Origin of the sequence: Curvibacter lanceolatus ATCC 14669 (assembly GCF_000381265.1) — a bacterium.
Lineage (GTDB): Bacteria > Pseudomonadota > Gammaproteobacteria > Burkholderiales > Burkholderiaceae_C > Curvibacter > Curvibacter lanceolatus.
This window is the reverse complement of record NZ_KB906253.1, coordinates 448579-506249: the sequence shown is the minus strand read 5'-3', so window position 1 is coordinate 506249 and position 57671 is coordinate 448579. Positions and strand designations below refer to the sequence as shown.

General features: G+C 66.9%; 47 protein-coding genes and 2 pseudogenes (2 of these 49 only partly in view). 24 read left to right on the top strand and 25 right to left on the bottom strand.

The annotated features are described in order from the left end of the window. From F624_RS0102405 to F624_RS0102340, 14 genes are all read right to left on the bottom strand, one after another. On the bottom strand, positions 1 to 1079 hold the 5' portion of the coding sequence (locus F624_RS0102405; protein ID WP_019572661.1) for a Zn-dependent hydrolase. Its footprint begins 166 nt before the window's first position; only the first 1079 of its 1245 coding nucleotides appear in the window; its start codon is at positions 1077 to 1079; its stop codon lies off the left edge, out of view. A 44-nt stretch (positions 1080 to 1123) separates the two neighbouring features. Continuing rightward, positions 1124 to 2596: a M81 family metallopeptidase gene (locus F624_RS0102400; RefSeq protein ID WP_019572660.1), complete on the bottom strand. Its 1473-nt coding sequence runs from the start codon at positions 2594 to 2596 to the stop codon at positions 1124 to 1126. A 10-nt stretch (positions 2597 to 2606) separates the two neighbouring features. Further along, positions 2607 to 3308, bottom strand: coding sequence for an ABC transporter ATP-binding protein (locus F624_RS0102395; RefSeq protein WP_019572659.1), 702 nt, complete (start codon positions 3306 to 3308; stop codon positions 2607 to 2609). Next, the gene (locus F624_RS0102390; RefSeq protein WP_019572658.1) at positions 3305 to 4075 is read right to left on the bottom strand and encodes an ABC transporter ATP-binding protein; all 771 of its coding nucleotides are present in this window, start codon (positions 4073 to 4075) and stop codon (positions 3305 to 3307) included. Before F624_RS0102390 ends, F624_RS0102395 begins: the two co-directional genes overlap by 4 nt. Beyond that, entirely contained in the window at positions 4072 to 5061 is a 990-nt protein-coding gene (locus F624_RS0102385) for a branched-chain amino acid ABC transporter permease (protein WP_019572657.1), read from the bottom strand. The genes F624_RS0102390 and F624_RS0102385 overlap by 4 nt, the downstream gene beginning before the upstream one ends. A 5-nt stretch (positions 5062 to 5066) precedes the next feature. Beyond that, positions 5067 to 5927 carry a branched-chain amino acid ABC transporter permease gene (locus F624_RS0102380; RefSeq protein ID WP_019572656.1) on the bottom strand — a complete coding sequence of 287 codons (861 nt, stop codon included), beginning with the start codon at positions 5925 to 5927 and terminating at the stop codon, positions 5067 to 5069. A gap of 122 nt (positions 5928 to 6049) precedes the next feature. Next, entirely contained in the window at positions 6050 to 7261 is a 1212-nt protein-coding gene (locus tag F624_RS0102375) for an ABC transporter substrate-binding protein (protein ID WP_019572655.1), read from the bottom strand. Positions 7262 to 7464: 203 nt separating this feature from the next. Then, a complete protein-coding gene (locus tag F624_RS0102370) occupies positions 7465 to 8367 on the bottom strand; it encodes a nucleotidyl transferase AbiEii/AbiGii toxin family protein (RefSeq protein ID WP_019572654.1) in 903 nt (300 codons plus the stop codon). Beyond that, positions 8364 to 8963, bottom strand: a complete 600-nt coding sequence (locus tag F624_RS0102365) for a type IV toxin-antitoxin system AbiEi family antitoxin domain-containing protein (RefSeq protein ID WP_019572653.1) — start codon at positions 8961 to 8963, stop codon at positions 8364 to 8366. The genes F624_RS0102370 and F624_RS0102365 overlap by 4 nt, the downstream gene beginning before the upstream one ends. Before the next feature lie 227 nt (positions 8964 to 9190). Then, positions 9191 to 9940 (bottom strand): response regulator transcription factor, encoded by a 750-nt coding sequence (locus F624_RS0102360; RefSeq protein ID WP_019572652.1) that lies wholly within the window; start codon positions 9938 to 9940, stop codon positions 9191 to 9193. Positions 9941 to 10099: 159 nt separating this feature from the next. Beyond that, entirely contained in the window at positions 10100 to 12109 is a 2010-nt protein-coding gene (locus tag F624_RS0102355) for a sensor histidine kinase (protein ID WP_019572651.1), read from the bottom strand. Positions 12110 to 12153: 44 nt separating this feature from the next. After that, a complete protein-coding gene (locus F624_RS0102350) occupies positions 12154 to 14466 on the bottom strand; it encodes an FAD-dependent oxidoreductase (RefSeq protein ID WP_019572650.1) in 2313 nt (770 codons plus the stop codon). A gap of 64 nt (positions 14467 to 14530) precedes the next feature. Next, positions 14531 to 15445, bottom strand: a complete 915-nt coding sequence (locus F624_RS0102345) for a VTT domain-containing protein (protein WP_019572649.1) — start codon at positions 15443 to 15445, stop codon at positions 14531 to 14533. A gap of 146 nt (positions 15446 to 15591) precedes the next feature. Beyond that, a complete protein-coding gene (locus F624_RS0102340) occupies positions 15592 to 16146 on the bottom strand; it encodes a GNAT family N-acetyltransferase (RefSeq protein ID WP_084679379.1) in 555 nt (184 codons plus the stop codon). Between the two features lie 177 nt (positions 16147 to 16323). Between F624_RS0102340 and F624_RS0102335 the strand changes: the two genes are divergently transcribed. Both F624_RS0102335 and F624_RS0102330 read left to right on the top strand, forming a co-directional pair. Next, positions 16324 to 16713 (top strand): DUF488 domain-containing protein, encoded by a 390-nt coding sequence (locus tag F624_RS0102335; RefSeq protein WP_019572647.1) that lies wholly within the window; start codon positions 16324 to 16326, stop codon positions 16711 to 16713. A gap of 69 nt (positions 16714 to 16782) precedes the next feature. Beyond that, on the top strand, positions 16783 to 18522 hold the full coding sequence (locus tag F624_RS0102330) for an NYN domain-containing protein (RefSeq protein ID WP_043425376.1): 1740 nt from the start codon (positions 16783 to 16785) through the stop codon (positions 18520 to 18522). A gap of 5 nt (positions 18523 to 18527) precedes the next feature. Here F624_RS0102330 and F624_RS0102325 read toward each other — a convergent pair whose 3' ends face one another. Next, entirely contained in the window at positions 18528 to 19460 is a 933-nt protein-coding gene (locus tag F624_RS0102325; RefSeq protein WP_019572645.1) for a LysR family transcriptional regulator, read from the bottom strand. 88 nt (positions 19461 to 19548) lie between these two features. Here F624_RS0102325 and F624_RS0102320 point away from each other — a divergent pair, with 88 nt between their 5' ends. The 6 genes from F624_RS0102320 to F624_RS0102295 all read left to right on the top strand — a co-directional run bounded on the left by F624_RS0102320 (position 19549) and on the right by F624_RS0102295 (position 25103). Beyond that, complete coding sequence (locus tag F624_RS0102320) at positions 19549 to 20085, top strand: VOC family protein (RefSeq protein WP_019572644.1); 537 nt, start codon at positions 19549 to 19551, stop codon at positions 20083 to 20085. 40 nt (positions 20086 to 20125) lie between these two features. Next, on the top strand, positions 20126 to 21805 hold the full coding sequence (locus tag F624_RS0102315; protein WP_019572643.1) for an FAD-dependent monooxygenase: 1680 nt from the start codon (positions 20126 to 20128) through the stop codon (positions 21803 to 21805). 13 nt (positions 21806 to 21818) lie between these two features. After that, positions 21819 to 22019: a DUF2783 domain-containing protein gene (locus F624_RS0102310; protein ID WP_019572642.1), complete on the top strand. Its 201-nt coding sequence runs from the start codon at positions 21819 to 21821 to the stop codon at positions 22017 to 22019. A 10-nt stretch (positions 22020 to 22029) separates the two neighbouring features. Next, positions 22030 to 22992 (top strand): MBL fold metallo-hydrolase, encoded by a 963-nt coding sequence (locus F624_RS0102305; RefSeq protein WP_019572641.1) that lies wholly within the window; start codon positions 22030 to 22032, stop codon positions 22990 to 22992. Between the two features lie 81 nt (positions 22993 to 23073). Beyond that, positions 23074 to 24078, top strand: a complete 1005-nt coding sequence (locus tag F624_RS0102300; RefSeq protein ID WP_051107275.1) for a Bug family tripartite tricarboxylate transporter substrate binding protein — start codon at positions 23074 to 23076, stop codon at positions 24076 to 24078. A gap of 26 nt (positions 24079 to 24104) precedes the next feature. After that, the gene (locus F624_RS0102295) at positions 24105 to 25103 is read left to right on the top strand and encodes a fumarylacetoacetate hydrolase family protein (RefSeq protein WP_031253878.1); all 999 of its coding nucleotides are present in this window, start codon (positions 24105 to 24107) and stop codon (positions 25101 to 25103) included. A gap of 21 nt (positions 25104 to 25124) precedes the next feature. Here F624_RS0102295 and F624_RS0102290 read toward each other — a convergent pair whose 3' ends face one another. After that, positions 25125 to 26945, bottom strand: coding sequence for a sigma-54-dependent Fis family transcriptional regulator (locus F624_RS0102290; RefSeq protein WP_019572638.1), 1821 nt, complete (start codon positions 26943 to 26945; stop codon positions 25125 to 25127). Positions 26946 to 27147: 202 nt separating this feature from the next. Here F624_RS0102290 and F624_RS0102285 point away from each other — a divergent pair, with 202 nt between their 5' ends. Both F624_RS0102285 and F624_RS0102280 read left to right on the top strand, forming a co-directional pair. Beyond that, the gene (locus F624_RS0102285) at positions 27148 to 27921 is read left to right on the top strand and encodes a coniferyl-alcohol dehydrogenase (RefSeq protein WP_019572637.1); all 774 of its coding nucleotides are present in this window, start codon (positions 27148 to 27150) and stop codon (positions 27919 to 27921) included. Between the two features lie 24 nt (positions 27922 to 27945). Continuing rightward, the gene (locus tag F624_RS0102280) at positions 27946 to 29397 is read left to right on the top strand and encodes an aldehyde dehydrogenase (RefSeq protein ID WP_019572636.1); all 1452 of its coding nucleotides are present in this window, start codon (positions 27946 to 27948) and stop codon (positions 29395 to 29397) included. Positions 29398 to 29506: 109 nt separating this feature from the next. Here F624_RS0102280 and F624_RS0102275 read toward each other — a convergent pair whose 3' ends face one another. Next, on the bottom strand, positions 29507 to 30355 hold the full coding sequence (locus F624_RS0102275) for a 3-ketoacyl-ACP reductase (RefSeq protein WP_211224126.1): 849 nt from the start codon (positions 30353 to 30355) through the stop codon (positions 29507 to 29509). Positions 30356 to 30409: 54 nt separating this feature from the next. Beyond that, positions 30410 to 31210 (bottom strand): IclR family transcriptional regulator, encoded by an 801-nt coding sequence (locus F624_RS0102270; protein ID WP_019572634.1) that lies wholly within the window; start codon positions 31208 to 31210, stop codon positions 30410 to 30412. A gap of 204 nt (positions 31211 to 31414) precedes the next feature. Between F624_RS0102270 and F624_RS0102265 the strand changes: the two genes are divergently transcribed. The 5 genes from F624_RS0102265 (at position 31415) to F624_RS0102245 (ending at position 36907) form a co-directional block, all read left to right on the top strand. Further along, positions 31415 to 32203 (top strand): SDR family NAD(P)-dependent oxidoreductase, encoded by a 789-nt coding sequence (locus F624_RS0102265; RefSeq protein WP_019572633.1) that lies wholly within the window; start codon positions 31415 to 31417, stop codon positions 32201 to 32203. A gap of 112 nt (positions 32204 to 32315) precedes the next feature. Next, positions 32316 to 33176, top strand: a complete 861-nt coding sequence (locus F624_RS0102260) for an alpha/beta fold hydrolase (RefSeq protein ID WP_019572632.1) — start codon at positions 32316 to 32318, stop codon at positions 33174 to 33176. A 34-nt stretch (positions 33177 to 33210) separates the two neighbouring features. Next, entirely contained in the window at positions 33211 to 34716 is a 1506-nt protein-coding gene (locus F624_RS0102255) for a flavin-containing monooxygenase (protein WP_019572631.1), read from the top strand. A 63-nt stretch (positions 34717 to 34779) separates the two neighbouring features. After that, positions 34780 to 35787, top strand: a complete 1008-nt coding sequence (locus tag F624_RS0102250; protein ID WP_157443276.1) for a Bug family tripartite tricarboxylate transporter substrate binding protein — start codon at positions 34780 to 34782, stop codon at positions 35785 to 35787. A gap of 145 nt (positions 35788 to 35932) precedes the next feature. Beyond that, entirely contained in the window at positions 35933 to 36907 is a 975-nt protein-coding gene (locus tag F624_RS0102245; protein ID WP_245573537.1) for a cyclase family protein, read from the top strand. 37 nt (positions 36908 to 36944) lie between these two features. Here the strand turns inward: F624_RS0102245 and F624_RS34635 are convergent. The 4 genes and pseudogenes from F624_RS34635 to F624_RS0102225 all read right to left on the bottom strand — a co-directional run. After that, a pseudogene (locus F624_RS34635) lies at positions 36945 to 37140 on the bottom strand (SDR family oxidoreductase); the annotation flags it as partial. A gap of 168 nt (positions 37141 to 37308) precedes the next feature. Next, positions 37309 to 38127, bottom strand: a complete 819-nt coding sequence (locus F624_RS0102235; RefSeq protein ID WP_019572627.1) for a (R)-mandelonitrile lyase — start codon at positions 38125 to 38127, stop codon at positions 37309 to 37311. Between the two features lie 29 nt (positions 38128 to 38156). Further along, a complete protein-coding gene (locus F624_RS0102230; protein WP_019572626.1) occupies positions 38157 to 39137 on the bottom strand; it encodes an aldo/keto reductase in 981 nt (326 codons plus the stop codon). 23 nt (positions 39138 to 39160) lie between these two features. Next, on the bottom strand, positions 39161 to 40309 hold the full coding sequence (locus tag F624_RS0102225) for an iron-containing alcohol dehydrogenase (RefSeq protein WP_019572625.1): 1149 nt from the start codon (positions 40307 to 40309) through the stop codon (positions 39161 to 39163). Positions 40310 to 40441: 132 nt separating this feature from the next. Here F624_RS0102225 and F624_RS0102220 point away from each other — a divergent pair, with 132 nt between their 5' ends. After that, a complete protein-coding gene (locus F624_RS0102220) occupies positions 40442 to 41416 on the top strand; it encodes a LysR family transcriptional regulator (RefSeq protein ID WP_031253872.1) in 975 nt (324 codons plus the stop codon). Between the two features lie 64 nt (positions 41417 to 41480). Here the strand turns inward: F624_RS0102220 and F624_RS0102215 are convergent, their stop codons facing one another. Beyond that, complete coding sequence (locus F624_RS0102215; RefSeq protein ID WP_019572623.1) at positions 41481 to 42224, bottom strand: response regulator transcription factor; 744 nt, start codon at positions 42222 to 42224, stop codon at positions 41481 to 41483. After that, a complete protein-coding gene (locus F624_RS0102210) occupies positions 42221 to 44188 on the bottom strand; it encodes a PAS-domain containing protein (protein ID WP_019572622.1) in 1968 nt (655 codons plus the stop codon). The genes F624_RS0102215 and F624_RS0102210 overlap by 4 nt, the downstream gene beginning before the upstream one ends. Positions 44189 to 44558: 370 nt before the next feature. On the opposite strand from F624_RS0102210, the gene F624_RS0102205 reads away from it, so the two are divergent. Further along, a complete protein-coding gene (locus tag F624_RS0102205) occupies positions 44559 to 46340 on the top strand; it encodes an acyl-CoA dehydrogenase (protein WP_031253871.1) in 1782 nt (593 codons plus the stop codon). Positions 46341 to 46360: 20 nt separating this feature from the next. Then, positions 46361 to 47707, top strand: a complete 1347-nt coding sequence (locus F624_RS0102200; protein ID WP_019572620.1) for an acetyl-CoA hydrolase/transferase family protein — start codon at positions 46361 to 46363, stop codon at positions 47705 to 47707. A 10-nt stretch (positions 47708 to 47717) separates the two neighbouring features. Here F624_RS0102200 and F624_RS0102195 read toward each other — a convergent pair whose 3' ends face one another. Continuing rightward, a complete protein-coding gene (locus tag F624_RS0102195) occupies positions 47718 to 48602 on the bottom strand; it encodes a LysR family transcriptional regulator (protein WP_019572619.1) in 885 nt (294 codons plus the stop codon). A gap of 112 nt (positions 48603 to 48714) precedes the next feature. Here F624_RS0102195 and metE point away from each other — a divergent pair, with 112 nt between their 5' ends. From metE to F624_RS32065, 6 genes and pseudogenes are all read left to right on the top strand, one after another. After that, positions 48715 to 51009 carry a 5-methyltetrahydropteroyltriglutamate--homocysteine S-methyltransferase gene (metE, locus tag F624_RS0102190; protein ID WP_019572618.1) on the top strand — a complete coding sequence of 765 codons (2295 nt, stop codon included), beginning with the start codon at positions 48715 to 48717 and terminating at the stop codon, positions 51007 to 51009. 413 nt (positions 51010 to 51422) lie between these two features. Continuing rightward, on the top strand, positions 51423 to 53621 hold the full coding sequence (locus F624_RS0102185; RefSeq protein ID WP_019572617.1) for an OsmC domain/YcaO domain-containing protein: 2199 nt from the start codon (positions 51423 to 51425) through the stop codon (positions 53619 to 53621). 378 nt (positions 53622 to 53999) lie between these two features. After that, on the top strand, positions 54000 to 54524 hold the full coding sequence (locus F624_RS0102175) for a sigma-70 family RNA polymerase sigma factor (RefSeq protein ID WP_019572615.1): 525 nt from the start codon (positions 54000 to 54002) through the stop codon (positions 54522 to 54524). A gap of 60 nt (positions 54525 to 54584) precedes the next feature. Next, the gene (locus F624_RS33890) at positions 54585 to 55793 is read left to right on the top strand and encodes a FecR family protein (RefSeq protein WP_245573536.1); all 1209 of its coding nucleotides are present in this window, start codon (positions 54585 to 54587) and stop codon (positions 55791 to 55793) included. Between the two features lie 141 nt (positions 55794 to 55934). Beyond that, a pseudogene (locus F624_RS36440) lies at positions 55935 to 56237 on the top strand (STN domain-containing protein); the annotation flags it as partial. 52 nt (positions 56238 to 56289) lie between these two features. Further along, a protein-coding gene (locus F624_RS32065) for a TonB-dependent siderophore receptor (RefSeq protein ID WP_245573535.1) crosses the window boundary here: on the top strand, positions 56290 to 57671 show its 5' portion. Its footprint extends 640 nt past the window's final position; the window shows 1382 of its 2022 coding nt (coding positions 1-1382); the start codon lies at positions 56290 to 56292; its stop codon lies off the right edge, out of view.

Sequence of the window (57671 nt, the reverse complement as noted above, 5' to 3'; positions counted from 1 at the left end):
CCCGAGACGGCGGGCATGTGGCTGTAGCCCAGGCGCTCGGCGGCGCGCTGCACCGCGTTGACGCAGTCGGCGTGGAAGGGCTGGGCCGGGTAGTGCGAGACCAGCTCGATCTCGATCTTGAGCCCGGTTTCGGCGGCCACCTGGGCCGCGTAGGCGCGGATGTCGGCGTCCATCTGGTCGACCAGCGCATCGGTGCTGTTGCGCAGGTCCATCGAGAACTTGACGCGGCCCGGGATCACGTTGCGGCTGTTCGGGTGCACGTTGACCATGCCCACGGTGCCGCGCCCGTGCGGGGCGTAGCGGTTGCCGATGGCCACCACCTCCTGCATCACGCGGGTGGCGACCTGCAGCGCGTCCTTGCGCAGGCCCATGGGGGTGGGGCCGGCGTGGGCTTCCATGCCGGTCACGGTGCAGTCGTACCAGCGGATGCCCAGCACCGCGCTGACCACGCCGATGGTCTTGTCGTTGTCCTCCAGCACCGGGCCCTGCTCGATGTGGGTCTCGAAGTAGGCGCCGATGGGGTGCTGGCCCGGCACTTCGCTGCCGACATAGCCGATGCGGGTGAGCTCGTCCTTGACGCTCTTGCCCTCGGTGTCGGTGGCGGCGTAGGCGTGTTCCAGGGTGAAGGCGCCGGCGAACACGCCCGAGCCCATCATCACGGGCACAAAGCGCGAGCCCTCTTCGTTGGTCCAGAAGGCGACCTCGAGGGGGGCCTCGGTCTGGATGCCGTGGTCGTTCAGGGTGCGCACCACCTCCAGGCCGGCCAGCACGCCGTAGTTGCCGTCGAACTTGCCGCCGGTGGGTTGGGTGTCGATGTGGCTGCCGGTCATGACCGGGGGCAGGCTGTTGTTGCGGCCGGGGCGGCGCATGAAGACGTTGCCGATCTGGTCGACGGTGATGCTCAGGCCGGCGTCGCGGGCCCAGCCCACGACCAGGTCACGGCCCTGGCGGTCGAGTTCGGTCAGGGCCAGGCGGCACACGCCGCCCTTGTCGGTGCCGCCGATGCGGGCCAGGGTCATCAGGCTGTCCCAGAGGCGCTCGCCGTTGATGCGCAGGGAATGGGGGTTGGCAGAGGTCATGGTTGGAAGAGGATGAGGTTGAGCAGCGCGTTGGAGGCCGGGCCTCAGATCGCGTCGAGCGGGAACACCGGCCGCGTCACGTGCCGGAACGGGAACAGGCTGAAATCGGAGCTGGTCACGCCCGGGCTGTCGCATTCGACCAGGCCGGCCGACAGGGGCACAAACACGGGCCGGCAGTACATGCGCGACTTCAGCAGCAGAAAGCGCGCCTGCAGCGGGTCGAGCCCCACGCAACTGAACACGCCCAGGTCCCAGGGCTCGTGCGGGGTTTCGGTGACGACGATCTGGGTGCTGCCGGTGTCCAGCCACACGGTGCGGCCCATGTGGCAGCGCTGGCCGGTGTAGATGGGGCCGCTGACCGTGTAGCTGCCGTCGCTGATGGCCCGCACCCGGCCCTGCACCGCCACGGGGGTCTTGAGCAGGCCCAGGCCCGCCAGAGAGACCTTGTTGCCCAGCGCCACACTGACCTCGGCGCCCTCGCCGGCCGCAATCAGTGCGGCCACCGCCTCGGGGTCGCACAGAGGCCCCACGGTGATGCCGCTCAGGCCCTGGGCCCAGGCAGCCTGCAAAACGTCCAGCGTGTCACAGCTGCCGCCCGACATGCAGTTGTCGCCATGGTCGAGCAGCAACACCGGCCGGGTGGCCCCCTGGGCCATTGCCTGAGCCCGCTGCAGCGACTCGGCCAGGGGCTCGCTGTCGTACACGAACTGCTGGCGCTGATCCCAGATCTGGCCGGCCAGATCGTCGAGGGCCTGTTGGCCCTGAGCTTCGCCTTCGGCATCCAGCCGCACCGTGGCCACCACGCTCACGCAGGGGGCGGCGATGTCAGCCAGCGAGAAGCCCGCGAACACGGTCATGGCCGGCAGGCCCTGGGCCTCCAGGGCCTTGGCGGTGCCAACTGCCTGGGCCATGGCGCCGCCCAGGGTGGTGCTGCGCAGGGTGTGGCTCATCAAAGGCAGGGGGCGCCAGCGCACGCCGTAACGGAGCCCACCATCGAGCATGGGCAGCAGCAGCCGGGCCACATGGGCGCCGGTCTCGTACATGTCGATGTGCGGGTAGGTCTTGAAGCCCACCATGACGTCGGCGTTGCCCACCATGCGAGCGGTGATGTTGCCGTGCAGGTCCAGGGCCACGCCGATGGGCACGCCGGGAGCGGCAGAGCGCACCCGCGCCAACAGGTCGCCCTCGCCGTCGGCGCTGTTCTCGGCCACCATGGCGCCGTGCAGGTCCAGCAAGATGGCATCGCAGCCCGGGGCGGCGGCCACGATGCGATCACACAGCTGGGTGTAGGCCTCGGCCTGAACCGGGCCGCTGGGGTTGGCGGTGGCCGACACCGGGGTCACACATTCGGCGCCCCGGGCCTGGGCCGCGTCCAGAAAGGCGGCCATGGCGGTGCGCATGCCCTGCTGGGCCTGGCGCGCCTCGTCCCCGTAGGTGGGCGCAAACGCGGCCAGGGGCGTGGGCACGGGTGAAAAGGTGTTGGTCTCGTGGTTGAGACGGGCGATCAGCAGTTTCATGAACAGGTCCTCATGCAAGACCCACGCCGAGGTAGCGGTCCTTGACCTCGGTGTCGGCCAGAAAGGTGGCGTTGTCGGCCTCGTAGACGATGCGGCCCTGCTCCAGGATCAGATGCCGGTCGGCCAGCTGGGTGCAGACCTCGAGGTTCTGCTCCACCAGCAGGATGGACACGCCCTCGGCCTTGATGACCTTGAGCTGGGCCACGATCTCTTCCACGATGACGGGGGCCAGGCCCTCCACCGGCTCGTCGAGCATGAGCAGCTTGGGGTCGTTCATCAGGGCGCGGCCGATGGCCAGCATCTGCTGCTCGCCGCCCGACAGCTGGGCCCCGCCGTTCTTGCGGCGCTCTTTCAGGCGCGGAAAGATGCGGTAGATGTCTTCCAGCTGCCAGGGCGAGTGCCGGCGCTGGCCCAGCAGCAGGTTCTCCTCAACCGTGAGCAGCTTGAAGATGCCACGGTGCTCGGGCACCAGGCAGGCCCCTTGGCGGGCGATGCTGTGCGGGGCCAGGCCCTGCAGCTCGTGCCCGTACAGGCGCACCGTGCCCTGGCTGGGGCGCAGCACGCCGACGATGGTCTTGAGGGTGGTGGTCTTGCCGGCGCCATTGCGCCCCAGCAGGGTGACCAGCTCGCCGCTGTTCACATGCAGGCTCACGCCTTGCAGCACATGGCTTTTGCCATAGTGGGCGTGCACCTCGTTGAGCGAAAGAATCATGCCTTGCCTCCGGTGATCATGTTGCCCAGGTAGGCCGCGCGCACGCGGTCGTCGCTGCGGATGTCGTGCGGCAGGCCCTCGGCCAGCACGCGGCCGGCCTGCATCACGGTGACGGTGTCCGAGATGTCCATCACGATGTTCATGTTGTGCTCGATCAGCACCACGGTGTGCTCGTCGCGCAGGCTCTGGATCAGCTGCTTCATCTCCTCGAGGTCGTCGATGCCCATGCCCGAGGTGGGCTCGTCGAGAAAAATCGCCTTGGGCCGGGCCGCCAGCGCCATGCCCACCTCGAGCCGGCGCTGCTGACCATGCGAGAGGTTGCCCGCCGGCGTGTCGGCCAGACCTTGCAGGCCCACCCGCGCCAGCACTCGGTCCACCACCTCGGCCAGGGCCCTGGCGCCCACCGGGGCCTGCCAGCCATTGAAGGCGGCGCGCGGCGCCACGCCCTGGGCGGCCAGGCGCAGGTTCTCGCGCACCGGCAGGCTCAGGAACAGGCTGGTGACCTGGAACGACCGGGCCATGCCGCGCTGCACGCGGCGGTGGTCGGGCTCGCGGGTCACGTCATGCCCGTCGAACACGATGCGCCCGGCGCTGACCGACTTGGTGCCCGTGAGCAGGTGGAACAGCGTGGTCTTGCCCGCCCCGTTGGGCCCGATGACCGAGTGCACGGTGTTGGCGCGCACCTTCAGGTTGACGCCGCCCAGCGCGGCAAACTTGCCATAGTGTTTTTCGAGGCCGCTGGCCTCCAGCAGGATGGTGCTGCTCATGCTTTGTCTCCTTGGCGGGCCAGCCGCTTCCACAAGGTCTCGCCCAGGCCCCACAGGCCGCGTTGCATCCACAGGCTGACGGCCATCAGGATCAGGCCCAGCACCAGCAGCCAGCGCGGCCACAGGGCCGACAGCCAGTCGCCCAGCAACAGGTAGAAGGCCGAGCCCAGCACCGAGGCCAGCAGGTTGCCGGTGCCGCCGATCACGGTCATCACCAGGATCATCTCGCTGGTGTGGTGCTCGGCGTTCGACAGCGGCGCCAGCCCGGTCATCATGGCGTGCAGGGCCCCGGCCAGGCCGGTCACGGCACCCGAGATCACAAAGGCCTGCAGCTTGAGCAGCTTCAGCGGGTAGCCGATGGCACCGGCGCGCTCTTCGTTGTCGCGCACGGCCAGCAGGGTGCGGCCGAAGATCGACTGCGACACCTTGAGCAAGACCCAGAACACCGCCAGGAACAGCGCCGCCACAAAGCCATAGAACTGCCAGGGTGAGACCAGGCTCCACAGCGGCTGGCCCATCAGCGTGAGGCTGGGGCGCGGGATGTCCATCAGGCCGTTGTCGCCGCCGGTGAGGCCGGTGGCGGTGTAGGCGATGAAATAGAACATCTGCGAGAAGGCCAGCGTGAGCATCACGAAGTAGGTGCCCTTCTGCCGGATCGACACCCAGCCCACCACGGCTGCCCCCAGGGCGCCGACGGCCATGGCCAGCAGCAGGGCTAAAGGCATGGGCAGGGGCCAGCGGGTCAGCGTGAGGGCCACGGTGTAGCTGCCCAGGCCGAAGAAGATGCCCTGGCCGAAGGACAGCAGGCCGGTGTAGCCCAGCAGCAGGTTGCAGCCCATGGCGGCCAGGCCGAAGATCAGCACCTCGCTGGCCAGCGAGCCCGAATGCATGAGCAGCGGCATGGCGGCCACCACGGCCAGGGCCAGCCAGAACTGCAGCAGAGGCCCTTGAAAACGCTTCACAGGGGTTTGGTTTTGTTGGCTCATGTCACTCACTCCTTGCGGCCCAGCAGGCCATGCGGGCGCAGCAGCAGCACGGCGGCCATGGCGATGTAGATCATCAGACGCGCCCCTTCGGGCCACACCGTGCTCATCAGGCTTTGCACCACGCCGATCAACAGGCCGCCCAGCAGGGCGCCGCTGAAGCTGCCCATGCCGCCCACCACCACGACCACAAAGGCCACCGACAGGGCTTCGATGCCCATGAAGGGCTCGGCCCCCCGGATCGGGGCCGCCAGCACGCCGGCCAGCGCCGCCGTGGCCGCGCCCAGGCCGAACACCAGGCTGAAGATGCGGTGCACATTGATGCCCAACAGCGAGACCATCTCGGTCGACTCGCTGCCGGCACGCACCGCACTGCCCAGGCGCGTGCCCTCCAGCACCCACCACAGCAGCACGGCCAGCGCGGCGGTGAAGCCGATCACGAACAGCCGGTACTTGGGGTAGATGAAGCCGCCCCACATGACCACGCCTTGCAGGGCATCGGGCACGGCCACGCTGTCGCCCAGAGGGCCCCATTGCAGGATCACCAGTTCTTGCACGGCCAGGGCCAGGCCCACGGTGACCAGGATGTGGAACTCATGCGCCTTGGCATACACATGGCGCAGCACCACCTTCTCGGTGAGCCAGCCCAGCGCGCCCACCAGCAGCGGCGCCGCCAGCAGGGTGAGCCAGTAGCTCAGGCCCCAGCGCGTCATCTGGTAGCAGGCGTAGGCGCCGATCAGGTAGAAGGCGCCGTGGGCGAAGTTGACGAAGCGCAGCAGTCCAAACACGATGGACAGGCCCACGGCCAACAGGAAGTACAGCATGCCGATGCCGACCCCGTTGATGATCTGAAGCAGGTAGATGTTCATGCGTTGATCAAGTTGAAAGACAGGCCCGCAGGCCCACCCGCGCCCCCCGGGAGGTGGGCGCGTTGCAGGCGGCGGGAGGTGTGGAGACCCGGAGCAGAGCCCAGGTCAGGGCCCGGCGTCGATCAGGCCCGCTTGCAGCCAGTCTTGTCGATCGGCAGGAATGACTTGCCGGCGCTGAGCACGTCGACGTAGTCGTCCTTGTTCTTCATCTGCGACTTGGCCTTGCCCTTGAGCAGGTAGTAGTTCTTGAGCACCTGGTGGTCGGCCTTGCGCACTTCCTCTTCGCCGGTGAGGCCGGCGTACTTGAGGCCCTCCAGCGCGGCCACCACGGCCTTGGGCTCGACCGTGCCGGCCTTCAGGATGCCGTCGATCATCAGCTTGGTGCAGATGTAGGAGCCGGCCAGGCTGTAGTTGGGGTTGATCTTGAGCTTGTCGTTGCTGCGCTTGACCAGGTCGCGGTTGAGTTCAGAGTCGACCGTGTGCCAGTACTGGGCCCCGAAGTAGATGCCTTCGCACAGCTCGGCGCCCAGCGACTCGAACTGCTCCAGGCCCGAGGCCCAGGCCACCAGGATGGTCATGTTCTTGTGCATGCCGAAGCTGATCGCCTGGCGCAGCGTGTCGGCGCACTGGCCGCCGAAGTTGAGCAGCAGCAGCACATCAGGCTTGGCGGCCATGGCGTTGGTGATGTAGCCGCTGAACTCTTTCTCGGCCAGCGAGTGGTAGCTGTTGCCCACGTGCTCGATGCCTTTTTCCTTGAAGATGTTCTTGGCCGCCGACAGCAGGCCGTCACCGAACACGTACTGCGGCGTGATGGTGTACCAGCGCTTGGCCTTGGGCATCAGATCGGCCAGGGGGCGCACGGTCTGCTCGATGGCGCCATAGGTGGGCACGGACCAGCGGAAGGTGGCGGCATTGCAGTCCTGCCCGGTGATCTCGTCGGCGCCAGCGGTGGTCACGAAGATGCCGCCGGCCTTCTCGGCCTCCTTGCCCATGGCCAGGGCCTCGCCCGACAGGATGCCGCCGGCAAAAAAGCGCGTGCCCTGCTGCTGGGCCGACTCTTGCACCTTGCGCACGGCGGTGGCGGGCTTGCCCTCGGTGTCGAGCACGGTGTAGGCCAGCGGGCGCTTGAGCACCGAGCCGTATTGCTCGATGGCCAGGCGCATGCCCAGGTCGGCGAACTTGCCGTTGGCGGCAAACGCCCCCGACATGGGCACCGGGCAGGCAAACTGGATCGGGCCGCTGGCGGCCTGGGCCAGCGCGCTGCGGCCGGCCAGCCCCAGGGAGGCAGACAGGGCGCTGAGGGCAGAGACTTGCAGAATTTGGCGACGTTGCATGAGGGGGCTCCTGGATCGGTGCGTGTGCTGAAGGGGGTGAAGCCGACGGAGCCAGTACCGGCCCTCAGGGCCCGGTCCGTCTCTCGTTGCTGCATTCAGTGTTGCCCGGTCGGCGCCTTCGTGCGCTTTCCAAAACTTTCATTTGGATTCAGCGCGACCTGGGGAAAGCCCTTGGTCAGAGATCGAAGCCGTTGCGTGCGGGGTCAGACCCAGCGCAGGGCTTCAGGGCGCCAGGTGGCCGTTGCCTGACTGCCAGCGGCGGCGACCTGGGTCGGTGGCCACAGCAGGTCGTCCAGCAGGGCCACGGTGTCACCCAGGCTTGCAGCTTCGATGCGGTTCTTGTTCAGGAAGGCTTGCCACTGGCGCAGCTTGGCGGCGTCTTCACTGAATTGCTGGGTCAGTGCCAAAGGCCGCTCGGTGGGCAAGGCGGTCTGGCGTCGGGCAAAGGTGGCGGCGATGGCTGACGCGAGCGTGGCGCCATCCAGCTCAGTGCGCCGGGCAATCACCGCCAGGTCGAAGAAGTCCTTCATGCGACTGTTGACCTGCCCCAGCACCACCATGGCCTGGTACTTCTCGGCGATCACGGTGTAGACCGGATAGACCCGCAGCATGGGAGCTGGGAAGTCGCCCAGCAAGGTCGGGTAAGCCACCGTCTGTGGCTCCGGGGTCACGGCGTCCCCGAAGCCCACGTCGATCTGCAGGGCACAGCGTGCGGAACCGATGCGTGCTACCAGCGTGATGCGGGTGCCGCCGTAGGAGTTGTCCTCGCGAATCGCGTCGGCCTTCACAGACTCGGGGTCGAACACGATGCCATCGCCCAGGTCCATGCTGGCGATGTCGCGGAAGGTGGCGATCAGGTTCGCCTCATCGTCGGGGCCGAAGCCCAGCAAGTCGGCGTCCCTGGTTAGTCGGTGCGGGGTGTCGTACCAAAGCGCAAAGAGCAGAGCGCCCTTCAGCAAGAACCGGTCGGCGTGTGGTGAGGCGCTGAGGCGCGCCAGCAGGCGCTCCATGCCGAAGCGGTTGAGCACCAGGCTGTAGTCGTCGCCGCGTTGCTTGGCGAGGGCCAGCAGGCGGGCCAGGAGGGACGCGGAGAGCTTGCCGGTCATTGTGTCACCGCCTCCAGGTAGGGTTGCATGACACGTTCGACCCGGTTGATCTTGGCGAAGTGGCTCAGCTCGGCCAGGGTGACCTTGCGGCTGCGCCAGGCGTCTTTCAGGGCCTCCAGCGCCACGTCCAGGCCGATCTTGTTGCGGAACTTGAAGCAGTCGGTCACCGTCTTGGCGGCGCTGTACACCCGGATGGGGGCGCCATAGTCGCTCAGGGTCTGGATACCGTCGCTGTAAGCGGGGCCGCGCAGGCGCGCGATGCGCAGCGTGGGGTAGCTCAGCGCCGGGGCCTGGCTGCCTTCGGGCAGCGCGATCCACACCTCATGCGGCAACTGCGTACCGATCTCATGAAATTGCAGCGCACTCAGCAGGCACAGCACGGCCTTGGGCACGCGCTGGCAGACTTCGAGCAGCGTCTGATGCTCGGTGACTTCGGCATCGGGCAGTCCATACAGGCCACGGGTAAGGCGTTGCAGCTTCCCCGCCTGGTGCAGCCGGATCAGCAGCTGCGGTGACCAGCCGTGCTCACGCACATCCGCCGCCCGCAGCACGCGCCGGTGTCGGGCCAGTTCGAGGATGTGGTCAGACTGGTTCATGAAGTAAGTTTAATATCCGCATTACTTTTTCTCAAGCAATGAGACTTTCAATCAATCTCAGCAAGGCCGTCACAGCTCGCCGGCCTTGCGCATGGCCGCCGTGGCTTGTTCAAGGGCTGCAGGTGCAGCCTTCGATGGCTTCGGGGGTCGGTGGCACCGTCTGAAATTCGACGTCCTTGCACACATTCCTCAACACGTGCTTTGCAGACGCCCCGCCCCAAAGGGGTTCAGGCCAGCTCGCCCACCCGCACCGACACGGTGAACGCGTAACCGATCTGGTGCAGGGTCTTGATGGGCAGGGCCTCGCCCAGTGCTTCGGTGGCCTTCTTGCGCAGGCGGGTCACCAGCAAGTTCAGGCGCTCGCTGCCGTTCTGCGCCCGGGCGCCGAACAGCTTGTCGCTGAGGTCGCGCTTGGACACGGGCTGCCCCTGGGCCTGCACCAGGTGCTGCACGAACAGGAATTCGTGCGTGGTGAGGGGCAGGCTGCGGCCCTCAGGCGAGGACAGCACCCAGTCTTTCAGGGCCAGCGACCAGGTGCGGGGCGGGGCCTGCACCGGCGCCTCGGCCGGGCTGCTGGCAGCGGCCGGGTTGGCACTGCCCCGGGGCTGCAGGCGGCTGGCGGTGGCATCGATGTTGGCGGCCAGCTCCAGCAGGTTGACGGGCTTGACCAGGTAGCGGTCGGCGCCGGCGCGCATGCCGGCCAGGCGGTCGCCCAGGGCATCGCGGGCGCTGAGGATGATCACACCCACCTCGGGCCGCGCCTTGAGCAGGCCGGCCACCGACAGGCCATCGTCGCCGGGCAGGCCGATGTCGAGCAGCACCACGTCGACCGGGTCGCTCATGAATTTCTTGTAGAAGGCCTCGGCGCTGCCCACGCCCCAGGCCCGGTAGCCCGAGTCGAGCAGGAATTCTTCGATGCTGTGCAGCTGGTCGGCGTCGTCTTCGACGATGGCAATGCGGGGTTTGGAATGGCTCATGGTGCGATCTGGGGACGGCCCCGGTCTCGACGCCGGCAAGGGAACGGTGTGGCGGCGGAGGGTGCTCGGGACAAGCGAGTTTCGAGCCAGCCCCGGCGCCACCTGTTGTACCAGCGAGCGCGCCGGAGGATGCGCGGGGTTTTCCCCAGTCGGGGCCGATCAGGTGCTGGCGCCCGCTGGCCCCAGGGGCAGCTCGATCACAAAACGGCTGCCCTGCGGCTCGCGGGCCTCCAGCCAGACCCGGCCGCCATGCAGTTGCGCAATGCGCCGGACCAGGGCCAGGCCCAGGCCGGCGCCGGGCTTGCCTTCGGCGCCCCGGCCACGGCGGTATTTGTCGAACACCACCTCGGCCTCTTCGGGGGGGATGCCCGGGCCCGCATCGTCAACCGCCAGGCACAGGCGATCACCCCGCTGCCAGGCGTGCAGGGTGACCGGGGCGCCCTCGGGGGAGTATTTGAAGGCGTTGGACACCAGGTTCATCAGCATGATGCGCAGCAGCACCTGGTCGCCATGCAGGGCCGGCAGCCCAGGCGCCAGCTGCATCTGCAGCGGGTGCCCGGGCGAGAGCTGCAGGCCGTTGTCGAGCACCCAGGCCATCAGGCCGGGCACGTCGATGGGGGCGGGTTCGAGCACAAAGCTGTCGCTGTCGATGCGGTCCTGCGTGAGGCAGTTGTCAAAGAAGTAGTTGAGCCGGATGGCCCCACGCAGGATGCGCTCGGCCTGGGCCAGCTGGGTGGGCGAATCCTTGGCCCGCAGGCACATCAGCTGCGCCGTGGTGTGGATCACGGCCAGCGGCGAGCGCACCTCGTGCGACAGCATGGCGATGAAATGGCGCTGGTCGGTCAGGGTCTGCTCGATGGCCAGCAAGGCCTCTTTGAGCTCACGGGTGCGCAGGGTGACGGTCTGCTCCAGATCCTGGGCGTGCTCCTGCAGGTGGCGCGCCATGTAGCGCATGGCGTCGGACAAGGCCCCCAGCTCGCGGATCGGGCTGGGCGCGGGGGCACTGGCATGCCATTCGCCCCGGGTCAGGCGCCCGGCCCAGTGCCCCAGGCGGGCCAGCGGGCTCACCACCCGGTTGGCCACATGCACCGAAAACAGCAGGGCCGCCAGCATCACGGCCAGGGTCAGGTACAGGGTGTTGTGCAGCACGCCGCGCAGCGGGGTGTTGAAGCGGCTCTCGGGCAGCATCACGCCCAGGGTGAGGCTGGGGCCGTTGTGCAGCGGCTGGGTCCACCAGCGCGCCAGGTGCTGGGTGGCGCCCACATCGATGAAGCGGTTGCCCTCGGGCTGGCCGCTGGCCCGGATGGCGAGGCCCACGGCGCGCAGCACCGGGTCAGCGCTGTCTTCGGCCTTGCGCGCCTGCAAGCCATCGGCCGGCAGGCCGGGCTCGGGCGTGGACGAGGCCAGCAGCGCCCCGGTCTCATCGGCCAGAAAGGCCTGGCCACCGGATTCGCGGGCCACCCGGGCCAGGAACTCATTGATCTGCGACAGCGCCACATCGGCGGTGACCACACCCACCAGGGCGCCCTGGCGGTCGCGCACCGGGGCCGACACGCCCATGCCGATGGCCGCATAGGCGCCCTGGGCATCGTTGATCAGGTAGCGGTATGGGGCATACCAGGCCATGCCGTCGCGCGCCAGCGCCGACTGGAACCAGGGCCGGGTGCGGGCGTCGAAGGCGATCTCGCTGCGCGACACCGGCACCAGCGCCCGGCTGGCTTCGTCCAGGCGCAGCACCTCCATGGCCCGACCGTCGGCGATGCGCGCGCGCAGCAATTGCAAGGGGCGGTCGGCCCCGACGGGGGGGCGGCTGCCCGCGTAGTACTGGCCATCGGCCAGGCCCATCGAGATGAAGGTGAGCTGGGGCTGCTGGTCGATCTGCAGCAAAAACTGCCGCATCAAGGCCTCGGGCTGGGCATACAGCAGCTGGCCGGCCCGGGCCTGCTCCACGTTGAAGGTGACCACCCGCAGCGGCACGTCGAAGAAGCTGACGATCTTCTCGCGCACGCGGCTGGACACCTCGTCGGCCAATTGCTGGGCAAACTCTTCACGCGCGCTGAGGGCCGAGCGGTAGAAGAACCAGCCGCTGGCCACCACGATGGGCAGCAGCACCAGCAACAAGGCCAGGATCAAAAAGGTGCGAAACGCAATGCGGCTGCGGTCGGGCATGGGTGGAAATCTGGGCCAGGTTGCGGGCCAGGTGCCTCGGCGCCTCAGCGCTTGATCGCCTTCAGGGTCATGCGGTAGCCCGCCTCTTGCAACTGGGCCACGGTCTCGCGCGAGAAGTCGTAGTCGCGCGAGGACGGGGCGTCGTCGCTGTCTTCGCGCACGATGCGGGTGATGGTCATGGGGGCCTCGTCGCCCATCAGCTGGATGTAGCGTGGCTGGTGGCGCAGCCGGGCGGCCGCCTCGGGGGGCAGCTCGGCCATCAGGTCTTCGACCAGGCGCTGGTAGTCGCGTACCTGCTCGCGGGTGCGCACGTCGCTGCGCACGCGTTCGGAATACAGGATCTCGTCACGCCGGGCCATCACCTCGCTGAGGTTGCCGGGCAACTTGCGACGCTGTCCCGGGAACAGATCGATGATGTAGACCTGCTTGCCCGCCGAGCCACAGCGCTCGACCACACGCTCTAGCGGCGAGTTGCTGACAATGCCGCCGTCCCAGTAGTGGCGGCCGTTCACCGTGGTCCACGGGAAGGCCGGCGGCAGGCTGCCGCTGGCCAGGATGTGATCAGGCGTGAGCTCGTCGACATAGCTGTCAAACACCACCAGCTCGCTGGTCTCCAGGTCGACGGCACTGACCATCAGCCGCACCGGGCTGGCCTTGAGGCGGCTGAAATCCACGAAGCGCGCCAGCAGCGCCCGCATGGGGCTGGTGTCGTACAGGCTGGTCCAGTTCTGCGGCCATTGCTCGGCACCGAGCAAGGGCTGCAGCCAGCGGGGCGTGAAAAAGGGCTGCACGCCCCAGGTGGCGATCTGCTGGCAGGCCAGGCTCTGGCGCAGGGTCTCGTCGGGCACCACCGGGGTCAGGGTGGCCAGTTCGGCCCAGAAGGCCTGCAGCGCCTCGGCCGGCCGCTCGGGGTTGCCTGCGATGATGGCCCCGTTGAAGGCCCCGATCGACACCCCGGCCACCACATCGGGCCGCACGCCGGCTTCTTGCAGCGCCTTCACGGCGCCGCACTCGAAAGCCCCATAGGCGCCACCGCCTTGCAGGATGAGAAAGGTCTGGTTGGGAATCTGCTGCAGTGCGAACTTCGGGTCGGACAGCTTGGCCTTGAGCCGGCTCAGGTTGACGCGGCGCTTGATCAGGTTCTCGACCAGCCGGGTCTCCTGCGAGGGCCGCCCCAGCGAAAAGAGCGCCTGCGGCACGTCGTGGCGCAGGTAGAAGGCGGCAAACGAGCCGGCCTGCAAAGAGCCACGGTCGATGCGCTCGAACGGGGGCTCGATCTCGCCCAACAGGTTGAAGCTGTGCTCGAAGACCTGGCTGAAGAAGTAGCTGACCTCGTCATAGGGCAGGCGTTGGCCCAGCATGTTGCGCGCGGCCAGCCGGCCTTGCTTGATGGCGTTGTCCCAATGCTCCACCCGGTGGCGGCGGCCCAGCACCGGGTCGTCGAAGTTGGCCACATCACCAGCGGCAAACACGCCGGACTGACTGGTCTGCAAAAAGCGGTCGACCACCACCCCCTCATCGAGCAGCAAGCCGCTGCCTTCGAGAAAGCCGGTCTCGGGGCTGATGCCGGCACCGATCACCACCATGTCGCAAGGCAGCACCTGGCCGGCCTGGGTGTGCACGGCCTGGACCCGGTCGGCGCCGCTGAAAGAGGCCGGCGCATCGCCCAGCAGCACCTGGGCGCCGCGCTCGGTGAAGCAGCGCTGAAAGAAGTCGGACAGGGCCGGTGTGTTGAAGCGACCAAACAGGTCGCCCCGCTCGACCAGCGTGACCTCGATGCCGCGCTGGCGCAAGGAGGCGGCCACCTCCAGTCCGATGAAGCTGCCCCCGATCACCACCGCCCGCTGCGCCTGCAGCGCGCTGGCACGGATGGCCTGGGCGTCGGCCAGCGAGCGCAGGTAATGGATGCCCGGCAGCTCCACGCCGGGCAGTGCCAGCCGCAGCGGCCGGGCCCCGGTGGCAATCAGCAGCTGGCCATACGTCCAACTGGAGCCTGCTTCGGTGTGCAGGGTGCGCTGTGCCGTGTCGAGGCGGCTGACGCGGCAGCCCAGCACCAGCTCAATGCCCAGCGCTTGCCAGGCCCCCTCGGCCAGCACGGTGCTGACGCGCGGGGTCTGGTTCAGGCTCAAAAAGCTCTTGGACAAGGGCGGGCGCTGGTACGGTGGCTGGTCTTCGTCACCCAGCACCACGATGCGCCCGGTGGCGCCCTCGGCACGCAGGGTTTCGGCGGCCGTGGCACCGGCCAGGCCGGCGCCGACGATCAGGTAGTCGGCATGCGGATGGGCCGGGGGCCGTTTGGGAACTCGGGTGGCTTTGGGCACAGAGGGCTTGGCAGCGCCGCGCGGGGCTGGGCTCATGAACAACTCCAGAGGGCCGGGCCAGGGGCCCGGCAGAGGGTGGAAACCGGGCTGATATATCGCATCACTTGGAGGCCATCCAGGCCTCGTAGCCACCTTCGAGTGGGCGCACCGAAAGGTAGCCCATGTCCAGCAGGCGGCGGGCGGCCAGGATGGCACCGGCATCCTGCGGGCAGGCGCACAGGGTCACGATGGGCTGGTTGCGGGGCCAGTCGCCCACGACCTGTTCCAGCTGGCTGTGCTCGGCCACCCGGGCGCCATCGATGGGGCCGGTCTGGGCCACCATCACGGCGCCGCGCAGATCCAGCAGCAGGGGGCGCGGCTCACGCGCCAGTGCTGCGCGCAACTCATCAATGCCGATGCGGGGCACCGCGCTGAGGCGGCGAAAACGGTATTTCTGCCAGAACTTCCAGCCCAGCCAGGCGGCGGCCAGCACCACCACCACGGTCAAGGCCTCGGCGGTGTTGCGCTCGAGCGCCGCAATCACCTGGCGCACGGTGTCGCGCAGCAGCCAGCCTGCACCCAGCGCCAGGCCGGCCCACAGGCCGCCGCCGGCACCGGCCGCGATCAGAAAACTGGGCTGGTGCATGCGCAGGGCCCCGGCAATCGGTGGCGCCACGGTCGAAAAACCAGGCACGAACTTGGCCACCACCAGCGAGGCTGGCCCCCAGCGCAAAAAGCGCGCCTCGGTCTGGCTGACGCAGGAAGACGGGTTGATCGACAGCTTGCACAGCCCCGAGAGCACCCGGTAGCCAAAGCGCTTGCCCGCGTGGTACCAGCCCCAGTCGGCCAACACCGAGGCCAGCATGGCCGCGGCTGCCAGCTTGCCCAGCGCCCCGGGCGTGGCGGCCAGACTGCCCGCCAGCAGCAGGGTGGGCACGGCCGGCACAGGCAGGCCCAGCTGCTGCAGCAGCACATTGATGAACACCACGCCGAGCGCGTCGTGCTCCAGGGTTTGGCTGAGCTGCTGAAGGTCCATGGCGGAGAGGGATGGAAAGTGGATGCCGGCAGGCCCTTGTGCGGCCCGTGCGCCAGTTTAGCCCCTGCTCCGCGCCGTCAGCCCCAAAGGGGCTTGCCACCGCCACTTGTGGGCCCCAGCCGCTTCAGCCCATCAAGGCTGCGCCGTCAGGCCCGCTGGGCCTGCACTGTGCTGACGGGCACGATCTGCTTCTCCAGCAGGGTGTAATGCATCGGCAGCCCCGCCGGTGGCACAAAGCTGACGGGAAAGCGCCCACTCTCGGTGTACCCCATGGCCTGCCAGAAGGCGACCACACCAGAGTCAGGTGGGTAGGCCTTGAGGCGCATGCGTGTCGCCTCGGCGGCGGCGATCTCCTCAAGAATCTGCACCGCCGTGCGGGCATGCCCCGCGCCCCGGTAGCGCTCATCGATCACGAGGAAGTGGACATAGCCGCCGTCCCAATGCGGATAACCCAGACCCAAGGTGATGAAGCCCACGGTCTTGCTGACCCCGTGGTGCAAGTCAATGGCATAGACGCGGTGCTCTGCCGCATCCACGTCGCGATGCAGCAGCTCGAAGAGTTGGGCGCCTTCAACGCCGGTCAATCGATGACCGAATGATTCTTCGACATACTGCCTTGCATGGTTCAAGACACCTTGCAACAAGGCACGGCCAGCCGATGTCTCCTGTACTCTGGTCAGATGAATTTGGGGTGCTGCCATGAATGCCTCCTCCTGAACCGAACAGCGTTTGCTGCATGGTAGGCAACTCTCTTCCGCCTCCCGCAAAGTAAAAGCATATATTTGTTACAACACATTGCAACACCCAAAAACGTTGAATTTGACTCAATATTGGTACCTCGCAGCCTTCCTATCTGACCCATCCCATGGACCAATGACATGACGCTACGCATCGTGAAACTCGGCAGCCCGCGCACCCCCGACGAAGGCACCCGCATCGGCACGGTGCGGCGCCCGCCGCGGGGCGTGCCCAAGACCGAATTTGCCAGCCAGAACTGGTACGACATCTGGTACCCCAACCTCGCGCCCACCGCCGAGACCATGAAGCTGGGGCAAGAGGCCGACACCCCAGCGCAATGGCAGTCCTTTGAACGCCAGTTCCGCAAGGAGATGGCCCAGCCCGAGGCCAGCCGGAGCCTGGATCTGCTGGCCGCGCTGTCCCGCCACAGCAATTTTTCGGTGGGTTGTTACTGCGAGAATGAGGCGCGCTGCCACCGTTCGGTGCTGCGAGCCTTGCTGCAAGAAAAAGGTGCTGACCTGGCGCCCTGAATCCCAGCGCAGGTTTGGCTGCGCCAATCCGTGTGATGATTCAGGGCTGCAACTCCAATGGAGAGCCTGATGGCCAACTCACCCGACAACCTCAGCATGGCGCTGTTCTGTGATTTCGAAAACGTGGCGCTGGGCGTGCGTGACGCCAACTACGAAAAGTTCGACATCAAGCCCGTGCTCGAACGGCTGCTGCTCAAGGGCAGCATCGTGGTCAAGAAAGCCTATTGCGACTGGGACCGGTACAAAGGCTTCAAGGCCACCATGCACGAGGCCAATTTCGAGCTGATCGAGATCCCGCACGTGCGCCAGTCGGGCAAGAACTCGGCCGACATCCGCATGGTCGTCGATGCCCTGGACCTGTGCTACACCAAGTCGCACGTGAACACTTTTGTGATCATCAGCGGCGACTCGGATTTTTCGCCCCTGGTGTCCAAGCTGCGCGAGAACAACAAGCAGGTGATCGGTGTGGGCGTGAAGCAGTCCACCTCTGACCTGTTGATTGCCAACTGCGACGAATTCATCTTCTACGACGACCTGGTGCGTGAGAAGCAGCGCGCACTGGCGCGCCGCCAGCAGCCGGCCGATGCACCGCAGCAAGCCCGCCGCACGCCAGAAGAGGAGCGCAAGCGCAAGGAAGCCAGCGACGCCCGCCGCAGCGAAGCCCTGGAGCTGGCCGTGGAGACCTTCGATGCCCTGATGGCCGAACGCGGCGACAGCGGCAAGATCTGGGCCTCGGTGCTGAAAGAAGCCATCAAGCGCCGCCGCCCCGACTTCAACGAAAACTACTTTGGCTTTCGCACCTTCGGCAACCTGCTGGAAGAGGCCCACAACCGCGGCCTGATGGAATTCGGCCGCGACGACAAGTCGGGCGCCTATGTGTTCCGCAGCAGTGGTGGCGGCAGCACGGGCGCGGGCCCTGCCCCCTTGCCCGCATCGAGTGCGGCCACCCATGCCGCACCGGCGCAGCGTACCGAGCAGGCCTACGAGCGCCCGGTGTCGCGTTACTTCCCGCCGGAGGCTTTTGCACCGGCCGCCGCGCCCGTGCCCCCAGCAGCACCCGTGACCGCTGCAGCACCGGTGGTGGAGGCCCCCGAGGTCGAAGCCGAAGCCGAGAACGACGAGCAACCCCCAGCCAGCTATGGCCGTTCGCGGGGCGGCCGCCGGGGTGGCCCGCGTGAAGGACGTGAGGGCCGCGACAACCGTGACGGGCGAGACAACCGCTCCGAAGCCAATGCATCGCGCGGCGAGGGCCAGCCCAACCAACAGGCGGCCCGCCACCAGGGCCAGAACCCACCTGCGCTGCCAGAGCACGACAGCGCCATCGCCGCTGCCGCTGCCGAGGCCGAAGCCCGGGCACGCGCCCGCAAGGCCCGCGAACTGCGCGAGCGCCAGGAACAGGCCGCGGCCACCAGCCGCCGTGCCGCCGCCCCGGCGACCGAAGATGACGATGAGCCAGCAGCGTTGCCCCCGGTCCTGGTGAACGATCAGGCCGGTGCCACGGCAACTGATGAAGGTGCTGCGCCCGCCGCGGCGGAAGACACCGCCCCCCAGGCCTCGCCACGCCGCCGCAGCCGCGGTGGCCGCTCGGGCGCCAAGGCCCGTGCCCAGGCCAACGCAGCGCAGGCTGAGGCGGCGGATGGCCCCGTGGATGACACGGCCAGCGCGCCGGCCGAAGCCGTCGAGCCAGCAGCCACCGCCGTGGTGACGACACCCGAGGCCGCCGCGGTCGAGGCAGCACCCGTGGACGTGGCCGCGCCGGCGGCCAAGAAGGCCCGTCGCCCTCGCGCAGCAGCCAAGAAGGCAGGCTGAGGCCTTCAATCCCTGGGCGAGACCGGCTCCGCAAAGGCGGCGTCGGCCACCACCTCGCCCAGACATTGGACAAAGCTCGCAGCGGCCGGTGACAGCTCCTTGCCGAGTTGGCTGTAGACGCAGACCTCGCGGTAGAAGGCGGGTTCTTGCAGGGCCAGCATCTGCAGCCCATAGGCCTTCACCAGCGGCGCGGCGTAGGTGGGACACAGCGTGACGCCCATGCCAGCGGACACCAGGCCGAAGGCGGTGGTGAAGTACGAGGTCTCCTGCCACGGGTTCAGCAGCAGGGCCTCGCTGTAGGCACCCAGGCTGGCTCGCATGCGCGCAATGAAGTCGCGTGTGGGGGCGATGAAATGGCAGGCGTCCAGATCCTGCCAGCGCAGGGGGTTCTGTGCGCACAGGGGATCGTCGGTGCGGCAGATCAGCCAATGCCGATCCCGCAGAAAGGGCTGGCGCCGCAGGCCGGCATCGTCCAGCACGCCATCCGGCCCGATGGCCAGTTCGACTTCACCCGCCTGCAGCCGGTCCAGCAGGTGTTCGGGCAGCGTGTCCTGCAGGCGGATGTCCACGCCCGGGTACTGCTGCCGGTACACGGCCAGCACCCGCGGCACCAGGGTGCAAGCCATCAGTTGGGGCGCCGCCACGCGCAGCACGCCCCGGCGCTTGTCGCGCAAGTCGATCATGCTGCCCACGGCCACGGCCAGCTCATTGAGCATGCGGCGCACATGCGGGTAGAAATCGCGCCCCGCCTCCGACAGCTCGACCCGCCGGGTATGGCGGTCAAACAGCGACAGGCCCAGCTCGCGTTCCATGTCGCGCACCAGCACGCTCAGGGCCGACTGGGTCAGGAACAGCCGCTGGGCCGCTTTGGTGAAGCTGCCCTCGGTCGCCACCGCCTCGAACGCCCTCAGCTGCCGCAGGCTCAGGTTTCCATTCATATGAATCCCTCATCAATCGATGAAATTTTTTCGTTTGAATGATAAGACAGCTCTCGATGTAATGCGGTCCTCACCCCAAGGCCGCTCCATGACCGCTTCTTCAACCGCTGATTTCGTCCCCATCCGATCGCTGCATCACTTCGCCTGGCGCTGCCGGGATTGCGAGGAGACGCGCCATTTCTATGAGGACCTGCTGGGCCTGCCCCTGGTGCATGTGATCAAGAGCGACGTGGTACCCAGCACCGGCGAGTACTGCCCCTATGTGCACATCTTTTTCCAGATGCGTGACGGCTCGTACATCGCCTTCTTCGACCTCGGCGACGACACGGCCGCCCAGCCCTCGCCCAACACGCCGGCCTGGGTCAATCACCTGGCCCTGCGCGTCGATTCGGTGGCCGAGCTGGAGCAGGCCAAGGCCAGGCTGCAGGCAGCCGGCATCGAGGTGCTGGGCGTGACCGACCACCACATCATCCGCTCGATCTATTTCTTCGACCCCAACGGCATTCGGCTGGAACTGACCACCCCCACGGTGGATGGGGCTGAGATGAACCAGTTGGCCCGCCGTGCCCACCAGGAGGTCCGTGACTGGACCGCCTTCAAGGCTCGGCGCAAGGCCAGCGCCTGAGGGGATACCCACGGACCCAAGAACAAACCGGAGACAAACCATGACCAGCTACCACTTCGCCCCCCCATACGAGCTGCCCAGCTTTGCTTTCACGCCCCCACCCGAGCTGCAGGGGGGAAACCCGGGCCGCTACCCCATCGTGATCGTTGGCGCCGGCCCGGCAGGGCTGACCCTGGCCTGCGACCTGGCCCAGCGCGGTGTGCGCAGCGTGCTGATCGACGAGGACAACACCGTGGGAGTGCGGGGCGCCTCCTCGCGTGGCATCTGCTATGCCCAGAAGTCGCTGGAGATCCTGGACCGGCTGGGCATTGCCGAACGCGCTGTCGCCAAAGGCGTGGCCTGGTCATTGGGCCGTACCTTCTCGGGCAGCGAAGAGGTGTACAGCTTCAACCTGCAGGACCACAGCGTGTCCACCCAGCCTCCATTCATCAACCTGCAGCAGTTCTACCTGGAGTGGTTTCTGGTGGATCGCCTCCAGGCCCTGGGCCTGACCGACCTGCGCTGGAGCACCCGGGTTACCAAGATCCAGGCCCATGTCGACCACGTCGACCTCATGCTGGAGACCCCGGCCGGCGCCTACCGGCTGCAAGCCAGCACCCTGATCGATGCCACCGGGGCCAACAGCCCCATCCGCACGCAACTGGGTCTGGCAACCCACGCCTCGCGCAGCACCGATCGCTGGTGCATCACCGATGTGCGTTTCACCCACCCCCTGCCCACGGAGCGCTGGACCTGGGTGGATGCGCCCTTCAATGACGGGCGCGCAGTCTGGCAGCACCTGATGGCCGACGGTGTGTGGCGCATCGACTACCAGATGCCCGAGGATGCCGACCCCGAGGCCATCAGCCAACCCGAGGTGGCCGGCTCACGGCTGCGTGCGCAACTGGGGCCCGATGTGGAGTTCGAGTTTGTCTGGATCGGCCCCTATGGCTACCGCGACCACCTGCTGGACGACTTCCGGGCTGGCCGGGTGTTCTTCATCGGTGACGCCGCCCACGTCGTCAGCCCCTTTGGCGCCCGCGGCGGCAACACCGGCATGCAGGACGCCGCCAACCTGGGCTGGAAGCTGGCCCTGGTCGAGCAAGGGCTGGCCCCCGACACCCTGCTGGACAGCTACAGCGCAGAGCGCCGCGCCGCCTGCGTCGAAAACCTGCAGGTGACCAGCCGTTCTGCCCGCTTTCTGGCCCCCCGCAGCCCGGCAGAGCACACCCTGCGCCGAGCCGTCCTGGCGCTGGCGCGGCAGCACCCTTTTGCACGTGCACTGGTCAACACGGGCAGCATGTCGGTGGCGAACGACTACCCGCCCTCGGCCTGCCTGCCCCAGGGCGCCCGCAGCGTGCAAAACCTGGCCTTGCCAGATCGGCAGGGCCGGCCCACCGCGCTGATGCACCTGCTGCGGCAGGGCACGCACTGCCTGGGGCTGTGGTTTGCGCCAACAACGGGCGCACGGGCCGAAGCCGAGGCGCGCTTGCGCCAGACCGGGCTGCCAGCCCGCCTGGTGGCCATTGGCGGGCCCGAGGCCGACCTGCACGACCCCGACGAGGTGCTGGCCCGCCACCTGGGGCTGGCCCCCGGCGGCAGCGCCGGCACCCTGTGCCTGCTGCGCCCGGACGCCTACCTGGCCGCCACCCTGCCGGCCTGCACCGCCGACGCCCTCATCGAAGCCCTGCGCGTGCTCACAGGCCAAGCTGCCACCGCCCTGGAACCCCTCACCGCCTGAACCGAGCCCGACCATGAACACCGAACCCAACATCCCCGACCCCGACGGCTTCTACGCCGCCCTGGTGCAAGCCCACGAAGGCCTGAGCGAAGCCGCCAGCGCCGACCTGAACGCGCGGCTGGTGCTGCTGCTGGCCAACCAGTGCGGCCGGCAACAGGTGCTGCTCGCCTGCCTGAACGCGGCCCGCGAAGCCGCCCCCTCTACCCTGACCTGAAAGCCCCCCCATGAGCACCCAAGCCCCTTCCTTTGCCTCGGCCTCCGACCTGCAGGAGCAAAAACCCCAGGTGCAGATGCTGGCCCCAGGCGTCTACGGCTACATCAGCGCCTTCGATCCCAACTGCGGCTTCGTGGTCGGTGACGAGCACGTGGTGGCCATCGACACCCGACCCACGCCGCGCCTGGCGCGAGACTTCCTGGCCGCCATCCGCAGCGTCACCGACAAGCCCGTGAAGTTCATTGTGCTGACCCACTACCACGCGGTGCGCGTGATGGGCGCCAGCGCCTTCCCGGAGGTGCAGGCCATCATCGCCAGCCAGGGCACGACCGACTGGGTGCACAGCCGCGGCCAGGCCGACTTCGACTCGGAAGTGGGCCGCTTCCCACGCCTGTTTGCCGGTGTCGAAGAGGTGCCCGGCCTCACACGGCCCACCCTGAGCTTCGAGCGCGAGATGCGCCTGAACCTGGGCTCACGCGAGATCCACCTGCACTGCCTGGGGCGCGGCCACTCGGGGGGCGACACCGTGGCCTGGCTGCCCGACTGCGGCGTGCTGTTTGCTGGCGACGTGGTCGAGAACCGCTGCGGCGTGTACGCCGGCGACGCCTACCTGCAGGACTGGCTGGGCACCCTGGACGCCGTGCGCGCACTCCACCCTCGCACCCTGGTGCCGGGGCGGGGCGCAGTGCAGCACGGCCAGGGGGCCTGCGCCGAGGCCATTGACCTGACCCAGGCCTTTTTGCGCACCCTGCTCGACAGCGTGCGACAGAGCCTGGCCGCCGGCCTGGGCCTGCGGGCCTGCTTCGAGAACGCGCAACAGGCCATGGCGCCGCGCTTCGGCGACTGGCCCGTGTTCCAGCACGTGCTGCCCTTCGACGTGGCCCGCGCTGTTGAAGAGCTGCAAGGCACCGAGCACCCCACCATCTGGACCGCCGAACGCGACCAGCAACTCTGGGCCACGCTGCGGGGCTGAGGCCCGCCTACGCCAACGCACTACGAACCACGCACCACGCACCACGCACCACGCACCAAAAAAACCACACAGGAGACAGACATGACAATCCCTTCCCCCACCCGCCGCGCCTGCACGCGCCTGGCCTTGGCCCTGCTGGCGGGCCTTGCCGACCCACTTACGGCCCAGGCGCAGCCCCAGACACCGGCCTACCCCAACCAGGCCGTGCGCTGGCTCGTGCCCTATGCAGCCGGCGGCGGTACCGACGCCATGGCCCGGGCCCTGGCCGACGCCATGCAGCCCTCGCTGGGTCAGCCCCTGATCATCGACAACCGCCCCGGCGCCTCCACCAACATCGCGGTGTCGGTGCTGCTGCAGGCCAAGCCCGACGGCTACACCGTGATGCAGGCCGAGAACGCCGCACTGCTCTTCAATGAGCACATGTTCGCCCGCCTGCCTTACAAGCCCGCCACCGATTTCACCTACATCGGCGCCATTGGCCGCATGCCTGTGGCCCTGGTGGTGCACCCCGACTTTCCGGCCAAAACCCTGGCAGAGTTCATCGCCTATGCCAAGGCCCACCGTGATGGGGTCAACTACGCCTCGCCAGGCAATGGTTCGCCCCACCATGTGGCCATGGAGCTGTTCAAGCAGAAGGCCGACATCAGCCTCACCCATGTGGCCTACAAGGGGGCGGCACCGGCCATGCAGGACGTGATGGGCGGCCAGGTACCGGTGATGATGCTCGACCTGGCCTCGGGCCTGCAGATGATGCGGGCCGGCAAGGTGCGCGTGCTGGCCCTGGCCTCGCCGCAACGCGCCAGCGCCCTGCCCGAGACGCCGACCTTTGCCGAACTGGGCTACAAGGAGGTCAATGCTGCGGCTTTCCACGGCCTGGTCGGCCCGGCCGGCATGCCCGCCGACGTGGTGAACCGCCTGAACGCTGAATTGCGCAAAGCCACCCAGAGCCCCAAGGTGGTGAAGCTGTTTGCCGACTTCGGCTTCGAGCCCCTGCCGGGCAGCCCGGCCGATTTCCAGGCCCTGGCCCGCAGCGAAAGCGCTCGCTGGGGCAAGGTGATCAAGGCCTCCAACATCCAGCTCGACTGAGGACGGCCCCGATGACCCCACACGATCTGCGCCTGGCCACCCGCCACAACGGTCGCCGCGATGGCGAGCTGATGCTGCTCAGCCCCTCACGGCAACACTGGGCCCCGGCCGGCCCCGCCACCCCCACCCTGCAAGCCCTGCTGGACGACTGGGAGGTGCTGGCCCCGGCCCTGGCCCGGCGCTGCCACAGCCTGGATGCCTCAGGCTGGCAGGGCTGCGCCGCTTTTGAGCCGCAGCAATGCCTGGCCCCCCTGCCTCGGGCCTACCAATGGGTCGATGCCTCGGTGTACCGCAACCACGCCCGCCTGATCTACCAATGGCGCCAGGAGCCCATCCCGCCTCGCTACGAGGACGAGCCCCTGGTCTACCAGGGCGGCTCGGACGTGATGCTGTCAGGCACCGAACCCATCGTGGCGCGCGATGAGGCCCATGGCATCGACCTGGAGGCAGAGATCGCCGTCATCACCACCGACGTGCCCATGGGGGTCAGCGCCGAACAGGCGCTGCAGCACATTGCCTTGGTGGTGCTGCTCAACGATGTGTCGCTGCGTGGGCTGATCCCGGCCGAGTTGGCGCGCGGCTTCGGCTTCTACCAGAGCAAGCCCGCCACCAGCTTCGCGCCGATCGCGGTCACGCCCGCGGCCTTGGGCTCGGCCTGGCGGGGCGGCATGCTGCACCTGCCGGTACACATCGAGCTCAATGGCCAATGGTTTGGTCAACCCGATGCGGGGGAGGAGACCGTGTTCCATTTCGGCCAGATCATCGCCCACCTGGCCCGCACCCGGGCACTGGCTGCGGGCAGCATCGTCGGCGCGGGCACCATCAGCAACGCGGCCGCGGCCGGCGGCAATGCCTGCATCACCGAGGCCAGGGTACGCCAGATGCTGGCCGGTGCGCCCGAGGCCGAGCTGCAGCCCTACCTGCGGCACGGCGACCGGGTGCGCATCGAGGTGCTGGATGCGCAGGGTCGCTCGGTGTTCGGTGCCATCGATCAGAGGGTTCAGGTGGTGTCACAGGCGGAGTGAGGCTGGATCAGGCCGCCCGGCTCACAGCAGCCCACCCCGCTTGAGGCGGTAGGCCAGTTGGGCGCGGCTCAGGCCCAGCGCCCGGGCGGCCTCGGCCACGTTGTGGCGCGCCGCCACCCAGGCCTTGCGGTAGCGCTGCAGCTCGGCAGCGGCATGCGCATCGCTGCCGCCCCCAGTGCCTTTGCCCGCAGCAGCAGGCGGCGATCGCCGAGCATTCCGGGTGGGCTCGGGGTCAAGCGTCAGCACCGGGGCCGGCACCTGCGTCAGTTGGCCACTGGCATCCAGGCCCAGGGCTTCGTGCGACAACTGCTCGCCCCCCCGGAACAGGTGGTGCACATCGATCGGCTCGCCAGGCTCGGCCATGATCACGCCGCGCTCCACCAGGTTCTGCAGTTCGCGGATGTTGCCCGGAAAGTCGTAGCGCAGCAGGGCCTGGACCGCGCGCGCCGTGAAGCCCGGCACCTCGCGCTGGTGCAGGGCGACGTAGCGCTGCAGAAAATGCTCCATCAGCAGCGGGATGTCATCGCGCCGCTCCTTCAAGGGCGGCAAGGCAATAGGGAACACATTGAGGCGGAACATCAGGTCTTCGCGGAAGCGCCCGGCCCGCACCTCGTCACGCAGATCGACGTTGCTGGCCGCCAGCACCCGCACATTGACCGGGATGGACCGGGTGCCCCCCACCCGCTCGACCGTGCGCTCCTGCAAGGCGCGCAGCAGCTTGCCCTGGGCCACATAGCTCAGCGAGGCCACCTCGTCGAGGAAAAGGGTGCCTTCATGGGCGCGCTCGAAACGCCCGGGCCGCGACACCGTGGCCCCGGTGAAGGCCCCCCGCTCCACCCCGAACAGCTCCGACTCGATCAGGGTCTCGGGGATGGCTGCGCAATTGATGGCTACAAAGGGCCGCTGGGCCCGCGGGCTGATGCGGTGCAGCGTCTGGGCAAACAGCTCCTTGCCCACGCCCGAGGCCCCGGTGAACAACACCGTGGCCTGGGTGGGCGCCACGCGCTGGATCAGGTGGCAGGCGGCGCTGAAGCTGGAGGAGATGCCGATGGGCTCGGGCGCGTCGGCGCCAAGCCCCAGAACGGTGGCGGCGGGGGCCTTCGGCGCCCCCGTGGCGCTGAGGCTGGCCCCGGGGCTGAAGCCCCGGACCCGGGGTGCCGAGGCATCGGGCAGAAAGTAATGCGGGTCCAGTTCGGGGTCGTCCCACTGGTCGGCAGGGCGCCCGGTGATGCGGCAGGCCTCGGCCCCCATGGAGCGGCAGGCCGTCTCGCGGTAGATGATGAGCTTGCCCATGAAGGCGCTGGCGTAGCCGCTGGCATAGCCCACCTGCATCCAGCAGGCCGGCTCGGTGCCGATGCCGAAGGCGGCCATGTGTTCATCGTCCTCGCTGGAGTCATGCCACCAGAAGTCGGCAAAGAAGTCGCCGCGGGCGATGTCGAATTCGAAACGAATGGTCTCGGGCCGCACCATGCCCTCCAGCCGGTGCAGGTTCGGCCCCGCATGAAAGGCGTTGGCCGGGTCGCTGTCGGGCCACATGCGGCGCACCAGCTCGGCGTCGCGGGCCCCCGCGGCATAACCCACCCGCGTCAACAGCGAACGGGCCTGCTCCTGGCCCAGGCTGGCGATCAGCTCGCGGCGCAGCGACCCATAGGTGGACGACTGCCAGAGCAGCATGCGCTGGTCGTTCATCCAGATGCGGCCATCGCCGGGAGAAAACGTCAGCGTCTCGGCCAGGTCGCGTTGCGTGGGGGCCGCGCCTTCGTCGAAGTCGGCACTGCTGCGCGCCTGCAGCAGGCTGTCCTGCAAGGCAGCGAGGCTGAGGCGAGGGGGTGTTTTTTTCATGGCGACAGCGCCGGGTCAAGCAGCGTCATTGATCTATTTTTGATCATTAAATTTTAATCAAGCAAACGGGTATTGATTCAGGGTTTCTGCGGATCACCTTCGACAAGCCCTTGAATTGGAACGACTTTTTTCGCAGCCAGAACTGGCACCGCGATTGCAATGCAGTCCACGCATTCTTTTCATCACGACAACGGAGTCAATCATGCTTGAAGACAAGAAAATCATCGTCACCGGCGCCGCATCGGGCATCGGCGCCGCCACCGCCGCCCTGCTGACCCGGCAGGGGGCCGAGGTCATCGGCGTGGACATCCAGCGCCCAGCCCAGTTCTCGGGCCAGTTTGTGCAGGCTGATCTGTCGCGCCAGGACTCGATCGATGCGCTGGTCTCCGCCCTGCCCCAGGGGCTGAACGGCCTGGCCAACATTGCCGGTCTGCCCCCCACCCGCCCGGCACCCGCCGTGCTGCGGGTGAACCTGGTCGGCCTCAAGTACCTGACCACCCAGTTGCTGCCCAAGCTGGCCGATGGGGCCGCCATCGTCAACCTGGCATCGCTGGCCGGCCTGGGCTGGGCCGATGCCAAGGACACCATCCTGGCCAGCGACGGCCTGGGCTTTGACGAAGTGGATGCGTTCTGTCAGCAGCATGGCATCGAGGGCGCGCGCAGCTACTTCTTCTCGAAGGAGGCGCTGATTGGCTGGACCCTGCAGAACCGCTGGACCTGGCGCGCCCGGGGCATCCGCATGAACGCCGTGAGCCCGGGGCCGGTCGACACCCCCATCCTGCAGGACTTCATCGAGACCCTGGGCGCGCGCGCCGAAGAGGACATGCGCACCATGGACCGCCCCGGCACCCCGGCCGACATCGCCCCCGTGGTGGCCTTCTTGCTGTCCGACGCCTCGGGCTGGATCCGTGGCACCAACATCCCCACCGATGGCGGCATGTACGCCAACGTGCTGTGCCAGATGAACGGGCTCTGAGCCGCCGAAACAGGAAACCCCGACATGAACACCATTTCCATGCTGATCGATGGCCAGACCGTGGCCGCCGCTGACGGCAGCACCTTTGAACGACTGAACCCGCTGGATGGCTCGCTGGCCACCACTGCCCCGGCGGCCAGCGCCGCCGACGCCCGCTCTGCCGCCGATGCCGCCGCCAAGGCCTTCCCGGCCTGGGCCGCGATGGGCCCGGGCGAGCGACGCAAGCTGCTGATGAAGGCCGCCGTCGCTCTGGAGGCCCAGGGCGATGCCTTTGCCCAGGCCATGGCCCGCGAAACCGGCGCCTCCGGCCTGTGGGCGGGCTTCAATGTGCATCTGGCGGCCGACATGCTGCTGGAAGCCGCCGCCCTGACCACCCAGGTCAGCGGCGAGCTGATCCCCTCCGACCTGCCGGGCAGTCTGGCCACCGCGGTGCGCCAGCCGGCCGGCGTGGTGCTGGGCATCGCGCCCTGGAACGCGCCGGTGATCCTGGGCGTGCGCGCCATCGCCGTGCCGCTCGCCATGGGCAACACCGTGGTGCTCAAGGGCAGCGAGCTGTGCCCGGCCACGCACGGACTGATCATCCAGGCCCTGCAGGAGGCAGGCCTGCCCCCGGGGGTGGTCAACTTTGTGACCAATGCACCGGCCGACGCCGCCACCGTGGTCGAGGCCCTGATCGCCCACCCCGCGGTCAAGCGCGTCAACTTCACCGGCTCCACCCATGTGGGCAAGATCATTGCCGCCACCTGCGCCAAGTACCTCAAGCCCTCGGTGCTGGAACTCGGCGGCAAGGCCCCCCTGCTGGTGCTCGATGACGCCGACCTGGAGGCTGCGGTCAACGGCGCCATCTTCGGCGCCTTCGCCAATTCGGGGCAGATCTGCATGTCCACCGAACGCATCGTGGTGGATGAATCCGTGGCCGACGAGTTCGTGGCCCGCTTCGCGGCGCGCGCCGCCGCCCTGCCCCTGGGCGACCCCCGCCTGGGCCCGACCGTGCTGGGCTCGGTGGTGGGCCAGGCCACGGTGGACCGTTGCAACGCCCTGATCGACGACGCCCTGGCCCACGGCGCCACCCTGGTGTGCGGCGGCCGTGCCGACAGCACCCTGATGCCCGCCACGGTGCTCGACCATGTGACGCCGGCGATGCGCCTGTACAGCGAAGAGAGCTTCGGCCCGGTGAAGGGCGTGGTGCGGGTGGCAGGCGAAGATGCGGCCGTGGCCTGCGCCAATGACAACCCCTTCGGGCTGTCGGCCGCCGTCTTCACGCGTGACACGGCCCGCGGCTGGCGCGTGGCGCAGCGCATCGAGTCGGGCATCTGCCACATCAACGGCCCCACAGTACACGACGAGGCCCAGATGCCTTTTGGCGGCGTCAAGGGCAGCGGCTGGGGCCGCTTTGGCGGTCGGGCCGGCATGGAGGCCTTCACCGAGCTGCGCTGGATCACGCTGCAAACGGGCCCGCGCCACTATCCGTTCTGAGTCTCGCAAGCCCTGGCCAGGCCACACCGGGCCGCACTGGCCCGGCCAGGGTGCCGCTCAGCAGCGTCTCTCGCGCGCGCAGACACCCCAACCCCTTCAGATCACCCCATCAGGTCGCCTGTGCGATGTTCAAACCACCCGCCACCCACAAGGGCTGGCCGGTCATGTAAGGCAGACGCCCCTGCGCCAGGGTGCTGACGGCCAGACCCACGTCTTCGGGCGTGCCCCAGCGGCGCTGGGGCACGCGGCCCTCCTCCATCCAGCGATCGATCACCTCGGTGCCGGCCGAAGCCGTCATGGCCGTGCGCATGAAGCCAGGGCGCACCTCGTGCACATGGATCTGCTCAGCGGCCAGGCGCAATGCAAACAGGCGGCTGACCATGGACAGGGCCGCCTTGGTGGTGCAGTACTGCGCCCGGTCGGGTGACGCCATCTCGGCGGCGATCGAGGTGATGAAGACGAGGCTGCGGTAGCTGCCTGCCGCGGCCGGGTGGGAGATCAGGTGCCGGGCGAAGGCCTGGCTCAGGAAGAAGGTGCCGCGCAGGTTGATGTCCACCGAACGATCAAAGGCTTGCGGGCTCAGCGCCAGCAGATCGGTCAGCGGACGGGCTGCGATCCCGGCGTTGTTGACCAGGCAGCTGAGCGGGCCCAACGTGGCCTGCACGGCCGCCAGCGCGGCCTCGTGAGCAGCCAGATCGGCGATGTCCAGGCGCTGGTAATGGATGCGCGCCTCGGGTGCCTCGGGCACGGCCAATGATTCGAGCGGTACCGAGGCCGCGTCGGCCAGGTCAAGCACGGCCACGTCAAAGCCATCGCGGGCCAATTGCACCGTGATGCCCCGCCCCAACCCTTGCAGACCGCCAGTGACCACCGCCACAGGGCGACTGCGGGCCTGCATGGCCGAAGGCCCGGATGTGACGGAAGAAGTGGCGAGAACCGGTGCAGAGTGGGTGTTCATGGAAAAAAGGGATGTGGTCGTTGAAAGAAGAACAAAAAGCAGAGCGTGAGCGGGTCAGTCGATCCACTCGCTCATCAGCGCTGCGGTCTTGAGCAGGCTGGGTGCCAGGGCCTGCACGCGGTCCGGGTTGAGCCGGTGCTCGATGGCCGAGATCGACAGCGCCATGTAGGGCTTCTGGCTGCGCGAGGGCACGGCGGCGGCCATGCCGGCCACACCGGGCATCACGGTGTTGGGCCCGGCGCAATAGCCTTGTTGCAGGGCATCGGCCAGGTGCTCACGCAGGCTGCGCTCGAGTCGGCTTCGATGAGCCTGGATCCAATCGGCCGGGGCATCCAGGGCGAGTCGGTTCAGGGCCTGGCGCTGAGCCTCTTCGTCCATGTGGGCCAACAAGGCCAGCCCCGAGTAGCTGGCCGTGAAGGGCTTGGTCTCCCCCACGCTCACCAGGTGGGTGCGGATGGGGTAGTCGCCCTCGGCGCGCACCAGATAATGCACGCCGTGGAATTGACGCAGGCTCAGGTAGACCACATCGCCGCACTCGTCGGCCAACCCTTGGGCCAGGGCGCGCAGGCGCTGAAAGTCACGTATCGGGCTGGGCGCCGACAGACCGAGCGAGAACATCGCCGATCCCAGCGTGTAGCGGCGATCTGCCACCTGCTGAACCAGCTTGACGGCACACAGTTCGCCCAGCAGACGGTGTACCGAAGAGCGCGCAATGCCGGTGTCCAGTGCCAAGTCCTTCAGGCGGGCTCCGCGCGGCCCTTCGCGCGAGATGCGCAACAGCAGCTCGGCCACCCGGGTCACCACCTGGGTCTTCTGGCCATCCTCGGCCGGGTCTTCATTCCATGCATCCGTCATGGCAAGGTCTCCTGTTTTTTCGATATTCCGTTTAACGGACTTATTAAGTGAATTCATCTGAACCGCCTGTCCTAGAATTTTTCACATCGTTGACATTGATCATAGTGAATGCACGGAGACAAAGCGTGAACCACCGCTGTTTGAGATGGATAAAACCCAGAATTTATATTCCGTTTAACGGACTTTTTATGAAGGGAAAGTGCCATGGCTGACCCTTTGCAAACGACCCCTTGCACAGCCGCCCCTCTGGCCGGCCAGGTGGCGGTGGTGACGGGCGCAGGGGGTGGCATTGGCCGCGCCAGCTGCCTGCGCCTGAGCCAGGCCGGCGCCGCCGTGCTGGCACTGGACCTGGACGCCGCGTCAGCCCAGGAGACCGCCCGCCTGCTGCAGACCCAGGGAGGCCAGGCCCTGGCCCTGGCGGCCGATGTGTGCGACCCCGCGCTGGGAGCGCAGGTGCTGACCCAGGCGCTGGCGCACTTTGGGCGACTCGACATCCTGATCAACAACGCCGGGCGCGGCAGCGCCATGCGCCCGCTGTGGGAGATCGAGCTGGACGACTGGCAACGCGACCTGACACTGAACCTGAGCAGCCAGTTCTACCTGTGCAAAGCCCTGGTGCCCCACATGGTGGCGGCGGGATATGGCCGCATCGTCAACGTGGCCTCGGCCGCTGGCATGGAAGGCCACCCGCTCAGCGGTGGCTACGCGGCGGCCAAGGCAGGCGTGATTGCCATGACCAAGACCCTGGGCAAGGAATTGGCCACCCAGGGGGTGATCGTCAATGCCATCGCCCCGGCCCTGATCGACTCGCCCATGCTGCACAGCGAATGGTTCAGCGCCGAGCTCAAACAACAGCTGCTGGACCGCATTCCGATGCGCCGCGCTGGCCAGCCTGAAGAGGTGGCCGAAATGGTGCTGTTCCTGGCCAGCCCGGCGGTGAGCTTCTCCACCGGGGCGGTGTTCGACCTCTCGGGTGGCCGCGCGACCTACTGAGCACCCGACCCAGCCACGCGGGCTTGCCCCGCCTTTCTCTTTTCTCGTTCGATGCATCAGCCCGCCCTGAGGGTGGGAAGGCATCACTTCGCCTTCAAAAAGGAAAACGTCCATGAGCATTGCCTTGCAACCCAGCGGCGCCGTCGAGATCGATGGCGCCCGCGTGCCCTACTACGATGCCGGCCCCCACGACAGCGGGCGCCTGCCACTGTTGCTGATCCACGGCACCGCCGGCAACACCAACAGCCATCTCGGCTACCTGTTTCCGATGCTGGCCTATCGCCAGCGCGTGATCGCCCTGGATCTGAGCCCGGCCCCCGGGCAGGAGCAGGCTGAACTGACGGTGGAAGACCTGGTCGCCCAGGTGATGGCCGTGACGCGCCATTTGCTGGGCCCGGACCAGTCCTTTGCCTTGATGGGTTACTCGCTGGGCGCGGTGGTGGCGGCGGCCACGGCAGGCCTGCACCCCGAACGTGTGCAGCAGCTGCTGCTGGTGGCGGGTTGGATCAAGACCGACACGCAGCAGCAGTTGCGCAACCATGTCTGGCGCACCCTGCGCCAGACCGTGGGTGAGACTGAGGTGCTGCGCGAGTACATGGCGTTCTGCGCCTTCAGCCCGGCCTTCATGCAGGCGCGCAGCCTGACCGACATGCAGGCCGCGGCCAGCGCCATTCCCCTGTCGCCCTGGGTGGACCGCCAGATGGCCCTGAACAGCCGGGTCGACATCACGGCGCTGGTGGAGCGCATCCGCGCCACCACCCTGGTCATCGCTTGCAGCGAGGACCAGATGGTGCCTCGCCAACACAGCCAGGCCCTGTTCGGCGCCATCGAGGACGCCCGCTACCTGGAGCTGGCCTCAGGCCACGCCGTGGTCTTCGAGCGACCGGCCGAGCTGTTCCACGCCATCGACCAGTTCACCCGGGCCCCCACCGCCCATGCCGCCGGCACGCGCATCCCCGCCACCCGCCCCTGAACCCACCACCTCTTCAGAACCGGATCCCTTCTCCATGACCTCCTCCCATTCCACCCCTGACAGCGCCTCGCGCCAGGCACGACTCATCATCATCGGCGCCGGCTTTGCCGGCCTGGGCCTGGGCATGCGCCTGCGCCAACGCGGTGACACCGATTTTCTGGTGCTGGAACGCGCTGCCGACGTGGGCGGTACCTGGCGCGACAACGACTACCCAGGCTGCGCCTGCGATGTGCCCTCGCACCTGTACTCGTTCTCCTTCCGCCCCAACCCAAACTGGTCGCGTGTTTTTTCGCCCGGCCCCGAGATCCAGCAATACCTGCGCGAATGCGCCCGCGAAAGCGGCCTGCTGCCCCACATCCGCTTCGGCACCGACATGCTGGCGGCGCGCTGGCAGGCCGAGTGCCGCCGCTGGGTGATTGAAACCAACCACGGCGACTTCGAGGCCGAAGTGCTGATCACCGCCACCGGCCACCTGGCCGACGAGCGCCTGCCCGAGGTGCCCGGCCTGGACAGCTTCACCGGCGAGGTCTTCCACTCGGCCCGCTGGAACCACCAGGCCGAGCTCAAGGGCAAGCGCATCGGCGTGGTGGGCTCGGGGGCCTCGGCCATCCAGGTCGTGCCCCAGATGGCTGAAGTGGCCAGCGAGCTGGTGGTGTTCCAACGCAGCGCCGCCTACGTGATTCCGCGTGCCGACCGCGCCTACACCGCCGCTGAACAGCGCCTGTTTGCCCGAGACCCTGAACGCATGCACGCACTGCGATCCGAGTTCTTCTGGAACGGCGAGTACAACTTTGCCCAGCGCCGCAATGTGCCGCGCTACCTGCAAGAGGCCAAGGACCTGGCCCTGGGCCACCTGGCCCGCCAGGTGAGCGACCCCGTGCTGCGACAGAAACTGACCCCTGACTACGAGGTGGGCTGCAAACGCCTGCTGATCTCGAACGATTACTTCCCCGCCCTGAGCCGCCCGAACGTGACGCTGGAGGCCTCGGCCCTGGCCCGCGTGGAAGGCTCGCAGGGGGTGGCTGCCAACGGCGCGTCCCACACGCTGGACGTGCTGGTGCTGGCCACCGGCTTCGAAGCCACCCGACCGCCGTTTGCCAAGCGGGTGTTCGGCAGCGCAGGCCACAGCCTGGATGCCCAATGGGACCAGGGCATGCAAGCCTTCGATTCGATCGCCGTGAATGGCTTTCCAAACCTGTTCATCCTCAACGGGCCGAACACGGGCCTGGGCCACAACTCGGTGGTCTACATCATCGAGGCCCAGGTCGACTACCTGCTCGAAGCCCTGGACCACATGCGCCAGCAACAGATCGCGGTGCTGGAGGCCGATGCCCAGGCCGAGGATGCCTACATGGACGCCCTGCACCAGCGCAGCCAGGGCACGGTCTGGCTGGCCGGTGGCTGCAAGAGCTGGTACGTGGACCCACGCAGCGGCCGGCTGACCCTGGTCTGGCCCGACTACGCCCACGCCTTCCGCGACGCCAACGGGCACTTCCACCCCGAGGGCTACCACCCCACCCCGGCGACGCCCTCGACCTGACATCCACCAGGCCCGCTTCGCAACCCGACCCAGAACCAGACCCAGACCCACAGAGACAACGACATGAGTACACCCAACACCTTTTCAACCCACACCCCGCCGCACCCTGGCCTGCGCCGCCGGCATGCACTCCTGGCCGCCCTGGGCTCAATGGCCGCCCTGCCTGTGCGCGCACAGGACAGCAACCCGGCGCGCATTCTGGTGGGCTTTCCGGCCGGTGGCGCCTTTGACGCCGTGGCCCGCCTGCTGGCCAATGAGCTCAAGACCGTCCTGAAGCGCCCGGTGCTGGTGGACAACCGCCCCGGCGCCGGCGGGCGCCTGGCCGTCGATTTGCTGCGCGGCGCCAAGCCCGACGGCAGCGTGTTGATGCTGGGCCCCGATGCGCTGACCGCGCTGTACCCCTTCACCTACAGCAAGCTCAACTACGACCCTGCCAAAGACCTGGTGCCGGTGGGCACGGTGAGCGAATTCCCCTTTGTGCTGGTAGCGGGCAGCGAGCCCCCGGTCAAGACCCTGACCCAGTACATCGCCTGGGCCCGGGCCAACCCCGAGCGCGCCCAGTACGGTGTGCCGGCGCGCGGCGCGCCGCACCACTTCTTCGGCATGGCGCTGGGCAAGACCATCGGCGTCAAGCTGGAGGACGTGCCCTACCAGGGCAGCGCCCCGCTGATGCTGGGCCTGATGGGCGGCCAGGTGAGTTGTGGCATCGACGTGCTGGGCAGCGTGCTGGAGCAGTACAAGGCCGGCAAGGTGAGCCTGCTGGCCGTGTCTTCGCCACAGCGCATGCCTCAGGTGCCCGAGGTGCCCACCTTTGCCGAACTGGGCTACCCCGGCATCAGCGGCATGGGCTTCAACGGGCTGTATGCCCCGGCCGGCACACCGGCCACGGTGGTCGGCAGCTGGAACCAGGCCTTGGCCCAGGTAATGGCCCAGGCCGCAGTGCGCGAGCGCCTGATGGTGCTGGGCGCCCTGCCGGTCGGCAAGAGTGCCGACGAGCTGAACCAGCGTGGCCATGAGGCTGCCAAGCGCTGGGGCCCGGTGATCAAGGCCTCGGGGTTCACCGCCGACTGAATGCCACGGCCTGCGCTCTTGGCGCAGAGGCGCTCAACCCTCGGCCGCACCCCATCGGGTGCAGCCAGGCAACACGGGCCTCATCCGAGGCCTATCTTTCAAGCACAGAAGCCCGGCCCGACCCGGGTCAAGAGGAGACAACACCATGCGACGCAAGATTTCCACCCGTTGGGCCACCGCAGTGGCCTTCGCCGCGCTCAGCGGCTTCAGCGGCCTCATGCAGGCCCCCGCCCTGGCCCATGATGGCCCCACCCCGGCGCCCTCACGTTTCGGCGCTGGCGACCAGATCGGTGCGGCCAACTACCTGAGCCCCGAGTTGGCTCTGCAGGCCAGCCGCCTGGTGCGCAGTGGCAAGACCTATTCGCTGGCCATCCCCACCACCCCCGACACCCCGGCCCTGGCGCCACGCAGCTTTCGCATGACTGTGGTGCAGCCCGGCCAGGTGGGCGGGGCCACCCTGGGGCAGAGCAAATCCAGCTACAACGACGACATCCTGGCCGCCTGGGTGGCCGTGGGCACCCAGATCGACGGCCTGGGGCATGTGGGCATCGACAACGTCTACTACAACGGCAACAAAGCCAGCGATTTTGTGACCGCCACTGGTCTGACCCGGCTGGGGATCGAGGGCATTCCCCCATTCGTGACCCGTGGCGTGGTGTTGGACATGGCCGGCTATTTCGGCAGCGAACGCCTGAAGGAAGGCCAGGCCTTCAACCGCGCCGAACTGCAGGCCGCCGCACGCCGCCAGGGGGTGCTACTGCGCCGGGGCGATGTGGTGCTGTTGCACACCGGCTGGCTGGGCCTGATCGGGCAGGACAATGCCCGCTTTCTGGCCGGGGAACCGGGCCTGGGGCTGGATGGCGCCCGCTACCTCACCGAGCTTGGCGTGGTGGCCGTGGGCGCCGACAACTGGGCGGTCGAGGTGCTGCCCAACGAAAAGGGCAACGAAGCCTTCGACATCCACCAGCACCTGTTGGCCCGCAACGGCACCTACATCCTGGAGTACGTGCGCACCGACGAGCTGGTGCGCGACCAGGCCTGGGAGTTCATGTTCGTGCTGGGCACCCCGCGCTATGCCGGCGGCGTGCAGGCCGTGGTGAACCCGGTGGCGATCCGCTGAGCGCAGGGGCCGGCGCCGGGCCTGGGCACGGCCCTTTTCAGGCCACTGGTGCCAGCGCCCCAAAGCGGTAGGCCGCCGTCACGCCGCCATCCATCAAAAAATCACTGCCGGTGATGAAGCTGCCGTCTGGCCCCATCAGCAAGGCGGCCACGTTGGCCACTTCGTCGGGGGTGCCGGCACGGCCCACGGCGCAGGCCTCCATCATGTGATCGGTAGCCGGCACCGCGGAAGCCTCTTCGGAATGCGCCTGGGTCAGATGGGCCACCACCAGGTGCTTGCCAGCCCCCACCCGACGGGCAATGGCCTGGCCAATGAAGCCTGCACCCACCACCACAACGACTTCTTTTTTCATCATAGACGCCTTCACAAAACAGGTGTGGCAAGCCTGGCTGTTCGCCGGCTCAGCGCTTGTCGTCGGCCGCAAAGACTTCGCGCGCCACGCCAATGGCGGTCACGGCGCTGGGCCAGCCGGCATAGAAGGCCAGGTGGGTGGTGGCCTCGATCAGTTCGGCATCGCTGAGCCCGTTGGCCCGCGCGCGGGCCAGGTGGCCGCGCAGTTGATCGGGGCGGTTCATGGCGATCAGCGCGGCCACCGTGATCAGGCTGCGATCGCGCTGCGACAGACCCGGGCGGGCCCACACGTTGCCGAACAGCACCTCGTCCGTCAGCTGGGCAAACTGGGGCGCGATGTCGCCGAACAGCTGCTGGCCCTGAGATGGCGCCGCCGGGGCGCTGGCCACGACAGGTGCCGGGCGCTCCTGGTATTGCGCGTCGGTCACCGCCTCCAGCCAGTCGGCGGCACTGCCGTTCAGCACCTCGGTGATCGCCGTATGGGTCATGGCACTGTCGGAGGCTGCACCGTGCCAATGCTTGGTGTGGGGCGGGATGTGCACCACGTCACCAACCCGGATCTCCTCCACCGGGCCACCCCAGCGCTGGATGCGGCCGACGCCAGCCGTGACGATCAGGGTCTGGCCCAGCGGGTGGCTGTGCCAGTGGGTTCGAGCGCCAGGCTTGAAACTGACCGCGCCCGCCGAGCTGCGCTCCTCGCCGCTGGGTACCTGCAGCATCTCGACGCTGACGCGGCCGGTGAAGTACTGCTCAGGGGCCGCATTGACAGGACGGCTGCCCGCACGGGTGATCTGCAGTTCAGCATCAGCGGCCAAGGCGGCATCGGGCGAGGCCTGGGGCAGGCCGCCAGCGGTGAAGAGGGGGTTCATGGGGTGTTCCTTGAAAGGGTTGGAGGTGATCAGCGCCCGACACGAGCGGCCAGGTGCTCAGGATAGCGGGCACCCTGCACGGGGACGCGCTCCAGCACCTCGGCGATGCGCTTCAGGTCGTCAGCGCTGAGCAGCAGGTCGGCAGCGGCCAGGTTCTCGTCCAGGCGCTGCGGCTTGGTGGTGCCAGGAATCGGTGCAATCCAGGGACGCTGGGCCAGCAGCCAGGCCAGGGCCACCTGGGCCGGGGTGGCCTGGCGCGATGCCGCGATGTCGCTCAGGGCCTGCACCAGGGCCTGGTTGGCCTGGCGGGCTTCGACGCTGAAGCGCGGCACCACGTTGCGGAAGTCATCGGGGCTGAACTCGGTCTGGGCCGTGATGGCCCCGGTCAGAAAACCCTTGCCCAAGGGGCTGAAGGGCACGAAGCCGATGCCCAGCTCCTCCAGCAGCGGCAGGATCTGCTGCTCGGGCTCGCGCCACCACAGCGAGTATTCGCTCTGCAGGGCCGCCACGGGCTGCACGGCATGGGCCCGGCGAATCGACTCGGGCCCGGCCTCGGACAGACCGAAGTGGCGCACCTTGCCCTGGGCGATCAACTCTTTCACCGCGCCGGCCACATCCTCCATCGGCACTTGGGGGTCGACCCGGTGCTGGTAGAGCAGGTCAATGCGGTCGGTGCGCAAATGCTTGAGCGAGTTGTCGACCACCGCACGGATGCGCTCGGGGCGGCTGTCCACACCCGACATGGCGTTGCCGTCCTTGAAGCCGAACTTGGTGGCAATCACGACCTGGTCACGCACCGGCGCCAGGGCCTCGCCCACCATTTCTTCGTTCAGTGCGCCGTAGGCCTCGGCGGTGTCGAAGAAGGTCACGCCACGGTCGACCGCCTGCCGGATCAGTTGCACGGCAGCCGCGCGATCGACACCCGGCCCGTAGCCGAAGCTCAAACCCATGCAGCCCATGCCAAGGGCCGAGACTTGCAGGCCACTGCGGCCCAATTGACGTTGTTTCATGAGGTTTCCTGGCTGCTATGAGTTCAAAGCGCGAGTTGGAGGATGGTGCGCACCACATCACGGGTGTAGAGATCGGCCACACCAAACCACTTGGCATGGCCCAGCACGTTCTCGATCGTGGCGGGCAGGTCACCCTCGGTGATGCCCAGTTGCGACAGGCGCGTGGGGGTGCCGATCTTGTCGAACCAGCGCTCCAGGGCGGCAATGCCCTGCTCCGGCGTGTCGACGCCGAACACATGGCGGGCGAAGCGGGTGAACTGGGCCGGGTTGCGGCCGTGGTACCACTTCATCCAGGCCGGCATCACCACCGACAGCCCGGCGCCATGGGGCACGTTGAACAGGGCCGAGAGCGCGTGCTCGATCATGTGGTTGGGGTAACTGAAGCCTGCCGTGCCCGAATAGACCAAGCCGTTCAGCGCCTGGGTGGCGGCCCAGGCGAACTCGGCGCGGGCCGGATAGTTCTCGGGCTCGGCCAGCAGGGTCTCGGTGGTTTCGATGACCGTGGTGAGGATGGCCTCGACCAGGCGCGAGTGGAAGCGTGGCTGCACCGTGGCCGTGAAGTAGCCCTCGATGGCATGGGCGATCACGTCGGCGGCCGAGTACACCAGGTAATCGCGCGACACAGTCTGCATCAGCGCCGGGTTGACGATCGAGACCCGGGGATACGTATGCACCGAGCCGATGGCAAACTTTTCGCGGGTCTCGTCGTGCGTGACCACGGCGCCGTTGTTCATCTCGCTGCCGGTGGCGGCCAGGGTCAGGATGTCGAACACCGGCAGGGCCGAGTCGATGGAGGCCTTGCCGATGAACAGGTCCCACACATCGCCCTGGTAGGGTACGCCAGCCGCGATGGCCTTGGCACTGTCGAGCACCGAGCCGCCGCCCACCGCCAGGATGGCCTCCACCTGGTGCTGGCGCGCCAGCGCGATGCCGTCGCGCACCTTGGAGATCAGCGGGTTGCTGACGATGCCGCCGAACTCGACCCAGGCCACGCCCTGGGCGGCCAGGCTCTGGCTCACAGTGTCGAACAGGCCGTCGCGCTTGATGCGTTCGCTGCCATAGGCCAGCAGTACCTTGCGGATGCCGTGCTCGGCCAGGTGCTGGCCGATCAACTGCTCCTTGCCGGTACCGAAGTCGATCTTGGTGGGGTTGTAGTAGGTGAAGTTGTCCATGGGAGGCTCCTGAGGAAGGGCAGCGTCCTGCTGCACCGCGATGGCCGTACTTTAGGCAGCACACCCGCATCCGACTAGACAGCAATAGGTTGAATGATTTACAACTGTTGGTTGTAAAAATGCCAAATGACCATGGCCATCAACGAACTGCGCTCGATCACCACCTTTGTCCGCTCGGTTGAATTGGGCAGCCTGAGCAAGGCGGCAGCGGCCCAGCAGATTACCCCGCAGGCGGCCAGCAAGGCGCTGGGGCAGTTGGAGCAGCACCTGGGGGTGCGCCTGTTCCACCGCACCACGCGCAGCCTGTCGCTGACCGAGGAAGGCCAGCGCTTCCTGGAGTCGGTGCAGCCCGCGCTGCAGGGCTTGCAGCAGGCCTTGCAGGGGGCTCGGCACACCCGGGAGGAGGTGGCTGGGCCCCTGCGCATCGTGGGTCCCCGCACCGTGCTGCAGCCCATCATCGGCCCGGTGCTCGATGAGTACTGCCGGCTCTACCCCGAGGTACAACCCGATGTGCAGTTGGACGACCGCATCGGCAACTGGGTGGAAGACCGGGTGGACGTGGGCTTTCGCCTGGGGCACCCACCCGAGGAGGGCTTGATCGCGCGCCGCTTGTTTGCCATGCAACTGCTGATCTGTGCTGCCCCGTCCTACCTGCGTCGCCACGGCCTGCCCCGCAGCCTGGGGGAGCTGAGCGCCCACCGTTGCAGCGGGTTCCGGCGCTCCTCAGACGCTCGCGTGGCGCCGTGGCGTGTGCGCGTCGGGGACAGCGACCAGGACCAGGCCATCCGGCCGGCGTTCAGCACCAATGACGAGGCCTTCGAACTGCGCGCCGTGCTGGCCGGCGAGGTGATTGCCCAACTGGCCGTGCCCACCGTGGCAGCCCACCTCCGCGCCGGCCGCCTGGTGCCCCTGCTGCCCCAGCACCTGTCGGACAGCCTGAGCCTTCACCTGTACTACGGCAGCCGTGTGGCCCAGCCGGCCCGGGTGCGTCGCTTCATCGACATTGCGGTGGAACGGCTGAGTGACAGCCCGGCCTTTGTGCTCACGCCCGCTGAACTGGCCCAGGCCCATGCCCGGGGTGTGGCAGGCCACACAACAGGCCGCTGATGGAGCCCGCAGCTGAGGGACACTGCGCGCGCTTTGCCCCCAAAAGCCACCGTCAATGCCACCGTCAACGCCAGCTGACCGGCGCCATGAACATGTAGCCCGCACCGTACACGGTCTTGATGATCTTCGGGTTCTGTGGGTCGGCCTCCAGCCGTTTGCGCAGGCGCGAGATGCGCACGTCGATGGTGCGGTCGGCCGGCGACAGGTCGCGCTGGGCCAGCAGGTGCTCCCGGTTCAGGATCTGGTGCGGCCGCAGCAGAAAGGCGCGCAGCACCTCGGCCTCGGCCACGCCCAGCAGGTGCGCCGCACCGTCGCTGCCGGTCAGCGTGTTGGCCGAGCTGTCGAAGGTCCAGCCCGCAAAATGGGCGTGTCGCGCGGCCTCTGCCGCAGGCGCCTGGGCTCGGCGCCGGCGCAGAATGCTGCGCACCCGGGCCACCAGCTCGCGTGGCTCAAAAGGCTTGACCACATAGTCGTCGGCGCCCAGCTCCAGCCCCATGACCCGGTCGATCATGTGGCCGCGCCCGGTCAGCACCAACAGACCGCAACTCGATTGCAGGCCGATCTGCCGCAGCAGCTCGATGCCATCGATGTCGGGCAAACCCAGGTCGACGATGCACAGGTCGGCCTGTGCCTGCTTCAAGCGGCGCAGCACCGAGCCGCCGTCGCGGAACCATTCGGTGGCAAAACCAAACTCGGCCAGGCTGCGCGTCACGATGCGGGCCACGGCCTCGTCGTCCTCGATCACATAGACCAGGGGCTGGGCCTGGCTGCCCTCCGCTGAATTGGCTGGATTCGCTGGCCGCGTCATGCACCGATCTCCCGCAGGGCGGCGCTGAGCTCTGCCTTGCCAAAGGGCTTGGCCAGCAAGGGGACGTCCAGGGGGTTCTCGGCTTCAGCGGCGTACCCGCTCATCAACAGGATGTGGGCGACCTCGCCGGATTGGCGGGCATAGCGTGCCAGTTGGCGGCCATCGATGGCGCCCGGCATCACGATGTCGGACAGCAGCAGCTGGATGCCGGGCGTCTGGTCCAGGATGTCCTGGGCCTCGGCGCCATTTTCGGCCTCGAGCACCGCGTAGCCCAGGTCAAGCAGCAGGCGGCGCACGGTGATGCGGACCTGCAGGTCGTCATCCACCAACAGGGCCAGGCCGGCCGTTGTGGGCGGGGGCACCGTTACCACGGGCTCTGCGGCGTCGGCCACCGCACCGGATGCGGCCAGCGGCAGCCAGAGGCTGACGCAGCACCCCTTGCCCGGGCTGCTCTGGATGTCGATGCCGCCACCGCTTTGCCGCACAAAGCCATACACCATCGACAGGCCGAGGCCCGTGCCCTGGCCGGCCGCCTTGGTGGTGAAGAAGGGCTCGAACACCCGGGCCCGGGTGCTGGCCTCCATGCCGCAGCCGTTGTCACTGACCTGCAGGCAGGCATAGGCGCCGGGTGCCAGGCCCAGGTGCGAAGCCTGAGGCGCATCGAGCTGCCGGCGCGTGCTGCGCAGCTCGATGCGCCCCTGGCCGGCGGTGGCATCGTGGGCGTTGAGGATCAGGTTCAACAGGGAGTTCTGCAACTGCTGCGGGTCCACCGACACCAGGATCGGGCTGGGGTTCACATCGGTCACCAAGGCCTGGGTGCTGGGCAGGGTGTGCTTGACCAGGTCTTGCACGCCGCTCACCAGAGGGTTGAGGTCGACGATGCGGGCCTCGATGGCCTGTTTGCGCGAAAAGGTGAGCAAGCCCCGGATCAGCTTGGTGCCACGGCGCACGGCCTCGATGGCGGGGTGGATGTACTCGCCCACATAGGCCTGTGCCGGCGCCTGTTCCGCCAGCGCCGTGAGGTTGCCCAGCACGACCATGAGGATGTTGTTGAAATCGTGCGCCAGGCCCCCGGTGAGTTGCCCCAGGGCCTCCATCTTCTGCGCCTGGATCAGCAGCTCCTGGGCGCGGCGCTCGTCGGTGATGTCGAAGGTCAGCTCGAAACAGCCGATCACTGCGGCCTCGGCATTCAATTCAGGAATCAACGTGGTCCGGGCCATCAGGGTGCGGCCATCGAGGGTGTGGATGGGGTACTCGAAGGTGACCGCCCTGCCCTGCAGGGCCTGGGCCACATTGGGCTTGATCTGGGTGTAGGTCTCCAGGCCCAGGAACTCGCGGGCGCTGACCTTGTCCGGCTGGCTGGGGTCCAGACCGAACCAGTCCTGGTAGCCCCGGTTGATGAAGCGGTAATTGCGGTGCTGGTCAAAGTAGGCCACCAGCGCAGGGATCGAGTCGGTGATCAGGCGCATCTGCGCCTCGCTGCGCCGCAGCTCGGTGGTGCGCTCGGCCACGCGGGACTCCAGCAACGCGTTTTGATCGCGGATCAGCTGCTCGGCACTGCGCTGCTCGGTGACATCGGTGTACACGGTCAGAAAGCCGTGGCCCGGCACGCTCACCCCGGTGACGCGCAGCACCGCGCCCGAGGGGGCCACATGCTCAAAGGCGTGGGGCTCACCGCGCCGCGCCACACGCAGGCGCTCCTGGATCAGGGCCTCCACATCACCGGGCCCATCTTGGTGGCGTGCCGCATTGAAGCGAATCACCGCCTCCAGCGGGCTGCCCCGTTGAACCAGGGCCGGCGGCAGATCGAGCAGGCGCACAAAGGCCTCGTTCCAGGCGAGCAGGCGAAGCTCCTCATCCACCAGGGTGAAGCCTTGCTCGACCCGGCTCAGCGCGGCATACAAGGGGGGAAAGGGCTCGGCAGGGCGCGGGGACTCAGCGGGGAACAGCGTATTCAAAGGCATCTCCTGCGCAGTTGAAACGCGGGCCTGCCGGATTGTAGAAGCAAGGTCGGGGGCCACCGCTGCATGCAAACATTCGTCACATTTGCCAAAAACTGCTGCAAACATGTTCGGGGAAGATCCGGCCTCACAAGAAAAAGCCGGAGACCTATGAAGCAGCCCCATGGCCATGGCATGGCCGCCCTGAAGGCAGGCGATCCAGCCACGCACCTCAGGCGCGCGCAAGCCAACACGACACGGCGCGTGCCCAGCGCCCGCCCAGACACAGGGTCAGCGCGGCCAGCCGCTTGCCGCCCGGGCCTGCGTTGATCGCAGCCCTACGCGACGCCCCTCCTGACGCCCCCCAACACCCCAAGACACTCTGGAGAGAGACATGACTTACCAAGCCCCCCTCAAGGACATGTTGTTCGTGATGGAACACCTGGCCGGCCTCGACGGCATCGCGGCCCTGCCTGGATTCGAGGACCACGGTCGCGAAACCGCCGAAGCCGTGCTGGAGGAATCCGCGAAGTTCTGCGAGGGCGTGGTGGCGCCCTTGAACGTGGCCGGAGACAAGAACCCGTCGGCCTGGAAGGACGGCGAGGTCAGCACCACGCCCGGCTTCAAGCAGGCCTTCGAGCAGTTCGCGGCCGGGGGCTGGCAAGGGGTGGTTCACCCGGTTGAACACGGCGGCCAGGGCTTGCCCAAGCTGATCGCCACCGGCTGCATGGAGATGCTGCACGCAGCCAACCTGTCATTTGCCCTGTGCCCCATGCTGACCGATGGCGCAATTGAGGCCCTGCTCACCGCCGGCAGCGACACGCTCAAGCAGTTGTACCTCGAGAAGATGATCTCGGGCCAATGGACCGGCACCATGAACCTGACCGAGCCCCAGGCCGGCTCGGACCTGGCCGCCGTGCGCACCCGCGCCGAGCGTCAGGACGACGGCAGCTACAAGCTGTTCGGCACCAAGATCTTCATCACCTACGGTGAACACGACATGGCCGAGAACATCGTGCACCTGGTGCTGGCCCGCGTGCCGGGCGCGCCCGAGGGGGTGAAGGGCATCAGCCTGTTCGTGGTGCCCAAGTTCCTGGTGCGGCCCTACGGCAGCCTGGGCGAGCGCAACGACGCGCATTGCATCAGCATCGAACACAAGCTGGGCATCAAGGCCTCGCCCACCGCGGTCTTGCAATTTGGCGAGCACGGCGGGGCCATCGGCCAACTGGTCGGCGAAGAGAACCGGGGCCTGGAGACCATGTTCATCATGATGAACGCCGCGCGCTTTGCGGTGGGCATGCAGGGCATTGCGGTGTCCGACCGGGCCTACCAGCAGGCGGTCGCTTTTGCTCGCCTGCGCTTGCAAAGCCGCGATCTGGCCGGGTCAACCGGGCCGGTGGCCATCATCGAGCACCCCGATGTGAAACGCATGCTCTTGACCATGCGGGCCCTCACCGAGGGCGAGCGCGCCCTGGCCTACGTGACCGCCGCCGCCAGCGACCTGGCCCACCACGCCCCCGATGCGCAGCGGCGGGCCCAGCACCAGGCGCTGTATGACTACCTGGTGCCGGTGGTCAAGGGCTTCAGCACCGAGCTGGCCGTGGACGTGACCAGCCTGGGCGTGCAGGTGCACGGCGGCATGGGCTTCATCGAAGAAACCGGCGCCGCCCAGCACTACCGCGATGCGCGCATCCTGAGCATCTACGAAGGCACCACCGCCATCCAGGCCAATGACCTGGTAGGCCGCAAGACCTTGCGCGACGGCGGCGCCATGGCCCGCCAGCTGTGTGCCTGGGTGGCCAGCACCGAAGAAGACCTGGCCGTGCACGGCGAGCCTGAATGCGCACTGATGCGGGCCGCACTGAGCCCGGCACGGCAGGCGCTGGAGGCGGTGATCGAGCACGTGCTGGCCCATGGCAAAACCGCGCCGAAGGCGGTTTACGCCGGCGCGGTGACGTACCTCAAGCTGGCTGGCTATGTGCTGTGTGGCTGGCAGATGGCCCGCGCCCTGATGGTGGCCCTGGAAAAGCGCAACGAAGACCCGGCCTTTTACGAAGCCAAGGTGCACACCGCCGTGTTCTATGCCCAGTCGCTGCTGCCGCTGGCAGACGCCCTGGCCTGCGCCGTGGTCAACGCGGGCGCCAACACCCAGGCCATGCCGGCCGAGCTCTTCTGAACTGCAGCCAACAAGCCGACATGACACAAGACTTGCAGACGCTGTACCAGCAAAAACGCCTGAGTGCCGAGGCCGCGGCCGCCCTGGTGCAATCGGGCCAGACCGTGTTCATGGGCGAGTTTGCCCAGAGCGTGGAAGCCTTTGACGCGGCCCTGGCCTTGCGCGGCAGGGAACTGCGGGACGTGAACCTGATCACCACCACGCGTGCCAAACCGCTGAAGTGCGTGGAGGCCGACCCCCAGCGCGAGGCCTTTGTCTGGAACGATTGGCATTTTTCGGGCCTGGCCCGTCAGGCGGCCGAGAAGGGCCTGGCCAGCTACATCCCGCTGTGCTACCACCAGGGCCCGCAAAACGTGATGCTGTACGAAGAACCCGATGTGGCGGTGGTTCAAGTCACGCCCATGGATGAGCACGGCTTCTTCAACCTGTCGACCAGCTGCTCGCTCACGCCCGCCTACCTGAGGAAGGCGCGCCAGGTGGTGCTGGAGGTGAACACCCGTGCACCGCGCTGCCTGGGCGGGCTGGACGAGGGCATCCACCTCAGCGCGGTCGATGGCGTGATCGAAGGCCCCAACAGCCCTCTGCTGCAGTTGCCGCCCACCCAGGCCGGCGCCGCCGACACCGCGATCGCGGGCCATGTGATGGGCTTGCTCGAAGACGGCTGCACGATCCAGCTGGGCATCGGTGCCCTGCCCAACATCGTGGGTGCACTGATCGCGCAAAGCGACCTGAAGGACCTGGGGGTGCACACCGAGATGCTGGCCGACTCGTATGTGGACATGTACGAAGCGGGCCGCATCACCGGCAAACGCAAGACGCTGGACCGGGGCAAGATGGTCTACACCTTTGCCATGGGCTCGCAAAAGCTCTACGACTTTCTGCACAACAACCCCGCGGCGGCCATCTACCCGGCGTCTTACACCAACGACCCCTGCGTGATCGGGCGCAATCCCAAGGTGGTGGCGATCAACAACGCGATTGAGATCGACCTGTTCACCCAGGTGTCCAGCGAGTCGGCCGGGCCGCGCCAGATCTCGGGCACCGGTGGGCAGCTGGACTTCATCCTCGGCGCCTACAAGTCGGAGGGGGGCAAGGGCCTCATCTGCGTCAACTCCACCTACCGCAAGAAGGACGGCACGCTGGCCTCGCGCATCGTGCCCACCCTGTCGGCGGGCTCCATCGTGACCTGCCCACGCTCGCTGGTCCATTACGTGGTGACGGAGTTCGGCTGTGCCCAGCTCAAGGCCAAATCCACCTGGCAACGGGCCGAGGCCCTGATCAACATCGCCCACCCGGATTTCCGGGAACAGCTGATCCAGGAAGCCGCCCGCCTGGGGGTGTGGCGGCGCTCGCAGCGGGTGCTTTGAGGGGAAGCGCTCAACGCGCGCCTCGCGCCAGCGCGACAAACGCCTGCAGGTAGTCAATCTGCACGTCGTTCACGCGGGCCCCCAGAAAAATCTGCTTGGCAATGCCCTGCGGGCCCAGGCGCACCGGCGTGATGGGCAGCCGGGCCGCGTACTCCTCCACCAACCAGCGCGGCAGCGCGGCCACGCCGCGGCCGCTGGCCACCATCTGCAGCATGATGTCGGTGTTCTCGATCGGCTTGTGCTGGCGCGGCAGCACCCCGGCAGGCAGCAGGAACTGCTGGTAGATATCCAGCCGCTCAGGCGGCACGGGGTAGCTCAGCAGCGCTTCGGACGTCAACTGGGCGGGTTCGACAAATGCCTGATCGGCCAGCGGGTGACCCGGGCCCACCACCAGCACCTGCTCGTAGTCAAACACCGGCTCGAAGTGCAGGCCATGCTTGAAGACCGGGTCCGGGGTGACCAGCAGATCGATCTCGTAGCCGAACAGAGCGCCGATGCCGCCGAACTGGAACTTCTGTTTCACGTCCACCTCGACATCGGGCCAGGCCGCCAGGTAGGGGGCCACGATCTTCAACAGCCACTGGTAGCAGGGGTGGCATTCCATGCCGATGCGCAGGGTGCCGCGCTCGCCCTGAGCAAACTGTTTCATGCGCGCCTCGGCCATCTCCAACTGGGGCAGAACCCGGTTGGCCACCGCCAGCAGGTACTGGCCCGCCTGGGTCAGGCGCAAGTTGCGGCCTTCACGCAGCCAGATGTCAGTGCCCATCAGGTGTTCCAGCTTTTTCATGGCATGGCTCAGCGCGGGTTGGGTCAGGCACAGCGTGGCGGCTGCGGCCGTCATCGAGCCTTGCCGGTCCACCTCCTGGATGATGGCCAGGTGAATGCGTTCAATCATGCTGATCCATGAGCTTAATTTATCGATCTCTGAAATAAGATCATTTTACGTAATAGAACGTCTTCTTTAACCTCGCGCCATCTCCAACATTGATGGCATTGAAGAAGACACCATGGTCACCACACACAACCTCGGCTTTCCCCGCATCGGCGCCCGGCGCGAACTCAAATTGGGGCTGGAGTCGTACTGGAAAGGGCAGTCCTCGCTGGCAGATCTGACGACCCTGGGTGCGGCGCTGCGGCAACAGCACTGGGCCGATCAAGCGCCTCTTGACCTGGCGCCCGTGGGCGACTTTTCGTTCTACGACCAGGTGCTGGACATGAGCTTCACGCTGGGCAACCTGCCCGAGCGGGTGCGGGGCTTTCAAGGGGAGGCACTGGACAACTATTTCCGCGTGGCGCGAGGCCGCTCGGCCCAGACGGCCGAAGCCCATGCGGGCTGCTGTGCTGGCGTGGCTGCGGGCGAGATGACCAAGTGGTTCGACACCAATTACCACTACATCGTGCCCGAATTCACCGCGGCCACCGAATTCAAGCTCGATGCCAGCCGCCTTCTGGAGCAACTGGCCGAGGCCCGGTCCCAGGGCGTGAAGGCCAAGCCGGTGATCATCGGCCCGGTGACCTACCTGGCCATCGGCAAGAGCAAGGATGGGTCGAATCGCCTGGCGCTGCTGGAGCGCCTGCTGCCGGTCTATGCCCAGCTGCTCGACACCCTGGCCGCACAAGGGGTGGAATGGGTTCAGATCGACGAGCCCATCCTGGTGACCGAGCTGGATGCCGACTGGCAACACGCCTTCAACGCGGCCTACCACCATCTGAAGGTCAGCAAGGTCAAGCTCCTGCTGGCCACCTACTTCGGTCAATTGCAGGAGAACGCCTACCTGGCGGCCAACCTGCCGGTGGCCGGCCTGCATGTGGACGCGATCAATGACCGCGAGGGCGTGCGCCCCCTGCTCAACCTGCTGCCGTCGCACAAGGTGCTGTCGCTGGGGGTGATCAATGGGCGCAACATCTGGAAGACCGATCTCAACGCCACCCTGGACTGGCTGGAACCCCTGGCCCAGCAAGTGGGCCAGCGCCTGTGGATCGCGCCGTCGTGCTCGCTGTTGCATGTGCCCGTGGACCTGGCCAGCGAGCAGAAGCTGGATGCCGACATCCTGTCATGGCTGGCCTTTGCCCGCCAGAAACTGGTGGAACTGCAGGTGCTGGCCCAGGCCCTGAACGCCGGGCGCGACTCGGTGCGCGAGGCCCTGGCAGCCAACCAGGCCGCGCTGTCGGCGCGGCGCGCCTCGCCACGTGTCAACAACCCGGCTGTCAAACTGGCCGTATCCAAGATCACCTGCGATCTGGGGCAACGTGAGAGCAGCTACAACCACCGCGCACCCAAGCAGGCCGCCCTGCTCCAGTTGCCCAGGTTCCCCACCACCACCATCGGCTCCTTCCCGCAGACGGCCGAGATCCGCCAAGCGCGCAGCGAGTTCAAGGCCGGTCGCCTGGATGCGGCAGGCTACCAGGCCGTCATGCGGGTCGAAATCGAGCGCGCCGTGCGTGAACAGGAAGCGCTGGGCCTGGACGTGCTGGTGCATGGCGAGGCCGAGCGCAACGACATGGTCGAGTACTTTGGTGAACAACTCGAAGGCTATGCCTTCAGCCAGTTCGGCTGGGTGCAGTCCTATGGCTCTCGCTGCGTGAAGCCCCCGATCCTGTTCGGTGACATCAGCCGCCCGCGCACCATGACGGTGGAGTGGACCCGCTACGCCCAATCGCTGACGGACAAGCCCATGAAGGGCATGCTCACCGGCCCGGTGACGATCCTGAACTGGTCGTTCGTGCGCGACGACCAGCCGCGCTCGGCATCGTGTCTGCAACTGGCCCTGGCGATCCGCCAGGAAGTGCTGGACCTGGAACAGGCCGGCGTTCGCGTGATCCAGATCGACGAGGCCGCCCTGCGCGAAGGCCTGCCGCTGCGCCGTGCCCAATGGCAGAGCTACCTCAGCTGGGCGGTGCAGAGCTTCCGCATCACGGCCAATGGCGTGCGCGATGAGACCCAGATCCACACCCACATGTGCTACTCGGAGTTCAACGACATCATGGCGTCGATTGCCGACATGGACGCCGATGTGATCACCATCGAGACCTCGCGCTCGGACATGGAGCTGCTCGACGCCTTCGACCACTTCAGCTACCCCAATGAGATCGGCCCCGGCGTGTACGACATCCACTCGCCCAACATCCCGACCGAGCAGCACATGGTGGCGCTGATGAAAAAGGCCGCGAAGCGCGTGCCGGCCGAGCGCCTGTGGGTCAACCCCGACTGCGGCCTGAAGACCCGCCAGTGGCCCGAGGTGATCCCGGCCTTGACCCACATGGTGGCCGCCGCCAAAACCTTGCGCGCCGAGCTGGCGTGAGGCCACCCCTTCAGTGAAGCAACCGGGGCGGTGGGACGCCACTTTTCGCAGCGGCCCCCGTCTCAGGGGCCCAGCGGGGTCGCCTGTCGAAGGCCTGCGCCCAAAAAGTTGAAGTTTTTTCGGCCATGTCCGCCAAATCTGCGTGCAGGCGTGTTCTGATCTGAGCCCTCAAGAGGCTTGCAGCGCGCTGATCGGTTGCCGGCAACCCAACCGGAGCCGCCGCCACGCCAAAGCCCCCCTTTTGCAATTCAAGTTTGCGTTCCGTGTCCCCGGGCACCCTCAGATGGGCCAGACAGCGATGCCCTTGCAACGCCCCGATGGATACGCATCGCCAGCAAGCTTGAGCGCATTTTTCGCATTTGAGACGCGGCCCAGCGAAAGCCCGCAAATATTATTTATTGGACATTTTCCCCATGGAAATCAAAGTCAATTTTCTGGATAAGCTTCGTCTTGAAGCCAAGTTTGATGACTTCACGGTGATCGCCGACCAGCCCATTCGCTACAAAGGCGATGGCTCTGCCCCGGGGCCTTTTGACTATTTCCTGGCGTCGTCCGCCCTGTGTGCCGCCTACTTTGTGAAGCTGTATTGCAACACGCGAAACATCCCGACTGAGAACATCAGGTTGTCGCAAAACAATATCGTCGACCCCGAAGACAGGTACCGGCAGATATTCAAAATCCAGGTGGAGCTTCCGCCGGATATCTCGGCCAAAGACCGCCAGGGCATTTTGCGCTCCATCGAGCGTTGCACGGTCAAAAAGGTGGTGCAGACCGGCCCTGAATTTGTGATCGAAGAGGTGGAAAACCTCGATGCTGACGCTCAATCGCTGCTCACGGTCAAGCCCGCATCGGGTGCCGCCACCTATATTTCAGGCAAGGATCTGCCCTTGGAGCAGACCATCGCCAACATGTCTGGCTTGCTGGCCAATTTGGGCATCAAAATCGAAATCGCCTCGTGGCGCAATATCATTCCGAATGTCTGGTCTCTGCACATTCGCGATGCGCATTCACCCATGTGCTTCACGAACGGCAAGGGGTCTACCAAGGAGAGCGCCCTGGCATCGGCCCTGGGTGAATACATTGAACGGCTGAGCTGCAATCATTTTTACGCGGGCTCTTTCTGGGGTTCAGACATTGCCGAATCTGAATTCGTTCATTACCCGAATGAGCGCTGGTTCAAGCCCGGCAAAAAGGACAAGCTGCCTGCTGAAATTCTGGATGAATATTGCCTGGGAATCTACAACCCCAGTGGCGAACTGCGAGGCTCACATCTGGTCGACACCAACTCCGGCAACACAGAGCGGGGCATCTGCTCACTGCCCTATGTACGCCAGTCGGATGGCAAGGTGGTGTACTTCCCCTCCAATCTGGTTGAAAACCTCTATGCCAGCAATGGGATGAGCGCCGGCAACACGCTGGCTGAAGCGCAAGTGCAGTGTTTGTCGGAGATCTTCGAGCGCGCCGTGAAGCGCGAAATCCTGGAGGGTGAGATGGCCCTGCCCGATGTGCCTGCGCAGGTATTGGCCCAATACCCGGGCATCCTGGCAGGCATCCAGGCCTTGGAGGAACAGGGCTTTCCGATTCTGGTCAAGGACGCCTCCCTCGGGGGCCGCTACCCGGTGATGTGCGTGACCTTGATGAACCCGCGCACAGGGGGCGTTTTTGCCTCCTTTGGTTCGCACCCGAGACTGCAGGTGGCGTTGGAGCGCAGCCTGACGGAGTTGCTGCAGGGCCGCAGTTTTGAAGGGCTGAACGATCTGCCTCAGCCCACCTTCATCAGCAATGCCGTCACTGAGCCCAATAATTTTGTCGAACATTTCATCGACTCCAGCGGTGTGGTGTCGTGGCGATTTTTCAGCGCGCGATCTGATTTTGAATTTGTTGAATGGGATTTTTCAGGCCAGGGCGAAAGCGCCAATGCCGAAGAGGCGGCCACCTTGTTCGGCATACTCGACAAGATGGGCAAACAGGCCTACATGGCGGTGCACGATGAGTTGGGCGCAACAGCTTGCCGCATTCTGGTGCCCGGTTATTCGGAGGTCTATCCCGTCGAAGACCTGGTCTGGGACAACACCAACAAGGCCTTGCTGTTCCGCAATGACCTGCTGAATTTGCATCAGTTGACCGATGATCAACTGGAGGCCTTGCTGGATCGCCTGGAAAACGAAGAACTGGACGAATATGGCGACATCGCCACCCTGATCGGCATTGACTTCGACGAAAACACCGTGTGGGGGCAACTCACCGTGCTCGAGTTGAAGCTGCTGATCCAGTTGGCCCTGCAACAACTGGAAGATGCCCACGAAGGGGTGAAGTCTTTCCTGCAATACAACGACAACACGGTGGAGCGTGGCTTGTTCTATCAAGCGCTGAATGCCGTGCTCGATGTGGTCCTGGATGAAGAGCTGGAGCTGGACGACTACATCGCCAATTTCCGTCGGATGTTCGGCAACCCTCGAATGGACGCCGTGACGGGCTCGGTCGATGGCACGGTTCGCTTCTTTGGCTTGACGCCGACCAGCCCGCAACTGGAAGGCCTGGACCGACACAAGCGCCTGCTCGACAGCTACAGGAAACTGCACGCCGCGCGGGCCCGCGTGACGAGACCCTGAAGGCAACCTCCGCCCATTGAAGCGCTGAAAGCCAAAGCCCCCAAGAGCGCTGAGGCCTGCAGCATTGGCTGTATGCCAGTGATGCGGCTGCGCCACGCCCCCGGGCTCTAGAACCAGCGCTTGGCGTGCTGAGTTGAAGGCTCCACGGCAGTGAATCAGCCAATCTTCAAGAGGGCTTGGCCAACCATTGGCGGCACAGTGCGCCCATGAAGTGCCGCGCCAGACCCAGCGCCGTGAGCGGCACCCGGTCATCTGGCGCCAGATCGGCCATAATGAGAAGAATTCCCATTTGGACGCGCGCACTGGATCAGCCACCGCCACATCTCGACGCCAGCCTATCGAAGGGAAGCCTTCTATACCCATGGCCATGGCGGACCCGTGCTCGAGCACTACTACCGAGAACTACTGAACTTCTGCGCCCGCACGGTCAAAGACCGCGATGCGGCCGCCGACGTGGTGCAGGAGAGCTATGCCCGCGTGCTGGCCATCCAGCGTTCGAGCGTCCCGATCTCGGAGCCGCGCGCCTTGTTGTACCAGACCGCCCGGAACGTGATGGTCGATCAGCATCGACGCGGGCTGCTGCGCAGGCATGATGACCTGAATGCGATGGCCGAAGCGGACCACCCCGCCATGCCTGCGCATCTGGAGCCGCACGCACTGGTGGCCTCGGCCCAGGCCATCGAGGTCTACATGGCCACCATCGAGGCGCTGCCACCACGGTGCCGCGAGGCCTTCATCCTCCACGTGTTGGAGGGTCTGTCGCAGGCGGAAATTGCCCGGCGCATGGGTACGTCCGTCAGCATGGTCGAGAAACACATCGCGCGCGGCCGGTTGGAGTGTCGGGCTAGCCAACGCTTGCTGCAGGGCATTTCGGTGACAACTGGCGCCCTCCAGGAGAAATGAGTGTCCTTGCGCGCAAGAGTGGGGATCTTTCGGCTTCGCGCAACCATAAGATCAGAACCGATGAAACAGCACGCTCCGCCTTCCCACGACATGGACGCACAGGACGAGGCCGACGAGCGCGAGTTCGAAAACTACGTGCGTACCCAGAATCCCGTGCTAGTACAGGCTGCGCTGTGGGCCACACGCCGGACCGAAGGTCTGGGTACCACCGCAGAAGCCGAGTTTCAGGGCTGGCTGCGCGCTGACCCAGCGCATGCGGTCGCGTACCAGGAAATGGAACAGAGTCTTGACCCCGTGCGCGCACTCCCTGACGACAAGGTCCAGTCGCTGAGGGAGAGCTTGCGACACAAGGCGCCCAGGGGCACGCCGCCTCAAGTCTTGAACGCAAGCACGGGGCCTGTTGCGGAGCCCATCGTCCAGCCGGCTTCTCGGCCCATCAAGCGGCCACCTCAGCCTGCGTTGCCCAGCCGACGGGCCTGGATGGCTGGCATCGGCCGCCTCTTCCCGCAAGCAGCCACAGCCGTGGCGGTGGCCGCGCTGGTTGGGGGCGGCTGGGCGGGCTGGGCGCATTGGCGCAGCCAGCCCACCTTTGCAAAGAACTACGCCACGCAACGGGGGCAACGCCTCGACATCCAGTTGCCTGACGGCAGCGCCCTGCAACTCGATGCTGCCACACGCATTGAAGTGCGCTTGTACCGTGAACGTCGCGAGGTGCGCTTGGTCGAAGGCCAAGCCTTTTTCATCGTGCACGCCAACCCGCAGCAGCCCTTTGACGTGCAGGCGGGCGCCATGCGCATCACCGTCGTCGGCACCCGGTTCTCGGTGCGTCATACGCTCACCGGCCTTGACGCCGGCAAGTCGGTGTTGGCCGTCGAATCTGGCCGCGTGCGGGTGAGTCAGACGGGCGCGTCTGGCGAGGCCCGAGCGGACGATGTCACGGGACGCGTCGAACTGACCGGCGGGCAAGGTGTGACAGTGGACGAAGGGGGCCGCCTGCAGCCCATCGTGAATGTTGCGCCAGCCAGCGTGGCGGCCTGGCGCACCGGCCGCATCAGTTTCAACGACACCCCTCTGGCCGAGGCATTGGCGGAGCTGGAACGGTATGGCGACACCGGGCTGGTCGTGCTGGACCCCACGGTGGGGGCTCTGCGGCTGGGCGGCAGTTTCAACGTGCGGCAGGCCGGCACGTGGGCGCAGGCACTCCCTTCCCTGTTGCCGGTGCGGCTGCAACAGCATGACGGCGTGTTGGAGATCATTGGCCTGCGTTGAAAGCCCCGCCCCAGGGGCAATCTCAACGGCCCACCGAGAAGGTCCGGTTTTTTTGCATCAACACATGAGGGTTTGGCCGCCCCATGCGACTCCATCAGCAGTGATTCTTGTTTCTGACGACTGTTCCTGGAGATTGCATTCATGCGGCAACCGCACTTCGCCCTCGCTCCCTTGACCCTGGCTGCCTTGCTGGCGACAGGACTTACAGGCCCGGCACGAGCCCAGCTCACGGCGGCCAACCCGGTGGCCATCGCCATCGCAGCACAGCCACTGGGCGCGGCCTTGAATGAGTTGGCACGGCAAGCAGGCCTGCAACTGATGTTCGTGCCGGCCCTGGTGGCCGGCAAGGTGGCTCCGCCCGTATCGGGGAGATTGACGCCGCAGCAGGCCTTGGACCGCTTGCTGGCCGGCAGTGGTTTGATCGCTGTCCAGGAGGGCAACGCCATCATCGTCAAGGTGGCGGCCTCGACGACGGAGACCAAGACCCCCCCCGGTGGTGACGGTCACGGCCGGACCCGACCCCGAGACCGCCACCGGCCCCGTCAAGGGATTCGTCGCCACGCTCAGCATGACGGCGACCAAGACAGATACGCCCATCATCGAGACACCGCAGTCGATTTCGGTCATCACACGCGACGAGATGGATGCTCGCGGCTTTCAGAATGTGATGGACGCCGTGCGCTATACGCCCGGTGTGCAGCCCGAAAACTGGGGCGTGGACTTCCGCGGCCGCGAATGGCTCCTGATGCGAGGCTTCGACGCCAAGGACGGAAGCAGCTACCTGGACGGACTGCAACAGGGGCGCGTTGGCTTCATCGCCATGCGCAAGGACTCTTATGGGCTTGAGCGCGTGGACGTGCTGCGAGGCCCTTCTTCGGTGCTGTTCGGACAAGGCGATGCGGGCGGCATCATCAACCGCGTCAGCAAGCGCCCCTCGGCCAATGCCGAGAATGAAATCGAAATACAGGCCGGCAATTTCGGCCGCAAGCAGCTGGCCGTCGATGTGGGGGGAACACTGGATTCAGAGGGCAAGCTGCGCTACCGGCTGGTGGGCCTGGGGCTCGATACCGACACGCAACTGCAGTACGCGACTGGCCAGCGGGTGAACATGCAGCATTCGTTCATCGCGCCCTCGCTGCTGTGGAAGCCCACAGCCGATACCTCGCTGCTGGTGATGGCTGACATCTACCATGACAAAAACGGCGGCGCTCCCGTCTATGTGGCGCGCGCCGACGGCAGCAACTCAGGTGTGCTCGACGGCGACCCGCGCTTCCTGAAGTACAACTATCACCAATCCTCGATCGGCTACGAGTTCGAGCACCACCTCGACAGCACCTGGACTGTTCAGCAGAACTTTCGCTACTCGGTGGGCAGTCTGAGCAACCGACGCCTGAATGGTGGAGGCCTCGACAGCGACGGCTACACCTACACCCGCACGCCGATGTTCGCAGACCAGTCGCTGCACCAGACTTTGCTGGACACCCGCGCGGTCGGGAAGTTCAGCACGGATTCGGCCACCCATACGGTGCTGGTGGGGGTGGACTGGAACCGGCGCGTGGGCCAATCCAAGGACTACCAAGGTGCTGCCGACCAACGCGATTTGCGCTCGCCGACCTTGGGCGACATGCCAGCGGCACCGACCAGCCTGGTGGAAGACTACCGTGAGACCTCGCGCCAGACAGGCCTCTACCTGCAAGACCAGATCAAGTTCGCCGAGCGCTGGATCTTCACACTCGGTGGTCGATATGACTCGGTCGACTACAGCTACGCCGACGCCGTCACCCAGAGCACCCTGCTCCAGCGCGACCATGCCTTCAGCAGCCGTGCCGGCATCGCCTATCTGTTGCCAAACGGCGTCTCGCCTTATCTGAGCTATTC

Bases quoted from the DNA above. Each gene is read 5' to 3' on its own strand.
- F624_RS0102380 (WP_019572656.1), bottom strand. From the start codon at position 5,927: ATGAACATCTACCTGCTTCAGATCATCAACGGGGTCGGCATCGGCATG.
- F624_RS0102210 (WP_019572622.1), bottom strand. From the start codon at position 44,188: ATGCCTTTGAATACGCTGTTCCCCGCTGAGTCCCCGCGCCCTGCCGAG.
- F624_RS33890 (WP_245573536.1), top strand. From the start codon at position 54,585: ATGAAACAGCACGCTCCGCCTTCCCACGACATGGACGCACAGGACGAG.
- F624_RS0102395 (WP_019572659.1), bottom strand. From the start codon at position 3,308: ATGATTCTTTCGCTCAACGAGGTGCACGCCCACTATGGCAAAAGCCAT.
- F624_RS0102285 (WP_019572637.1), top strand. From the start codon at position 27,148: ATGCTTGAAGACAAGAAAATCATCGTCACCGGCGCCGCATCGGGCATC.
- F624_RS0102260 (WP_019572632.1), top strand. From the start codon at position 32,316: ATGAGCATTGCCTTGCAACCCAGCGGCGCCGTCGAGATCGATGGCGCC.
- F624_RS0102185 (WP_019572617.1), top strand. From the start codon at position 51,423: ATGGAAATCAAAGTCAATTTTCTGGATAAGCTTCGTCTTGAAGCCAAG.
- F624_RS0102325 (WP_019572645.1), bottom strand. From the start codon at position 19,460: ATGAATGGAAACCTGAGCCTGCGGCAGCTGAGGGCGTTCGAGGCGGTG.
- F624_RS0102360 (WP_019572652.1), bottom strand. From the start codon at position 9,940: ATGAGCCATTCCAAACCCCGCATTGCCATCGTCGAAGACGACGCCGAC.
- F624_RS0102310 (WP_019572642.1), top strand. From the start codon at position 21,819: ATGAACACCGAACCCAACATCCCCGACCCCGACGGCTTCTACGCCGCC.
- F624_RS0102375 (WP_019572655.1), bottom strand. From the start codon at position 7,261: ATGCAACGTCGCCAAATTCTGCAAGTCTCTGCCCTCAGCGCCCTGTCT.
- F624_RS0102300 (WP_051107275.1), top strand. From the start codon at position 23,074: ATGACAATCCCTTCCCCCACCCGCCGCGCCTGCACGCGCCTGGCCTTG.
- F624_RS0102255 (WP_019572631.1), top strand. From the start codon at position 33,211: ATGACCTCCTCCCATTCCACCCCTGACAGCGCCTCGCGCCAGGCACGA.
- F624_RS0102230 (WP_019572626.1), bottom strand. From the start codon at position 39,137: ATGAAACAACGTCAATTGGGCCGCAGTGGCCTGCAAGTCTCGGCCCTT.
- F624_RS0102235 (WP_019572627.1), bottom strand. From the start codon at position 38,127: ATGAACCCCCTCTTCACCGCTGGCGGCCTGCCCCAGGCCTCGCCCGAT.
- F624_RS0102195 (WP_019572619.1), bottom strand. From the start codon at position 48,602: ATGATTGAACGCATTCACCTGGCCATCATCCAGGAGGTGGACCGGCAA.
- F624_RS0102320 (WP_019572644.1), top strand. From the start codon at position 19,549: ATGACCGCTTCTTCAACCGCTGATTTCGTCCCCATCCGATCGCTGCAT.
- F624_RS0102290 (WP_019572638.1), bottom strand. From the start codon at position 26,945: ATGAAAAAAACACCCCCTCGCCTCAGCCTCGCTGCCTTGCAGGACAGC.
- F624_RS0102220 (WP_031253872.1), top strand. From the start codon at position 40,442: ATGGCCATCAACGAACTGCGCTCGATCACCACCTTTGTCCGCTCGGTT.
- F624_RS0102390 (WP_019572658.1), bottom strand. From the start codon at position 4,075: ATGAGCAGCACCATCCTGCTGGAGGCCAGCGGCCTCGAAAAACACTAT.
- F624_RS0102215 (WP_019572623.1), bottom strand. From the start codon at position 42,224: ATGACGCGGCCAGCGAATCCAGCCAATTCAGCGGAGGGCAGCCAGGCC.
- F624_RS0102315 (WP_019572643.1), top strand. From the start codon at position 20,126: ATGACCAGCTACCACTTCGCCCCCCCATACGAGCTGCCCAGCTTTGCT.
- F624_RS0102280 (WP_019572636.1), top strand. From the start codon at position 27,946: ATGAACACCATTTCCATGCTGATCGATGGCCAGACCGTGGCCGCCGCT.
- F624_RS0102200 (WP_019572620.1), top strand. From the start codon at position 46,361: ATGACACAAGACTTGCAGACGCTGTACCAGCAAAAACGCCTGAGTGCC.
- F624_RS0102305 (WP_019572641.1), top strand. From the start codon at position 22,030: ATGAGCACCCAAGCCCCTTCCTTTGCCTCGGCCTCCGACCTGCAGGAG.
- F624_RS0102245 (WP_245573537.1), top strand. From the start codon at position 35,933: ATGCGACGCAAGATTTCCACCCGTTGGGCCACCGCAGTGGCCTTCGCC.
- F624_RS0102270 (WP_019572634.1), bottom strand. From the start codon at position 31,210: ATGACGGATGCATGGAATGAAGACCCGGCCGAGGATGGCCAGAAGACC.
- F624_RS0102335 (WP_019572647.1), top strand. From the start codon at position 16,324: ATGACGCTACGCATCGTGAAACTCGGCAGCCCGCGCACCCCCGACGAA.
- F624_RS0102355 (WP_019572651.1), bottom strand. From the start codon at position 12,109: ATGCCCGACCGCAGCCGCATTGCGTTTCGCACCTTTTTGATCCTGGCC.
- F624_RS0102205 (WP_031253871.1), top strand. From the start codon at position 44,559: ATGACTTACCAAGCCCCCCTCAAGGACATGTTGTTCGTGATGGAACAC.
- F624_RS0102345 (WP_019572649.1), bottom strand. From the start codon at position 15,445: ATGGACCTTCAGCAGCTCAGCCAAACCCTGGAGCACGACGCGCTCGGC.
- F624_RS0102385 (WP_019572657.1), bottom strand. From the start codon at position 5,061: ATGAGCCAACAAAACCAAACCCCTGTGAAGCGTTTTCAAGGGCCTCTG.
- F624_RS0102250 (WP_157443276.1), top strand. From the start codon at position 34,780: ATGAGTACACCCAACACCTTTTCAACCCACACCCCGCCGCACCCTGGC.
- F624_RS0102350 (WP_019572650.1), bottom strand. From the start codon at position 14,466: ATGAGCCCAGCCCCGCGCGGCGCTGCCAAGCCCTCTGTGCCCAAAGCC.
- F624_RS0102275 (WP_211224126.1), bottom strand. From the start codon at position 30,355: ATGAACACCCACTCTGCACCGGTTCTCGCCACTTCTTCCGTCACATCC.
- F624_RS0102225 (WP_019572625.1), bottom strand. From the start codon at position 40,309: ATGGACAACTTCACCTACTACAACCCCACCAAGATCGACTTCGGTACC.
- F624_RS0102400 (WP_019572660.1), bottom strand. From the start codon at position 2,596: ATGAAACTGCTGATCGCCCGTCTCAACCACGAGACCAACACCTTTTCA.
- F624_RS0102330 (WP_043425376.1), top strand. From the start codon at position 16,783: ATGGCCAACTCACCCGACAACCTCAGCATGGCGCTGTTCTGTGATTTC.
- F624_RS0102370 (WP_019572654.1), bottom strand. From the start codon at position 8,367: ATGACCGGCAAGCTCTCCGCGTCCCTCCTGGCCCGCCTGCTGGCCCTC.
- F624_RS0102265 (WP_019572633.1), top strand. From the start codon at position 31,415: ATGGCTGACCCTTTGCAAACGACCCCTTGCACAGCCGCCCCTCTGGCC.
- metE (WP_019572618.1), top strand. From the start codon at position 48,715: ATGGTCACCACACACAACCTCGGCTTTCCCCGCATCGGCGCCCGGCGC.
- F624_RS0102340 (WP_084679379.1), bottom strand. From the start codon at position 16,146: ATGGCAGCACCCCAAATTCATCTGACCAGAGTACAGGAGACATCGGCT.
- F624_RS0102365 (WP_019572653.1), bottom strand. From the start codon at position 8,963: ATGAACCAGTCTGACCACATCCTCGAACTGGCCCGACACCGGCGCGTG.